This is a genomic window from Streptomyces sp. NPDC001732 (assembly GCF_053596315.1).
In genome coordinates this window covers 173,015-229,494 of sequence record NZ_JBSFFY010000006.1, presented here as the reverse complement: position 1 = coordinate 229,494, position 56,480 = coordinate 173,015, and the positions used below count along the sequence as shown (strand labels likewise).

At 72.9% G+C, this 56,480-nt stretch carries 50 protein-coding genes (2 of these 50 running past the window's edge); 21 read left to right on the top strand and 29 right to left on the bottom strand.

Translation table 11 applies throughout. The features are described 5' to 3' along the window. On the bottom strand, positions 1-285 hold the 5' portion of the coding sequence (locus ACWCXX_RS09915) for an NUDIX domain-containing protein (RefSeq protein WP_451125834.1). 210 nt of this gene lie to the left of the window's left edge; the window shows 285 of its 495 coding nt (coding positions 1-285); its start codon is at positions 283-285; its stop codon lies off the left edge, out of view. Positions 286-446: 161 nt separating this feature from the next. Here ACWCXX_RS09915 and ACWCXX_RS09910 point away from each other — a divergent pair, with 161 nt between their 5' ends. After that, entirely contained in the window at positions 447-1,571 is a 1,125-nt protein-coding gene (locus ACWCXX_RS09910) for a glycerate kinase (protein ID WP_451125833.1), read from the top strand. 105 nt (positions 1,572-1,676) lie between these two features. On the opposite strand, the gene ACWCXX_RS09905 is transcribed toward ACWCXX_RS09910, so the two are convergent. From ACWCXX_RS09905 to ACWCXX_RS09880, 6 genes are all read right to left on the bottom strand, one after another. Then, positions 1,677-2,279, bottom strand: coding sequence for an SRPBCC family protein (locus tag ACWCXX_RS09905; RefSeq protein ID WP_451125832.1), 603 nt, complete (start codon positions 2,277-2,279; stop codon positions 1,677-1,679). A 128-nt stretch (positions 2,280-2,407) separates the two neighbouring features. Beyond that, a complete protein-coding gene (locus tag ACWCXX_RS09900) occupies positions 2,408-3,349 on the bottom strand; it encodes an MASE1 domain-containing protein (RefSeq protein WP_451125831.1) in 942 nt (313 codons plus the stop codon). A gap of 178 nt (positions 3,350-3,527) precedes the next feature. Continuing rightward, a complete protein-coding gene (locus ACWCXX_RS09895) occupies positions 3,528-4,370 on the bottom strand; it encodes a PP2C family protein-serine/threonine phosphatase (protein ID WP_451125830.1) in 843 nt (280 codons plus the stop codon). 120 nt (positions 4,371-4,490) lie between these two features. Next, positions 4,491-4,889 (bottom strand): DUF6221 family protein, encoded by a 399-nt coding sequence (locus ACWCXX_RS09890; RefSeq protein ID WP_451125829.1) that lies wholly within the window; start codon positions 4,887-4,889, stop codon positions 4,491-4,493. Positions 4,890-5,194: 305 nt separating this feature from the next. Then, a complete protein-coding gene (pssA, locus tag ACWCXX_RS09885) occupies positions 5,195-6,016 on the bottom strand; it encodes a CDP-diacylglycerol--serine O-phosphatidyltransferase (RefSeq protein WP_451125856.1) in 822 nt (273 codons plus the stop codon). Between the two features lie 22 nt (positions 6,017-6,038). Then, positions 6,039-6,686, bottom strand: coding sequence for a phosphatidylserine decarboxylase (locus ACWCXX_RS09880; RefSeq protein ID WP_376449526.1), 648 nt, complete (start codon positions 6,684-6,686; stop codon positions 6,039-6,041). 2 nt (positions 6,687-6,688) lie between these two features. On the opposite strand from ACWCXX_RS09880, the gene ACWCXX_RS09875 reads away from it, so the two are divergent. Next, positions 6,689-6,832: a hypothetical protein gene (locus tag ACWCXX_RS09875; RefSeq protein WP_451125828.1), complete on the top strand. Its 144-nt coding sequence runs from the start codon at positions 6,689-6,691 to the stop codon at positions 6,830-6,832. A 35-nt stretch (positions 6,833-6,867) separates the two neighbouring features. On the opposite strand, the gene ACWCXX_RS09870 is transcribed toward ACWCXX_RS09875, so the two are convergent. From ACWCXX_RS09870 to ACWCXX_RS09835, 8 genes are all read right to left on the bottom strand, one after another. Beyond that, positions 6,868-8,073 carry an acyl-CoA dehydrogenase family protein gene (locus ACWCXX_RS09870; protein WP_391731776.1) on the bottom strand — a complete coding sequence of 402 codons (1,206 nt, stop codon included), beginning with the start codon at positions 8,071-8,073 and terminating at the stop codon, positions 6,868-6,870. Positions 8,074-8,075: 2 nt separating this feature from the next. Then, positions 8,076-8,603, bottom strand: coding sequence for a MaoC family dehydratase (locus ACWCXX_RS09865; RefSeq protein ID WP_451125827.1), 528 nt, complete (start codon positions 8,601-8,603; stop codon positions 8,076-8,078). 2 nt (positions 8,604-8,605) lie between these two features. After that, entirely contained in the window at positions 8,606-9,625 is a 1,020-nt protein-coding gene (locus ACWCXX_RS09860; protein WP_451125826.1) for an HpcH/HpaI aldolase/citrate lyase family protein, read from the bottom strand. After that, positions 9,622-11,634, bottom strand: a complete 2,013-nt coding sequence (locus tag ACWCXX_RS09855) for a protein meaA (protein ID WP_451125825.1) — start codon at positions 11,632-11,634, stop codon at positions 9,622-9,624. Before ACWCXX_RS09855 ends, ACWCXX_RS09860 begins: the two co-directional genes overlap by 4 nt. 1 nt (position 11,635) lies before the next feature. Further along, positions 11,636-13,033 (bottom strand): crotonyl-CoA carboxylase/reductase, encoded by a 1,398-nt coding sequence (gene ccrA, locus ACWCXX_RS09850; protein WP_451125824.1) that lies wholly within the window; start codon positions 13,031-13,033, stop codon positions 11,636-11,638. 369 nt (positions 13,034-13,402) lie between these two features. Next, positions 13,403-14,197 carry a GNAT family N-acetyltransferase gene (locus tag ACWCXX_RS09845; RefSeq protein ID WP_451125823.1) on the bottom strand — a complete coding sequence of 265 codons (795 nt, stop codon included), beginning with the start codon at positions 14,195-14,197 and terminating at the stop codon, positions 13,403-13,405. A gap of 112 nt (positions 14,198-14,309) precedes the next feature. Further along, positions 14,310-15,125, bottom strand: a complete 816-nt coding sequence (locus tag ACWCXX_RS09840; RefSeq protein WP_451125822.1) for a TetR family transcriptional regulator — start codon at positions 15,123-15,125, stop codon at positions 14,310-14,312. Between the two features lie 148 nt (positions 15,126-15,273). Next, on the bottom strand, positions 15,274-17,055 hold the full coding sequence (locus tag ACWCXX_RS09835) for a 3-hydroxyacyl-CoA dehydrogenase family protein (RefSeq protein ID WP_451125821.1): 1,782 nt from the start codon (positions 17,053-17,055) through the stop codon (positions 15,274-15,276). A gap of 363 nt (positions 17,056-17,418) precedes the next feature. Here ACWCXX_RS09835 and ACWCXX_RS09830 point away from each other — a divergent pair, with 363 nt between their 5' ends. Further along, complete coding sequence (locus tag ACWCXX_RS09830; RefSeq protein WP_451125820.1) at positions 17,419-18,000, top strand: HEAT repeat domain-containing protein; 582 nt, start codon at positions 17,419-17,421, stop codon at positions 17,998-18,000. Positions 18,001-18,013: 13 nt separating this feature from the next. On the opposite strand, the gene ACWCXX_RS09825 is transcribed toward ACWCXX_RS09830, so the two are convergent. The 3 genes from ACWCXX_RS09825 to ACWCXX_RS09815 all read right to left on the bottom strand — a co-directional run bounded on the left by ACWCXX_RS09825 (position 18,014) and on the right by ACWCXX_RS09815 (position 21,465). Beyond that, positions 18,014-18,583 carry an N-acetyltransferase family protein gene (locus tag ACWCXX_RS09825; RefSeq protein ID WP_451125819.1) on the bottom strand — a complete coding sequence of 190 codons (570 nt, stop codon included), beginning with the start codon at positions 18,581-18,583 and terminating at the stop codon, positions 18,014-18,016. 46 nt (positions 18,584-18,629) lie between these two features. Then, positions 18,630-20,234: an alpha/beta hydrolase gene (locus ACWCXX_RS09820; RefSeq protein WP_451125818.1), complete on the bottom strand. Its 1,605-nt coding sequence runs from the start codon at positions 20,232-20,234 to the stop codon at positions 18,630-18,632. Between the two features lie 172 nt (positions 20,235-20,406). After that, positions 20,407-21,465 (bottom strand): Rv2578c family radical SAM protein, encoded by a 1,059-nt coding sequence (locus ACWCXX_RS09815; protein WP_451125817.1) that lies wholly within the window; start codon positions 21,463-21,465, stop codon positions 20,407-20,409. Between the two features lie 149 nt (positions 21,466-21,614). Here ACWCXX_RS09815 and ACWCXX_RS09810 point away from each other — a divergent pair, with 149 nt between their 5' ends. Both ACWCXX_RS09810 and ACWCXX_RS09805 read left to right on the top strand, forming a co-directional pair. Then, a complete protein-coding gene (locus tag ACWCXX_RS09810; RefSeq protein WP_451125816.1) occupies positions 21,615-22,061 on the top strand; it encodes an SRPBCC family protein in 447 nt (148 codons plus the stop codon). 189 nt (positions 22,062-22,250) lie between these two features. Next, the gene (locus tag ACWCXX_RS09805) at positions 22,251-24,773 is read left to right on the top strand and encodes an MFS transporter (RefSeq protein WP_451125815.1); all 2,523 of its coding nucleotides are present in this window, start codon (positions 22,251-22,253) and stop codon (positions 24,771-24,773) included. A 289-nt stretch (positions 24,774-25,062) separates the two neighbouring features. Here the strand turns inward: ACWCXX_RS09805 and ACWCXX_RS09800 are convergent, their stop codons facing one another. From ACWCXX_RS09800 to ACWCXX_RS09785, 4 genes are all read right to left on the bottom strand, one after another. Further along, complete coding sequence (locus ACWCXX_RS09800; protein ID WP_451125814.1) at positions 25,063-26,340, bottom strand: hypothetical protein; 1,278 nt, start codon at positions 26,338-26,340, stop codon at positions 25,063-25,065. A gap of 236 nt (positions 26,341-26,576) precedes the next feature. Beyond that, positions 26,577-26,972: a GntR family transcriptional regulator gene (locus tag ACWCXX_RS09795; RefSeq protein ID WP_451125813.1), complete on the bottom strand. Its 396-nt coding sequence runs from the start codon at positions 26,970-26,972 to the stop codon at positions 26,577-26,579. 50 nt (positions 26,973-27,022) lie between these two features. Further along, the gene (locus ACWCXX_RS09790; protein ID WP_451125812.1) at positions 27,023-27,988 is read right to left on the bottom strand and encodes an ABC transporter permease; all 966 of its coding nucleotides are present in this window, start codon (positions 27,986-27,988) and stop codon (positions 27,023-27,025) included. Continuing rightward, the gene (locus ACWCXX_RS09785; RefSeq protein ID WP_451125811.1) at positions 27,985-28,929 is read right to left on the bottom strand and encodes an ABC transporter ATP-binding protein; all 945 of its coding nucleotides are present in this window, start codon (positions 28,927-28,929) and stop codon (positions 27,985-27,987) included. The genes ACWCXX_RS09790 and ACWCXX_RS09785 overlap by 4 nt, the downstream gene beginning before the upstream one ends. Before the next feature lie 215 nt (positions 28,930-29,144). On the opposite strand from ACWCXX_RS09785, the gene ACWCXX_RS09780 reads away from it, so the two are divergent. From ACWCXX_RS09780 to ACWCXX_RS09755, 6 genes are all read left to right on the top strand, one after another. Then, positions 29,145-29,978, top strand: coding sequence for a M55 family metallopeptidase (locus ACWCXX_RS09780; RefSeq protein WP_451125810.1), 834 nt, complete (start codon positions 29,145-29,147; stop codon positions 29,976-29,978). Further along, positions 29,971-31,314, top strand: a complete 1,344-nt coding sequence (locus ACWCXX_RS09775; RefSeq protein ID WP_451125809.1) for a M20/M25/M40 family metallo-hydrolase — start codon at positions 29,971-29,973, stop codon at positions 31,312-31,314. Before ACWCXX_RS09780 ends, ACWCXX_RS09775 begins: the two co-directional genes overlap by 8 nt. Before the next feature lie 21 nt (positions 31,315-31,335). After that, a complete protein-coding gene (locus tag ACWCXX_RS09770; protein WP_451125808.1) occupies positions 31,336-33,315 on the top strand; it encodes a prolyl oligopeptidase family serine peptidase in 1,980 nt (659 codons plus the stop codon). Continuing rightward, complete coding sequence (locus tag ACWCXX_RS09765) at positions 33,312-34,256, top strand: S66 peptidase family protein (protein WP_451125807.1); 945 nt, start codon at positions 33,312-33,314, stop codon at positions 34,254-34,256. The genes ACWCXX_RS09770 and ACWCXX_RS09765 overlap by 4 nt, the downstream gene beginning before the upstream one ends. Before the next feature lie 189 nt (positions 34,257-34,445). Further along, a complete protein-coding gene (locus ACWCXX_RS09760; protein ID WP_451125806.1) occupies positions 34,446-36,263 on the top strand; it encodes a CocE/NonD family hydrolase in 1,818 nt (605 codons plus the stop codon). 35 nt (positions 36,264-36,298) lie between these two features. Beyond that, positions 36,299-36,940 (top strand): GNAT family N-acetyltransferase, encoded by a 642-nt coding sequence (locus ACWCXX_RS09755; RefSeq protein ID WP_451125805.1) that lies wholly within the window; start codon positions 36,299-36,301, stop codon positions 36,938-36,940. A 40-nt stretch (positions 36,941-36,980) separates the two neighbouring features. On the opposite strand, the gene ACWCXX_RS09750 is transcribed toward ACWCXX_RS09755, so the two are convergent. Both ACWCXX_RS09750 and ACWCXX_RS09745 read right to left on the bottom strand, forming a co-directional pair. Continuing rightward, on the bottom strand, positions 36,981-37,631 hold the full coding sequence (locus tag ACWCXX_RS09750; protein WP_451125804.1) for a response regulator: 651 nt from the start codon (positions 37,629-37,631) through the stop codon (positions 36,981-36,983). Next, positions 37,619-38,740, bottom strand: coding sequence for a sensor histidine kinase (locus tag ACWCXX_RS09745; protein WP_451125803.1), 1,122 nt, complete (start codon positions 38,738-38,740; stop codon positions 37,619-37,621). Before ACWCXX_RS09745 ends, ACWCXX_RS09750 begins: the two co-directional genes overlap by 13 nt. Positions 38,741-39,124: 384 nt before the next feature. Between ACWCXX_RS09745 and lanL the strand changes: the two genes are divergently transcribed. The 6 genes from lanL to ACWCXX_RS09715 all read left to right on the top strand — a co-directional run bounded on the left by lanL (position 39,125) and on the right by ACWCXX_RS09715 (position 47,721). Continuing rightward, on the top strand, positions 39,125-41,932 hold the full coding sequence (gene lanL / locus ACWCXX_RS09740) for a class IV lanthionine synthetase LanL (protein WP_451125802.1): 2,808 nt from the start codon (positions 39,125-39,127) through the stop codon (positions 41,930-41,932). Further along, on the top strand, positions 41,929-43,719 hold the full coding sequence (locus ACWCXX_RS09735) for an alpha/beta hydrolase family protein (RefSeq protein ID WP_451125801.1): 1,791 nt from the start codon (positions 41,929-41,931) through the stop codon (positions 43,717-43,719). Before lanL ends, ACWCXX_RS09735 begins: the two co-directional genes overlap by 4 nt. A 55-nt stretch (positions 43,720-43,774) precedes the next feature. Continuing rightward, positions 43,775-43,891, top strand: coding sequence for an ALQxL family class IV lanthipeptide (locus tag ACWCXX_RS09730; protein WP_222872278.1), 117 nt, complete (start codon positions 43,775-43,777; stop codon positions 43,889-43,891). Between the two features lie 83 nt (positions 43,892-43,974). Continuing rightward, on the top strand, positions 43,975-44,094 hold the full coding sequence (locus ACWCXX_RS09725; protein WP_356935575.1) for an ALQxL family class IV lanthipeptide: 120 nt from the start codon (positions 43,975-43,977) through the stop codon (positions 44,092-44,094). Between the two features lie 85 nt (positions 44,095-44,179). Beyond that, positions 44,180-45,886 (top strand): ABC transporter ATP-binding protein, encoded by a 1,707-nt coding sequence (locus ACWCXX_RS09720; protein ID WP_451125800.1) that lies wholly within the window; start codon positions 44,180-44,182, stop codon positions 45,884-45,886. After that, positions 45,883-47,721, top strand: coding sequence for an ATP-binding cassette domain-containing protein (locus ACWCXX_RS09715; protein WP_451125799.1), 1,839 nt, complete (start codon positions 45,883-45,885; stop codon positions 47,719-47,721). Before ACWCXX_RS09720 ends, ACWCXX_RS09715 begins: the two co-directional genes overlap by 4 nt. Positions 47,722-47,785: 64 nt before the next feature. On the opposite strand, the gene ACWCXX_RS09710 is transcribed toward ACWCXX_RS09715, so the two are convergent. Both ACWCXX_RS09710 and ACWCXX_RS09705 read right to left on the bottom strand, forming a co-directional pair. Next, positions 47,786-48,844 (bottom strand): PucR family transcriptional regulator, encoded by a 1,059-nt coding sequence (locus ACWCXX_RS09710; RefSeq protein ID WP_451125798.1) that lies wholly within the window; start codon positions 48,842-48,844, stop codon positions 47,786-47,788. A 404-nt stretch (positions 48,845-49,248) separates the two neighbouring features. Then, complete coding sequence (locus tag ACWCXX_RS09705) at positions 49,249-49,695, bottom strand: peptidase inhibitor family I36 protein (protein ID WP_451125797.1); 447 nt, start codon at positions 49,693-49,695, stop codon at positions 49,249-49,251. A gap of 535 nt (positions 49,696-50,230) precedes the next feature. Between ACWCXX_RS09705 and ACWCXX_RS09700 the strand changes: the two genes are divergently transcribed. Beyond that, a complete protein-coding gene (locus ACWCXX_RS09700; protein WP_451125796.1) occupies positions 50,231-51,106 on the top strand; it encodes a universal stress protein in 876 nt (291 codons plus the stop codon). A 201-nt stretch (positions 51,107-51,307) separates the two neighbouring features. On the opposite strand, the gene ACWCXX_RS09695 is transcribed toward ACWCXX_RS09700, so the two are convergent. Then, positions 51,308-51,649, bottom strand: coding sequence for a DUF6204 family protein (locus ACWCXX_RS09695; RefSeq protein ID WP_451125795.1), 342 nt, complete (start codon positions 51,647-51,649; stop codon positions 51,308-51,310). Between the two features lie 257 nt (positions 51,650-51,906). Here ACWCXX_RS09695 and ACWCXX_RS09690 point away from each other — a divergent pair, with 257 nt between their 5' ends. Further along, the gene (locus tag ACWCXX_RS09690) at positions 51,907-53,874 is read left to right on the top strand and encodes a DUF5107 domain-containing protein (RefSeq protein WP_451125794.1); all 1,968 of its coding nucleotides are present in this window, start codon (positions 51,907-51,909) and stop codon (positions 53,872-53,874) included. Positions 53,875-53,905: 31 nt separating this feature from the next. Here ACWCXX_RS09690 and ACWCXX_RS09685 read toward each other — a convergent pair whose 3' ends face one another. Next, positions 53,906-54,271 (bottom strand): VOC family protein, encoded by a 366-nt coding sequence (locus ACWCXX_RS09685; protein ID WP_451125793.1) that lies wholly within the window; start codon positions 54,269-54,271, stop codon positions 53,906-53,908. A gap of 109 nt (positions 54,272-54,380) precedes the next feature. Then, a complete protein-coding gene (locus tag ACWCXX_RS09680) occupies positions 54,381-55,190 on the bottom strand; it encodes a class I SAM-dependent methyltransferase (protein ID WP_451125792.1) in 810 nt (269 codons plus the stop codon). Between the two features lie 268 nt (positions 55,191-55,458). Between ACWCXX_RS09680 and ACWCXX_RS09675 the strand changes: the two genes are divergently transcribed. Together ACWCXX_RS09675 and ACWCXX_RS09670 are read left to right on the top strand one after the other, a co-directional pair. Then, complete coding sequence (locus ACWCXX_RS09675; protein WP_451125791.1) at positions 55,459-56,043, top strand: TIGR03086 family metal-binding protein; 585 nt, start codon at positions 55,459-55,461, stop codon at positions 56,041-56,043. A 246-nt stretch (positions 56,044-56,289) separates the two neighbouring features. Next, positions 56,290-56,480, top strand: the start of a protein-coding gene (locus ACWCXX_RS09670; protein WP_451125790.1) for an SMP-30/gluconolactonase/LRE family protein. The gene runs 661 nt beyond the window's last position; 191 of the gene's 852 nt are visible here — the first part of the coding sequence; its start codon is at positions 56,290-56,292; its stop codon lies beyond the right edge, outside the window.

The following is a 56,480-nucleotide window of genomic DNA, read 5'->3' as shown; positions in this document are numbered from 1 at the left end:
GTACGCGGCGATCGGCGGCCGTTGCGGACCGCGCGACCAGTCGACGGCGAGCAGCCGCCCCGGCTCGATGTCGAGTCCGATCTCCTCGGCCGTCTCGCGCCGTGCGGCCTGTCGCGGGCTCTCGCCCTCGTCGGACTCGATCGTTCCGCCGGGCAGCGCCCAGCCGTCCCGGTAGTTCGGCTCGACGAGCAGCACGCGCCCCCGGCCGTCCCGGAACAGCGTGGCCGCGGCGGCCAGTACCCGGGGGAGCCCCGCGATGTAGGTGACGTAGTCGGTGGTGGTCACGCGGGCAGCGTAGCGGGGGCCGCGGGCGGAACGGTCCGGTGGGGACCGCCGGGTCGGCGCGACGGCGGCCCTGGGCAGCGGGTATCCGCTGCGGATAGGGTCGGGGGCGGCGCGACTGCCTGTTCGAAAGCAAGGGATACATGGTGGCGGACGGAGCAGTGATGGAGACCGCACGCGTGCTCGTCGCGGCGGACAAGTTCAAGGGCTCGCTCACGGCCGTGCAGGTCGCGGAGCGGGTGACGGCCGGGCTGCGGCGGGTCGTCCCCCAGGTACGGGTGGAGGCCCTGCCCGTGGCCGACGGCGGCGACGGCACGGTGGCGGCGGCGGTGGCCGCCGGATTCGAGCGCCGCGAGGCACGGGTGACCGGCCCCCTGGGCGACCCGGTGACCGCGGCGTACGCGCTGCGCGACACCACGGCGGTGGTGGAGATGGCCGAGGCGTCGGGGCTCCAGCACCTGCCCGCGGGGGTGTTCGCCCCGCTGACCGCCACGACGTACGGCTCCGGCGAACTGCTGGCCGCCGCGCTCGACGCGGGAGCCCGGACGATCGTCTTCGGGGTCGGCGGCAGCGCCACCACGGACGGCGGCGCGGGCATGCTGGCCGCGCTCGGCGCCCGTTTCCTGGACGCGGACGGCGAGCCCGTCGGCCCCGGGGGCGGCGGGCTCGCCGCCCTGGCAGAGGCGGACCTGTCCGGACTCGACCCGCGACTGGCCGACGTGGACCTGATCCTCGCCAGCGACGTGGACAACCCGCTGACGGGGCCGAAGGGCGCCCCCGAGGTCTACGGCAGGCAGAAGGGCGCGAGCGAGGACGACATCGCGGTCCTCGACGCCGCGCTCGCCCGCTACGCGTCCGTCCTCGGCCCGGACCACGCACAGCTGCCCGGAGCGGGAGCGGCGGGCGGCATCGGCTACGGGGCGCTGGTCGCCCTCGGTGCCCGGTTCCGCCCCGGCATCGAGGTCATGCTCGACGTCCTGGGCTTCGCCCCCGCGCTGGCCCGCGCCGACCTGGTGATCACCGGGGAGGGGTCGCTCGACGAGCAGACCCTCCACGGCAAGGCACCGGCGGGAGTGGCCGCGGCGGCCCGCGCCGCAGGCGTCGAGGTCGTCGCGGTCTGCGGCCGGCTGGCGCTGCCGCAGGAGGCCCTGACCGTCGCGGGCATCAGCCGTGCGTACGCCCTGGCGGACCTGGAACCGGACCCGGCGGTTTCCATGGCCCAGGCGGGGCCCCTGCTGGAACGCGCCTCCGAGGCGATCGCGCGCGACTTCCTGGCGCGGCCCCGGTAACCGGCCCTCGCCCGGCACACGGCGGGCCGGGGCGGGTGCGGGGCGGGCAGCCGCCCCGCACCGTGCGGTGCCCCGGCCGGGACACCGCCCCGCACCCGCCGCACGTCATCGGACGGACGATGCGGCTCCCCGGCTGTTTCCGCGGACGGTGCCCCCGGCGTCCGTCCCGAAGCCGCCCCCGCCGGCCTTCGCCCCGGGGGCGCGCTCACCCGCGTCCGGACCGGAGGCGGGCCGGTCCGCGTCCTCGTCGGTGGGCGTACCGGAGCCGTCCCCGCCGACCAGCAGGTCGGCCAGGCACTGGAGCTCGGAGGGCAGGTCACGGCGCCAGGCCATCGTCACGAGGGGCGCGAGAATGATCATGCCGCCGTCCAGATGGGGCTTGACGGAGACGGTGACCGTGGTGCCCCGGCGGTTCGGACGGAGCCGGAACTCCAGCTCCGGGGAGTGGCGGCCCAGCGGGGTCCACATGCCCGCACCCCGGAAGGCCAGGTACTCGACGGGTGTGCTCGCGGTGCACCGGAGGCGGTGCGTCCGTCGTCTGCCCGGAAACTTGCAGGTGTACTCGTCGCCGAGTTCGGTGGCGATGGGGCCGTCGATCACCCGGTCTATGCTCGACGACCACTCGGCAAGGTTCCGCGGATCCCGGAGGAACGAGAAGACCTCGTCGGCGGGGCGGGACACATGGACATTCGCAGACACATGGGGCATGGCTCCACCTCTTACGGCGCCCGTCCGCCCGGGTATCGGCGTCCGGTTGCCCTCGTCGCGGTGCCGTCGCCCATCAGCCTGCTTCGATTCACCGGTCCGTGCATCCGTGGCACGACCGATGGAGTGATTTACAGGTCCTGTCGGGCCACCTTCTCGGAGAGATGCGCACAGAGCCGCCGGATCTCGCGGTAGGTGCGGTTGCGTTCGGTGACGGCTGCGCCGAGCAGCAGCGCGGTGAGCGCGGTGGCGCCGTTGAACGCCTGGAGGATGGTCATGTTGGTCACCAGGCCGTGCTGGGCGAAGGGGCCGGTCATCCGCCTGGCGGCGAGGATCGCGAACGTGGACACGCCCAGTGCACAGCACGCGGCACCGGCCCGTTCGAAGCGGAAGGCGGCCCAGACGAGGAAGGGGAACACGAGGAACAGCAGCGAGGGGATCGTGTCGGTCGCCAGAAGGGTGGCGGCCAGGGTGGCGGCCACCAGCGCGGTCGCCTCGATCCACCGCGCCGGGCCCGCGTCGCGTGGCCACCGGGCCCTGCGGGCGGCGAGCAGGAACGGCGTCACGACCATGACGCCCATGGCATCGCCCGTCCACCAGACCGACCAGGTCGGCCAGAACTTGGCGGCCGGCACCGCTCCCGACAGGACGAGGGCGCCGGAGCCCGCGGACGCGCTGATCAGCATGCCGGTCAGGGCGCCGAGGAAGACCAGCGCCAGCGCGTCCCGCAGCCGGTCGAGGTCGTTGTGGAAGTCCACGCGCCGCAGGAGCAGACAGGAGCAGAGCGGGGCGACGGTGTTCCCGGCGGCGATGAGCAGAAGTATGGACAGCGGCGAGGGGTCGATGGTGCTGTTGACGGCGAGCGATCCGAGCGCGATTCCGGGCCAGATCCGCACACCGAACACGAGCAGCGCCGCCATCGCGATCCCGGTCGGCGGCCACAGCGGGGTGACCTGGCCGTGCACCAGCTGCTGGCGCAGTCCCAGCCAGGCCGTCGCGTAGTAGCAGACGGCCACGCCCAGGACTGCCAGGACCGTGACCGCCCACCGCCGGAGTCGCGCTCTGTCCACCACAGCAGCATCAGACACCACACCGGGACGTCCCGCCGGGTCGGGCACGCCGACGTTCCGCCGATGCCGCGGACGAAGGAGCACGCATCCGGCGCCCACCTGGCCCGCCCGCACCGTCGGCCGGTGTCCGCCGTTCCGCCTGTCTTCTCGGCCCGTGTCCGCCGTTCCGCCCGCCGCTCCGTCAGCCGGTGTCCGCCGTTCCGTCGTGGCGGACGACGAGTACGGCGGCGTCGTCCTCGTGGCCGGTCAGGTCCGCCACCCGGATCACCCGTGCGGCCAGCTCGTCGGGGTCGGCGCCGTCCGCGGCGCCGACCAGCTCCGCCACCGCGGCGAGACCCTCGTCGATCGGGCAGGCCGGTCCCTCCACGACCCCGTCGGTCAGCAGGACCAGATATCCGGCCTCCGGCAGCCGCCTACGGGTCACCGGGTACTGCTGGTCGCGCAGTATCCCCAACGGCATCCCGCCCGCGTCCAGGAGGACGCCGCGCTCACCCGAATCGGTGCCCCACACGAGCGGTACGTGCCCGGCCCTGGCCACGGAGAGCTCACCCCGCTCCGGGACGACACGCAGCAGAGAACAGGTCGTGAACAGCTCGCAGCCCAGCGAGATCAGCAGTTCGTTGGCGCAGGCCAGTACTTCGCCCGGATCGACCGTCACGCCGGCGAGCGCCCTGAGACCGGCCCGTGCCTCGCCCATGAAGGCGGCGGCCTCCACCCCGTGCCCCTGCACGTCGCCGATGACGATCCCGGTCGCCCCGCCCCGCATCGGGAACGCGTCGTAGAAGTCGCCGCCGATGGCCAGGCCGTCCTGCGAGGGCGAGTAACGGATCCCGATCCGCAGCCCCGGGAACTCGGGCAGCCCGGCCGGGAGCAGATGCCGTTGCAGCGCCCAGCCCAGTTCCGCCCCGACCCGGTGGAGCTCGATGTTCTCCAGGGCCTGGTCGACGAGACGCCCGAGGGTGTGCAGGAGCTCCTGGGGGTCGTCCGGTGCGCTGCGGTGTCGGTGCATGGCGTCCCTGGGCATTGCGATCCGCCCCCTTGTGAAACCTTAACCCGCACCGCCGCGCGGAGGAGGGTCCGTGGCAGGGGCACATGCCGTCGCGGGCCCCGGTGCCCGTCCGGGGGCTTCCTCACACGGCCGGTGCTACTGGATGAACCGGGGGAGCCACCTGGCCCGGTACTCGGGGTGGCCGGCGTGCTCCGCGGCCAGCTGACGGACGGCGAACCCCAGCCCCACCGCCCGGCCGGACCGGAAGTCGTGCTCGGGGCGGTCGGTGTCCAGGTCGGCCACCTCCGCGTACTCGTCGAGGAGCACCCGGCTCGTCTCGATGCGGCGCAGCGTGCGCGCCGGGTCCTGGAAGGCGATGTGCTGGTCGAAACCGAGATTCCGCACGCTGAACGCGATGCCCCCGGACCGGTCGTGCACCTCGCCGGGCACATCGACCGGGCAGCGCCAGCTGTCGCCGCCCGCCTCCTGCGCGATCCGTTCTTCCTCGGCGAGCCGCGCCCGGACGAAATCGATCATCTCGGCGTTGTCTGTCATCGGGTTCCGAATCCTTCATCGTCATGGCCTGATCCCGGGGACGGCACACGCGGTCGGCACGCCGTTCGATCAGCTGCTCACCGCTCCGGACAGCCGTGGAAGAAGCCCCCCGTTCCCGTGGGCCCCAACATACTGTGCCCGTGCTTCCGGCCGGTTCCGGCAAGTCGACGCCGCGGCGGCGAATCGACGAGCCGCACCGGCCGGCCCCGCTCCGGCGCATACGAAAGGCCCGGGGGCCGGCCCGGCGCATACGGAAGGGCCCGGGTGCTGGGGAGCACCCGGGCCCTTCCGTTCTGTCGTGTGCGCTACGGCAGCTGCGCCGCCCGCGCCTCGCGCCGGTTGCCGCGGAAGGTGTTCACCCGCCGGGCCGTCGCGAAGAGCGGAATGACCGCTCCCAGGACCACCTGGAGCGCGCAGCCGGTCTGGAGGAGCAGCTGGCCCCCGGGGGCGTCGAACGCCCAGGCGGCGAGCAGCCCCATCGCGGACACGATCCAGCTGAGCATCGCCACCGCGAGGATGCCCCGCGGCTTCGGGTACTCGACCCGGCTGACCATCAGCCACGCCACTCCGACGATCGCGAGCAGCGTCGGCACGAAGGGCAGCTCCAGAAGCACGATCGAGACGACCGTGAGCGCTCCGAAGGGGCTCGGCATGCCCTGGAACATGCCGTCCTTCATGGTCACGCAGGAGAATCTGGCAAGCCTGAGCACCACCGCCAGCAGCACCACGATCGCGGCCAGCGCCGAGACCCGCTGATGCGCGTCGTCCGCGACCATGCCGTACACGAGGACGAAGTACGCCGGGGCGAGCCCGAAGCTGATCAGGTCCGAGAGGTTGTCCAGCTCGGCCCCCATCGGCGAGGAGCGCAGCTTGCGGGCCACGAGCCCGTCGAAGAGGTCGAAGACCGCCGCGAGGAGCATCAGGATGACGGCGGTGGCCGCGGAGTGCCGGGCCATGCCGCTCTCGTCGCTGCCCGTGAGGTGCGGGATGAGGATTCCGGTGGTGGTGAAGTACACCGCCATGAATCCGCAGGTGGCGTTGCCGAGCGTGAGGGTGTCCGCTATCGACAGCCGCAGAGAGAGCGGCATGTCCTCGCCGGCGTCCTCCTCGGACTCCGCCTCCGGCACCCAGCCGGCCTGTGTGTCGGGATCAATCACGGTCAATTCGAGTCACCCCCGCGGTGGTGGCCTGGCCGACCTCGACCGCGACATCGACACCTTCCGGAAGGTAGATGTCGACCCGCGAGCCGAAGCGGATCAGGCCGATGCGTTCGCCCTGTTCCACCTTCGTACCCTGCGGGACGTACGGGACGATGCGCCGGGCGACCGCACCCGCGATCTGCACCATCTCGATGTCGCCGAGCTCGGTGTCGAAGTGCCAGACGACGCGCTCGTTGTTCTCGCTCTCCTTGTTGAACGCCGGAACGAACCCGCCGGGGACGTGCTCGACCGAGGTCACCGTGCCGGCCAGGGGCGCGCGGTTGACGTGAACGTTCAGCGGGCTCATGAAGATCGCGACGCGGGTGCGCCCGTCCTTCCACGGCATGATGCTCTGCACCACTCCGTCGGCCGGAGAGATCACCCGGCCCCGGGTGATCTCGCGCTCGGGGTCCCGGAAGAACCACAGCATGCCCGCCGCGAGCGCGGTGGTGGGCACGGCCACCGCGGCCCAGCGTCCGGACTTGCGGGCCCGGGCGAGGCTGAGTGCCGCGGTGGCGACGGTCGGGAGGAGCCACGGCGAAGCTCCGCGTGCAAGGCGGACCCCGCCGCGTGGTGCAGAGGTTTGGCTGTCGGGCATGGATGACCTTCGTAGCGGATGATGCCGCGCTGGCAACGGGGGACGGCGGCTTTTCCGGCGATGTTATCGGTTGCGAGCCGCAACTGGGCAAGCCAGCAGCCGAGTCGGACGGCTGGAAGGCACCGGCCGAGGATGACAGGATGTGATCTTCTTCGCGGCCAAATCACCCCGAAAGGGACAATCACCCCTGGAACCGGTACTCCTCGAGGAGTCGGCGCCCAATGATCATTTTCTGGATCTCGGCGGTACCTTCACCGATGAGCAGCATCGGGGCCTCCCGGTAGAGGCGCTCGATCTCGTACTCCTTTGAGAAGCCGTAACCGCCGTGGATACGGAAGGCGTCCTCGACGACTTCCTTGCAGTACTCGGAGGCGAGGTACTTCGCCATCCCTGCCTCCAGGTCGTTTCGCTCCCCGGAGTCCTTTTTGCGCGCTGCGTTCACCATCATTGCATGGGCGGCCTCGACCTTGGTGGCCATTTCGGCCAGCTTGAACTGGATCGCCTGGTGCTGGGCAATCGGCTTTCCGAAGGTCTGGCGCTGCTGCGCGTAGGAAACGCCGAGCTCGAATGCACGCTGCGCGACGCCGCAGCCACGCGCCGCCACATTCACCCGGCCGACCTCGACGCCGTCCATCATTTGGTAAAACCCTCGACCGGTGGTACCACCCAGCACTCGATTGGCCGGAATGCGCAGCCCATCCATGATGAGTTCGGTCGTGTCGACACCCTTGTAACCCATTTTGTCGATCTTGCCGGGAATGGTGAGTCCGGGGCGGACCTCGCCGAATCCGGGTTCCTTCTCCACCAGGAACGTCGTCATCGACTTGTGCGGGGCCGTTCCCTCGGGGTGGCCTTCGTCACTCCGGCACAGAACGGCGACGAGCGAGGACGTGCCACCGTTCGTCAGCCACATCTTCTGGCCGTTCAGAACGTATTCCTCGCCGTCCCGGACGCCCTTGGAAGTGATCGCCGAGACGTCCGAGCCCAGCGCCGGCTCGGACATCGAGAACGCGCCCCGGACCTCGCCCAGCGCCATCCGCGGCAGGAAGGTGTCCTTCTGCTCCTGGGTGCCGTGCTGCTTGAGCATGTACGCCACGATGAAGTGCGTGTTGATGATTCCCGAGACGCTCATCCAGCCGCGGGCGATTTCCTCCACGCACAGTGCGTATGTGAGAAGCGACTCACCCAGGCCGCCGTACTCCTCGGGGATCATCAGCCCGAACAGGCCGAGTTCCTTGAGTCCCTCGACGATCTCGGTGGGGTACTCGTCACGGTGCTCCAGCTGGGTCGCGACCGGAATGATCTCCTTGTCGACGAAATCCCGGACCGTGGAGAGGATTTCCCGCTGGACGTCGTCGAGGCCGGCGGTCTGGGCGAGTCGAGTCATGGCTACTTCTCCACGTTCTTCTGCGAAGGCTGGTTCAACTCGGGACGGCCGGGCTGCTCCCCGCCGCGCTCCTTGATGTACGTCTCGGTGGGGACCATCACCTTGCGGCGGAACACACAGACGAGCGTGCCGTCCTGTTTGTATCCCCTGGTCTCGACGTAAACGATTCCGCGGTCGTTCTTGGACCTCGACGGCGTCTTGTCGAGAACGGTCGTCTCGCCGTAGATCGTGTCGCCGTGGAAGGTCGGCGCGACGTGCTTCAGCGACTCGATCTCCAGATTGGCGATGGCCTTTCCGGAGACGTCCGGGACGGACATGCCGAGCAGCAGCGAGTAGATGTAGTTGCCGACGACGACGTTCTTCCCGAAATCGGTCGTCCGTTCCGCGTAGTTGCTGTCCATGTGCAACGGGTGGTGATTCATGGTCAGTAGACAGAAGAGGTGGTCGTCGTACTCCGTGACCGTCTTCCCGGGCCAGTGCTTGTAGACCGCACCGACCTCGAACTCCTCGTACGTGCGTCCGAACTGCATGGTCAGGCCTCCGGGGCTTCGAACTTGGAGGTGCGCTGCATACCGGCGGCGCGGCCCTTGCCCGCGACGACGAGGGCCATCTTGCGGCTGGCCTCGTCGATCATCTCGTCGCCGAGCATCGCCGAACCCTTCTTGCCGCCCTCCTCCGAGGTGCACCACTCGTACGCGTCGAGGATCAGCTCGGCATGGTCGTAGTCCTCCTGCGAGGGCGAGAACACCTCGTTGGCCGCCTCGACCTGACCGGGGTGCAGCACCCACTTGCCGTCGAAGCCCAGCGCCGCGGCGCGCCCGGCGACCTCGCGGTACGCGTCCACGTCGCGGATCTGGAGGAAGGGGCCGTCGATCGCCTGGAGGTCGTGCGCACGGGCCGCCATCAGGATGCGCATCAGGATGTAGTGGTAGGCGTCCGCCGGGTAGCCGGGCGGCTGCTGACCGACGACCAGGGTCTTCATGTTGATCGACGCCATGAAGTCGGCCGGGCCGAAGATCAGCGTCTCCAGGCGGGGCGAGGCGGCGGCGATGTCGTCGATGTTCACCAGGCCCTTGGCGTTCTCGATCTGCGCCTCGATGCCGATCCTGCCGACCTCGAAGCCCATCGTCTTCTCGATCTGGGTCAGCAGCAGGTCGAGGGCGACGACCTGCTGGGCGTCCTGGACCTTGGGCAGCATGATGCAGTCGAGGTTCTGGCCGGCGCCCTCGACGACCGTGACGACGTCGCGGTAGGTCCAGTGGGTGGTCCAGTCGTTGACCCGCACGACCCGGGTCCTGCCCGTCCAGTCGCCGTCGTTCAGCGCGTCGACGACGGTGTGCCGTGCGCCCTCCTTGGCGAGCGGCGCGCAGGCGTCCTCCAGGTCCAGGAAGACCTGGTCGGCGGGGAGACCCTGGGCCTTCTCCAGGAACCGCGGGTTCGAGCCGGGCACGGCCAGGCACGAGCGGCGCGGACGCAGACGGGAGGTGCCGTCCCGCAGGGACGTCCCCTGAGGGTGGTGGGGGGAGACGGGCGGGCGGTTGACGGCAGTCATGCGGGGACCTCCAGAGGGTCGAGCTTGTTCGCTTTCCGGATCTCGTCGACGATACGGCCGATGATCTCCGTGATACCGAAATCCTTCGGGGTGAATACGGCGGCGACACCGGCCCCGACGAGGGCCGCGGCATCGGCGGGCGGAATGATCCCGCCCGCGATCACCGGGATGTCGGCGGCGCCCGCCTCGCGCAGCCTGGTGAGCACGTCCGGCACGAGCTCGGCGTGCGAGCCGGACAGGATCGACAGACCGACGCAGTGCACGTCCTCGGCGAGCGCGGCCGAGACGATCTGTTCCGGGGTCAGCCTGATCCCCTGGTAGACGACCTCGAAGCCGGCGTCGCGGGCCCGTACGGCGATCTGCTCGGCGCCGTTGGAGTGCCCGTCCAGGCCCGGCTTGCCGACCAGCAGGCGCAGCCGTCCGGCCCCCAGGTCGGCCGCGGTCCTGGCGACCTTCTCGCGGACCAGGGCGAGCGGCGTGCCCGCCTCCGCGGTCACCGCGACCGGGGCGGACGAGACGCCCGTCGGGGCCCGGAACTCGCCGAAGACGTCGCGCAGCGCCCAGGACCACTCGCCGGTGGTGACACCCGCGCGGGCGCACTCCAGGGTGGCCTCCATCAGGTTCCCGGTGCCCGCGGCGGCCTTCTTCAGGGCGGCCAGGGCGTCACCGGCACGGGCCTCGTCCCGGTTGTCGCGCCACTGGTGCAGGGCCGCCACGACCCCGGCCTCGTTGGCGGGGTCGACCGTCATGATCGCCCCGTCGAGATCGGCGGTGAGCGGGTTCGGCTCGGTCGTGCCGTAGATGTTGACGCCGACGATCTTCTCCTCGCCGCCCTCGATCCGGGCCCGGCGGGCGGCGTGCGAGGAGACCAGCTCGGACTTCAGGTAGCCGGACTCGACGGCCGCCATGGCGCCGCCCATCTCCTGGATCCGGTCGATCTCGGCGAGCGACTCGTCGACCAGCTCGTCGACCTTGGCCTCGATGACGTGCGACCCGGCGAAGATGTCCTCGTACTCCAGCAGATCGCTCTCGTGCGCGAGCACCTGCTGGATGCGCAGCGACCACTGCTGGTCCCAGGGCCGGGGGAGCCCCAGCGCCTCGTTCCAGGCCGGCAGCTGGACGGCGCGGGCACGGGCGTCCTTGGAGAGCGTCACGGCCAGCATCTCCAGGACGATGCGCTGGACGTTGTTCTCCGGCTGCGCCTCGGTCAGGCCGAGCGAGTTGACCTGGACGCCGTAGCGGAAGCGGCGCTGCTTGGGGTCGGCGATGCCGTACCGCTCGCTGGTGATCCGGTCCCAGATGCGGCCGAAGGCCCGCATCTTGCACATCTCCTCGATGAACCGGACACCCGCGTTCACGAAGAAGGAGATCCGCGCGACCACGTCGCCGAACTTCTCCTCGGGCACCTGGCCGGAGTCGCGCACGGCGTCCAGGACCGCGATGGCCGTCGACATGGCGTACGCGATCTCCTGGACCGGGGTGGCGCCCGCCTCCTGCAGGTGGTAGCTGCAGATGTTGATCGGGTTCCACTTCGGGATGTGCCGGACCGTGTACGCGATCATGTCGGTGGTCAGCCGCAGGGAGGGGCCCGGCGGGAAGACGTGCGTCCCGCGCGAGAGGTACTCCTTGACGATGTCGTTCTGCGTCGTCCCCTGGAGCCGGGTGATGTCGGCGCCCTGCTCCTCCGCGACCACCTGGTAGAGCGCCAGCAGCCACATCGCGGTGGCGTTGATCGTCATCGAGGTGTTCATCTGTTCCAGCGGGATGTCCTGGAACAGCCGGCGCATGTCACCGAGGTGCGACACCGGCACGCCGACCCGGCCGACCTCGCCGCGGGCGAGGACGTGGTCGGGGTCGTACCCGGTCTGCGTCGGCAGGTCGAAGGCGACCGACAGGCCGGTCTGGCCCTTGGCGAGGTTGCGCCGGTAGAGCTCGTTGGACGCCTCGGCGGTCGAGTGACCGGCGTACGTCCGCATGAGCCACGGGCGGTCCTTCTGGCGCCCACTCATGTCAGACGTTCCTGCCGTGCCGGTCGGTCCGCTCCGCCGATGCGTCCCGGAACAGATTGATGGCGTCGATGTGCTTCTCGCGCATCTCCTCGTCCCGGACGCCGAGCCCCTCGCGCGGGGCCAGGGCCAGCACCCCGACCTTGCCCTGGTGGCGGTTGCGGTGGACGTCGTACGCGGCCTGGCCGGTCTCCTCCAGGGAGTAGACCTTCGACAGGGTCGGGTGGATCTTCCCCTTGGCGACCAGGCGGTTGGCCTCCCACGCCTCGCGGTAGTTGGCGAAGTGCGAGCCCACGATCCTCTTGAGCGACATCCACAGGTAGCGGTTGTCGTACTCGTGGTTGTAGCCGGAGGTGGAGGCGCAGGTGACGATGGTGCCGCCCTTGCGGGTGACGTAGACGGAGGCGCCGAAGGTCTCGCGGCCCGGGTGCTCGAAGACGATGTCCACGTCCTCGCCGCCGGTCAGCTCGCGGATGCGCTTGCCGAAGCGCTTCCACTCGCGCGGGTCCTGGGTGTGCTCGTCCTTCCAGAACCGGTAGTCCTCGGCGCTGCGGTCGATGATCGCCTCGGCGCCCATCGCCCGGCAGATCTCCGCCTTCTGCGGCGAGGAGACCACACAGATCGGGTTGGCACCGCCGGCCAGCGCGAACTGGGTGGCGTACGAGCCGAGTCCGCCGCTGGCGCCCCAGATCAGCACGTTGTCGCCCTGCTTCATGCCGGCGCCGTTGCGGGAGACCAGCTGGCGGTACGCGGTCGAGTTCACCAGGCCCGGGGCCGCGGCCTCCTCCCAGCTGAGGTGCCGGGGCTTGGGCATCAGCTGGTTGGACTTGACGAGCGCGATCTCGGCGAGGCCGCCGAAGTTGGTCTCGAAGCCCCAGATGCGCTGCTCCGGGTCGAGCATCGTGTCGTTGTGGCCGTCCGAGGACTCCAGCTCCACCGACAGGCAGTGCGCGACGACCTCGTCACCGGGGTTCCAGGCGTTGACGCCGGGGCCGGTGCGCAGGACGACGCCCGCCAGGTCGGAGCCGATGATGTGGTACGGCAGGTCGTGGCGCCGGGTGAGCTCGCTGAGCTTTCCGTACCGCTCCAGGAAGCCGAAGGTGGGCATCGGCTCGAAGATCGAGGTCCAGACGGAGTTGTAGTTCACCGAGCTCGCCATGACGGCGACCAGGGCCTCGCCGGGCCCGAGTTCGGGCACCGGGACCTCGTCGATGTGCAAGGACTTGCGGGGGTCCTTGTCGCGGGTGGCGAGACCGGCGAACATCTCGGTCTCGTCCTTGTGCACGGTCACCGCGCGGTACGACTCGGGGATGGGCAGGGCCGCGAAGTCCGCGGCGGTGACCGCGGCGGAGCCGCTTCCCGATTCCGTCTGCGATTGGATCGCGTCCAGGATTTCCTTCACGGTGTGCCTCCGGCGGATGGGGGCGCTCGGGACCGCTTGGACGGTCCCTGCGAGCAGTGGCGAGCAGTGTGGTGTGGAGGTGTTGCCGTCGGTTCGGCTGTCAAAGCTTCGGCTTGCTCTGTGGAGCAGAAGGGTTCGCCTGTGACGCAGGCGTCCGGGCGCGCAGGCACGTGGCTTGCGGGGACAGCCGGCGTGCGTGAGATCCCGGCACGCCGGCCGCCCGGACACCTTCAACGTATGGCACTCCGTGACACCTGGCAAGGCACTGCGTGCCAACAATTTCTCTCACTTGTCGCTCGCTGGACACCGATGAGCGTTGTGAGGGATGTTTTGCCGAGATATGCCCCGTAAAAGGTCGCGAATGATCGATCAGCGTGACCGGTACACGTACGGGGTCGTGGTGCCCAGCGCCAGGAAACCGAGCCTCTGGAGGATCGGCCGACTCTCGTCGGAGGCGTCGACCTGGAGGTGCTCGTACCCCCGCTCCGCGGCGATCCGGGCCCGGAAGGCGACCAGGGCCCGGTAGACGCCCCGCCCGCGCCAGCCCTCGACCGTGCCGCCGCCCCAGAGCCCCGCGAAGCCCGTGCCCGGGTGCAGCTCCATCCTGGCCGCGCTCACCGGCTCCTCGCCCGCCAGGGCGAGCACGCCGACGAAGTGCTCCGGGTCCCGGTCGAGCCGGCTCAGCACCTGGTGGCGCAGCCCCGGCAGCCGGGTGCCGAAGGCCCGCTCGTGGGTGCGGATCAGCACCTCCACGTCGTCCGCATCGCGCACGGTGCGCAGCCGGACCCCCTCGGGCGGCTCCACCGCCGTCGACAGACCCGCCACCGGGGCGACCAGCAGGGTCTCCGGCTCCTCCGCCTCGAAACCGGCCGCCAGGAGCCGCCGCGCCAGATCGGCCGGCCGGTCGTGCTCGTACAGCTTCCACTCGAACCCGTCGTGCCCGAGCGCCGTGTAGTGCGCCACCTGGGCCGCGATCACCTCGTCCGTCCGGGCGGGGTCCAGCTCCGGGGACGACCAGACGATCCCGTTCCAGTCCTCGGCGCCGCCGGTCTGGCGTACGACGTCACCGGTGCGCTCCACCCGGACGCCGGGGCCGTCGGGGCGGGCGTGCTCACGCATCTCCCGGTCGAACAGGGTCAGCAGTGTTTCGCGATCGTGAGTCATCCGCCCACCACAACACCGGCGCGGGGGCGCGGCAACCGGGTTTCGGCGCGGTGACGACGGGTGGGGGCGTGCCGGTCGGCACGCCCCCGGTCCGGAGGCCGCCCGACCGGCCTCAGCGGTCCTGGAGCGCCTGCTGGATGGTGCGCATCACTTCGTCCAGCGGCGCGTCGGTGCGCGCCACCGCGACCAGCACCTCGTCGTGGGAGGTCACCGAGGCGGCCGGCTGCTTCGCCGGCTCGGTGCCGACGATCCGGCCCGCGCCGATGCCGGTGCCGAAGGTGTCGCGGACGATCGCGAAGGCGTGGTCGAGCTGGGCCTCCACGTCGCCCTCGCCGCCCGCCCGCAGCCAGCGGCGCAGCACGTGGTTGTGCGCGGTGACGACGGCGGACGCCGCGACCTCCGCCAGCAGCGGGTCGTCGTTGCCGACCTGGTGGTCGCGTTCGTCGAAATGGCCCAGCAGATAACGCGTGAAGAGCCGCTCGTAGCGGGCCACCGAGGCGATCTCGGCCTCACGCAGGGTGGGAACCTCGCGGGTCAGCTTGTAGCGCGCCACGGAGACCGCGGGCTTCGCCGCGTACATCTTCATGACTTCCTTGATGCCGCGGCAGACGGTGTCGAGGGGGTGCTCGTGCGCCGGGGCGGCGTTGAGGACGGCCTCGGCCCTGACGAGGGTGTCGTCGTGGTCCGGGAAGATCGCCTCTTCCTTGGAGCGGAAGTGCCGGAAGAAGGTGCGCCGGGCGACTCCCGCGGCGCCCGCGATCTCGTCGACCGTCGTCGCCTCGTAGCCCTTGGTGGCGAACAGTTCCATGGCCGCGGCGGCCAATTCGCGCCGCATTTTGAGCCGTTGGGCGGCGGCGCGTGTGCCTGCGGCACTTTCCTGGGCGTCGGGCGCGGCGGAGGCACGGGGGGACCTGGCGGGCTGGGACATGGTGTGAACGTACTGCATCGGGCCGGGGGAGTGCGCCCGTGGGGGCGGGCCGCCCGACGGATCGAGCAGCCCGCCCCACCCGGCTCCCGGCCGGGCGGGGCCGCCCGCGTGCCTCGCGGCGTCGCGGGCCGCCCCCTGCCGGCCCCGCTCAGCGCCGGGCATGTTCCCGGAAGCCGCGCCCCGTCTTGCGGCCGAGGCAGCCGGCGGCCACCAGGTGTTCGAGCAGCGGCGCCGGGGCCAGGCCCGGGTCGCGGAACTCGTTGTGCAGCACCTTCTCGATGGCGAGCGAGACGTCGAGGCCGACCACGTCCAGCAGCTCGAACGGGCCCATCGGGTAGCCGCCGCCCAGCTTCATCGCGGCGTCGATGTCGTCGAGGCTGGCGTAGTGCTCCTCGACCATCTTGATCGCATTGTTGAGGTACGGGAACAGCAGCGCGTTGACGATGAAACCGGCCCGGTCGCCGCAGTCCACCGGGTGCTTGCGGACCTCGACGCAGACCTCGCGGACGGTGGCGTGGACGTCGTCGGCGGTGAGCACCGTACGGACCACCTCGACCAGCTTCATCGCGGGCGCCGGGTTGAAGAAGTGCATCCCGATCACGTCCTGCGGCCGGGAGGTGGCGCGGGCGATGGCCACGACCGGCAGCGACGAGGTGGTGGTGGCCAGGACCGCCCCCGGCCTGCATACCTTGTCCATGGTCCCGAACAACTGCTGCTTGACCGCCAGGTCCTCGGCGACGGCCTCCACCGCGAGGTCGACGTCGGCGAAGGCGTCCAGCGAACCGGCCGCGGTGATCCGGCCGAGCGCCCCGTCCCGTGCCTCGGCCGTCAGCCGCCCCTTGGTGACGGAACGTTCCAGCGACTTGGCGATCCGGGCCTTCGCCGCGTCCGCCTTCTCCTGGCCGCGCGCGGCCAGGACCACGTCGTAGCCCGCCTTCGCGAACACCTCGGCGATCCCCGAGGCCATCGTTCCGGAGCCGGCGACCCCCACCGAACGCACCGCACGCCCGGCCGCCGCCGTCGTGTCCTCCCGAGGGGTCAGCGCGTCCGGCACCACGGTCCGGCTGCCGGCCGCCTCGTACGTGTAGAAGCCGCGGCCCGCCTTGCGGCCGGTCAGCCCCGCGTCGCTCAGCTGCCTGAGCACCGGCGCCGGGGCGTGCAGCCGGTCGCGCGACTCGGCGTACATCGCCTCCAGGACGGTGCGGGCGGTGTCGATCCCGATCAGGTCGAGCAGGGCGAGCGGGCCCATCGGCAGGCCGCAGCCGAGCTTCATCGCCGCGTCGATGTCCTCGCGGGAGGCGTAGTTGGCCTCGTACATCGCGGCGGCCTGGTTGAGGTAGCCGAACAGCAGCCCGTCGGCGACGAAGCCCGGCCGGTCGCCGACCGCCACCGGCTCCTTGCCCAGGCTGCGGGCGAGCGCGGTGACCGCCTCGACGGCCGGTGGCGCGGTCAGCACCGAGGAGACCACCTCGACCAGCTTCATCGCGGGCGCCGGGTTGAAGAAGTGCAGACCGAGCACGCGCTCGGGGCGCAGCGACTCGGCGGCCAGCCGGGTCACCGACAGGGCGTTGGTGCCGGTCGCCAGGATCGCGGTGGGGGAGACGATCTCGTCGAGCTCCCGGAAGACCTGCTGCTTGATCTCGTACGACTCCGGCACGACCTCGACGACCAGTTCCGCCTCCGCGGCGGCCCGGAGGTCGTCGAAGGTGCGGAACCGGGCGAGCACGTCGCCCCGTTCCTCCTCGGTGATCCGTCCGCGCTCCACGGCGTGGGCGGTCGAGGACTCCAGGGCGGCGACGGCGCGGGCGGCGGCCGCCTCGCTGATGTCGATGCCGACGACCTCGTGGCCGGCGCGGGTCAGGACCTCGGCGATGCCGGTGCCCATGGTGCCGAGGCCGACGACGGCAATGGTGCTGAGCGGGGTGTCCATCACGGGACTCCAGAGAATGAGTGACGACTGTGAGGAGGGCACGGCGCGCGCGTCGGGTGAGGTGAACGGGCGCGACACGTGCGGGAATTGCGTGTCGTGGTACTCGGGCCGGGGTGCCGTGGGCGTACCCGGACCCGGAAGGGGCGACGGACTCTGTCCCGAAGTCACGTCTCGCGGAGCTGCCGAACCGACAAGCACTCCGAGTGGCTGCGTCACCAGGCCACCGGAGCAGGCGGGGAGTGTGTCCCGCTCACATGAGATTAACTTCCGAGTAACGAGCGCGCCAGCCCCCTGCCGTTGTGGGTCACGTCATATCCACCCCGGGCCTCGATACGCACAGTTTCCGCCGATAAGCTGAGGGTCATGGACGAGGAGTTCCGGTCCCTGGCGGACCGGCTTGCGGACGAGGCCGACGCGGCGGGGGAGTCGGCGGCCTGCCGCGCCCTCCTCGCCACCGACGACGAGGAGGAACTGGCCCGCGTGCTGGTGGAGCGCGAACGCCCGCTCTGGGCCCGCGAGATCGCCGCGTTCCGGCTCGGCTGCGGCGGCGACCGGCGGGCCTTCGAGGCGCTGGTCCTGCTGCTCAACCACCGCGACCCGGAACGCTGCGTGTCCGCCGCTCACGCCCTGGTGCTCCTCGGCGATCCCCGCACCCCCCGGGCCGCCGCCGCCCTCGCGACCAACTCCCTGCGCACCGCGTACGCCCTGCACCCGGTGCGGCTGCTCACCGCCCTGCGGGCCCCGGAGTCGGTGCCCGCGCTGATGAGCACCCTGGAACGGCTGCTGGGCCCCGGCGACCCGCACTGGCGGGTGGCGCTCGCCTGTGTGGAGGGGCTCGGACGGCTGGGCGACGAGCGGGCCCGCCCGCTCCTGGAGGCGGCGCTGGCGCATCCGAGGCTGGGCACCGCCGCCCGGGACGCGCTCGGCCTGCTGGCCGCACCCTGAGGGAACGCCGGGCTCAGGGAGCGGCTGGGCCGCCGAGGGCGCGTACGTAGCGCACCTCGGGCACGAGCACGCCGTCCGCCTCGAAGGTCTCCTCGGCGCCGTCGGGGCGGAAGCCCGCGCGCTCGTAGAAGCGGCGGGCCGGGGCGTTCTCCCTCAGCACCCACAGCGCCAGGTCGGGGAAGCCCTCGGCGGTGGCGCGGGCGAGCACCTCCGCCATCAGGGCCCGGCCCGCCCCGGTCCCGATCAGCTCGGGCGTCACGTAGAGCGCGTACAGCTCGCCCCGCGCGAGCGGCCTGCCGTTCTCGCGGTACGGGCCGTAGCAGGCCCAGCCGATCACACCGGAGCCCGGCCGTTCGGCCACCACGTTCACGATCGTGGTGCCCCCGGTGAAGGACGAGCGGCGCCGCTCCGCGTCCTCGGCGACGGCGAGATCCATGTCGTCCAGGTACGACTGCGGCACCAGCCCCGCGTACGCGGCCTGCCAGCCGCGCACCCGCAGGCGCGCGACCGCCGCGCAGTCGTCGACGGTCATGTCCCGTACGCAGGTCCCGGCGGGGGTGGTCCGTGTCGTCATACGGGCCATCCTGGCGCAGACGCCGGGACGGCCCGTACGCGGGCCCGGGGGCCGGTCAGCCGCGGAGGCCGAGCAGGCCGTGCAGGGTGCTGCCCCTGCTGCCGGAGCCCGTCCGCCGCGCCGACTTCGCCGCCGCCTCGCCGGTCAGCGGGCGCGGGTCGGGGGAGGCGGCGCAGACCGCGTCCGCGTCGGCCCGGCTGCCCCGGCCGCGCGGCACGGTTCCCTCGGCGAGGTAGGCCGCGAGACGGTCGTCGAGGCAGTCGTTGCCGCTCAGGGTGATGCCGTGGTTCCCGCCGCCCTGTTCGACGACCAGGCTGGAGCCGCGCAGCCTGCGGTGCAGGGTGACCCCGCCCTCGTACGGCGTGGCCGCGTCGTCGGTCGCCTGGAAGAGCAGCACCGGCGGCAGGGCGCTGTTGGAGACCCGGACCGGATTGAGCGGTTCCACCGGCCAGTCGGCACAGGGAGCGTTGTACCAGGTGTTGTTCCAGGTGAAGAAGGGGGCCTTGGCGTGCACCCGTCGGCTGTCGTTGCGCCAGAGGGTCCACGGCCGGGGCCAGCGGGCGTCGCGGCACTGCACGGCCGAGTAGACCGAGTACCCGTTGTCGCCCTCCGCGTCGAGCGCCCCGAACCGCTCGTACGCCTCCACCAGCGCGTCCTGGTCGTGGTCGTTCACGTACCGGGCGAACGCGTCGGCCAGATAGGGCCAGTACCCGTTGTAGTAACCGCCCGGCAGGAAGGTGTCCTCCAGCTCGCTCGCGCCGACCTTCCCGCCGGCGGGCCGGGCCCGGACGGCGTCGCGCATGGCGTACCAGGCGCGCTCGACCCGGGCCGGGTCCGTGCCCAGCCGGTACGTGGCATCGTGCTCGGCGACCCAGGCGGCGAACGCCTTGTGGCGGGCGTCGAAGGCGTAGTTCTGGCCGATGTTGTCGTCGTACCAGACCCCGTCCGGGTCGACGTTCGAGTCGAGCACCATGCGCCGCACCCGCTCCGGGTACAGCTTGGCGTACACCGCGCCGAGGTAGGTGCCGTACGAGTAGCCGAAGTAGTTGAGCCGCCGGGCGCCGACGGCCCGCCGGATCACGTCCAGGTCCTTGGCGGCGCTGACGGTGTCCAGGTGCGGCAGCAGGTCCGGGTACTTGCGCCCGCACGCCTCGGCGAACGCGCGGGCCCGGTCCCGGTTGGCCCGCTCGGCACCGGGCGCGTCCGGCGTCGAGACCGGACGCACCGGATCGAAGTACTTCGGTACGCAGTCCAGCGCCGGCCTGCTCCTCCCGACACCGCGCGGGTCGAACCCGATCACGTCGTACTGCGCGGCGACCGGCTTCGGCAGCGAGGACGCCACGAAACCGGCCATCGACAGGCCGCTGCCCCCGGGGCCGCCCGGATTGACCAGCAGCGGGCCCTGGAACGTCTTCGCGGTGTGCGGGATCCGGGACAGGGCGAGGGTGATCCGCCGTCCCGACGGATCGTCATGGTCGAGCGGCGCACTGACCGATGCGCACTGCAGCCGCGGATACGACTTGGTGCCGCAGTCGGTCCACGCGATCCGGGCGGCGCGGGGCCGCGCACCGGTGTCGGCGGTCGCCGGGGCCGGTGCCGCGGTCACCAGAGCGGCGACGGTCGCGCCGACGGCGAGCAGAATTCCTGGACGTTTCGTCATATGGCCTCCCGTGACGGGGAAAACACGACTGCGCGGGGCGCAGCCCCCGCCGCATGCTCCCCGCATTCGTGCCCGGAAGGACCGTTCACGCCGAGAGTTGACCCGTTTGCCCGCTCCCTGATCCGGCATGATCCAAACGAAAGACCCTGGGCCGGGGCGCGGTTCCGGCGGATCAGGACAGGGCCGGCCGGGAGGGCCCGGGACCGTCGAGCGGTGGGCGCGGCTCCTTCCGCACGGGCAGCCGCCGGTCCGTGCCGCGGTGCGCGGGACCGATGCCGAACTCGGCCGCCAGCTCGTGGACGTGACGGGTGATGCGCCGCTGGTACCACCTGGGCGCGTAGGGCCCCTCGGCGTACAGCCGCTCGTACCGCCGCACCAGATGGGGGTGGTGGTTCCCCAGCCACCGCATGTACCACTCCCGCGCGCCGGGCCGCAGATGGAGGACGAGCGGGGTCACCGAGGTCGCCCCGGCGGCGGCGATCGCGCGGACCGTGGCCCGCAGCTGGTCCGGATGGTCGCCGAGGAACGGGACGACGGGTGCCATCAGCACACCGCAGCCGATGCCGTTCCCGCTCAGGGCGCGGACGACGTCCAGGCGGCGCAGGGGAGAAGGGGCGCCGGGCTCCAGGGTGCGCCACAGCCCGTCGTCGGCGAAGCCGACCGAGACGGAGATGCCGACGTCGGTGACCTCGGACGCCTGCCGCAGCAGCTCCAGGTCGCGCAGGATCAGCGTCCCCTTGGTCAGGATCGAGAACGGGTTCGCGTGGTCGCGCAGGGCCGCGATGAGGCCGGGCATCAACCGGTACCGGCCCTCCGCGCGCTGGTAACAGTCGACGTCGGTGCCCATCGCGATGTGCGCCCCGTGCCAGCGGCCGGACGAGAGGTGGTCGCGCAGCAGCTCCGGGGCGTTGACCTTGACGACGATCTGCGAATCGAAGCCGGGACCGGTGTCGAAGCCGAGGCCGGTGTCGAGGTCGGGCCGGCCGTGGGCCCTGCGCGCGAAACAGTAGACGCAGGCGTGCGAGCAACCCCGGTACGGATTGACGGTCCATTCGAACGGCATCCGTGAGGCGCCCGGCACCCGGTTCACGATCGAACGGGTCCGGATCTCGTGGAAGGTGATCCCCCGGAACCCGGGGGCGTCGAAGGTGCGCGTGGTCACCGCGTCCGCGGCGAAGAGCGCGCTGTTTCCCGCCGCTCCGGGCTTCTCGACCGGGTTGTCCCAGCGCATGGACGCCTCCTCGATAGCACTGGGCAGAGAATAGAACACTTGTTCCCATGATCGTTTTCTCCCCTTCGTCCCGGCCCGGATTTTGAGCGGCGTGCCGGAGGTGGTTGGCTCGTCACACCCCCGAACAACCGAGTGCTGGAGGAACAGGCATGGCGCAGGTCGAGGCCACCACGGAACGAGTCATCGCGGCGGACGCGGAGACGGTGTTCGACGCCCTGGCCGACTACGAGCAGGTCCGGGGCAAGGTGCTGCCCGGACAGTTCAGCGAGTACGAGGTGCGCGAGGGCGGCGACGGCGAGGGCACCCTCGTCCACTGGAAGCTCCAGGCCACCAGCAAGCGGGTGCGCGACTGCCTGCTGGAGGTCACCGAACCCACGGACGGCCGGCTCGTCGAGAAGGACCGCAACTCCTCGATGGTCACCACCTGGACCGTCACCCCGGCCGGCGAGGGCAGGTCGAAGGCGGCCGTCTCGACCGTGTGGAACGGTGCCGGAGGCATCGGCGGATTCTTCGAGAGGACCTTCGCCCCCAAGGGGCTCGGGCGGATCTACGACGAACTGCTCCGGAACCTCGCCGCCGAGGTGGAGAAGAAGTAACACCGCACGCCCTTGACCGGCCTCACCGTATCGGGTGGTTTTCCCGCCGTGCCGGTCGTGCGCCGTAGTGGCTCCCACCGGGGGTTAAGCCCCCCCGAGTGCGCCGTCGGCGCCCCCCGTCGCGTTTGCCCTCCCTCGTCGCACGATGCGAGAAATTGGGCGGCGCAGACGCGACGAGGGGAGCGGCACGTGGTGGGTGGGATCACTCTGCTGGAGGAGGAGCCGGGCGGTACGGGGACCGCACCGCACTCCGCCCCGGCCCCGTCGCCGCCCGACGGGGCCAAGAAGCCCGCGGCGGAGAGGACGGGGCCCGCGGCGCAGAGCGTCCCCGCCCGGCCCTCCGCACCGGAGCTCGGCCCCCGCCGCATCCGGCTCGTCTTCATCGGGCTGATGCTCACCCTGCTGCTCGCGGCGCTCGACCAGATGATCGTCGCCACCGCGCTGCCGAAGATCGTCGGCGAACTGCACGGCCTGGAGAAGATGTCCTGGGCCGTCACCGCGTACCTGCTCGCCTCCACCATCGGACTGCCCCTCTACGGCAAGCTCGGCGACCTCTTCGGCCGCAAGGGCGTCTTCCAGTTCGCGATCGTGGTCTTCGTCATCGGCTCCGCGCTGGCCGGCTGGTCGCGCACCATGGACGAACTGATCGCCTTCCGCGCCGTCCAGGGGATCGGCGGCGGCGGCCTGATGATCGGCGTCCAGGCGATCATCGCGGACGTCGTCCCGCCCCGGGAACGCGGCCGGTTCATGGGGCTCATCGGCGCGGCGTTCGGCCTCGCCTCCGTGGCGGGCCCGCTGCTCGGCGGCTTCTTCACCGACCACGCCTCCTGGCGCTGGTGCTTCTACATCAACGTCCCGTTCGGGCTGGTCACCCTCGCCGTCATCACCGTCGTACTGAGACTTCCCCGGCCCGCCGTACGGCCCCGCCTCGACGTCCTCGGCGCACTGCTGCTCGCCGCCGCCTCCACCTGCCTGGTGCTGCTGACCAGTTGGGGCGGCACGGAGTACGCCTGGGGGTCGAACACCATCCTGGGGCTCGGCGCCGGGGCCCTCGGAACGACCCTGCTCTTCCTGGTCGTCGAGCACCGGGCCGTCGAACCGATCATCCCGCTGCGGCTGTTCCGCGACTCGATCTTCAACGTCACCGCACTCGTCGGCGCGGTCGTCGGAGTCGCGCTGTTCGGTGCCGCCAGCTATCTGCCGACCTTCCTGCAGATGGTCGACGGGGCCACGGCCACCGAGTCCGGACTGCTGATGCTCCCGATGATGGGCGGCATCGTCGTCGCGTCCGTCGTCTCCGGCCAGCTGATCTCGCGCACCGGCCGCTACCGTGTCCACCCGATCGTCGGCGGGGCGGTCTCGGTGGTCGGGATGTGGCTGCTCTCCCGGCTGGAGACCGACACCCCGCGCCTCGAATACAGCATCGCGCAGGCCGTGCTCGGCATCGGGATCGGACTGGTCATGCCGGTGCTCGTGCTCGCCGTGCAGAACTCCGTCGCGCCCGCCGACCTCGGCACCGCGACCAGCGCCAACAACTACTTCCGGCAGATCGGCGGAAGTGTCGGCGCCGCCGTCTTCGGGACGCTCTTCGCGGGCCGGCTCGCGGACGCGCTCGCCGTACGCCTGCCGTCCGGCGCCGACCTGCCCGACCCCGAGTCGATCACCCCGCAGCTGGTCCACGCCATGGAACCCGCCCTGCGGGACGGCTACATCCAGGCGTACGCCGACGCGATGCCACGGATCTTCCTCTACCTCGTGCCGGTGCTCGCGCTCGGCCTGTTCTTCGCCTTCTTCCTCAAGGAGAAACCCCTGGTGTCCCACCACAGCCCCGAAAGCGCCGCCCCGACCACCGCCGAGATCGCCCCCGCAGCCGCCCCCCAGGTCGCCACCGGGTCCGTGACCGTGACCGTCCCGGCCGCCCGCGTCACCGCCGCGCCACCGCCCGGCCACCTGTCGGGCGTGCCGGTGTGCGGCAGCGTCCAGCACCCCGACGGCACGAAGGTCCCGCGCGCCGCCCTCACCCTCATCGATGTCCAGGGACAGCAGGTCGGCCGGGGCGCGAGCGGCGACGACGGGCGGTACGCGCTGAGCGTGCCCGGCGCCGGTTCGTACGTCCTCATCGCCGCGGCCGGCGGACACCAGCCGCAGGCCGTCAGCGTCACCGTGGGCGAACGGCCCGTGGAACTCGACGTGGTGCTCGGCGGGGCGGGGCGCCTCGCCGGGGCCGTCCTCACCGCCGACGGCATCCCGGTGCGCGACGCCGCCGTCACCCTCACCGACGTGCGCGGCGAGGTGGTCGCCTCCACCCGCAGCGGACGCGAGGGCGGCTATGTGATCACGGAGCTGGTGGCCGGCGAGTACACCCTCGCCGCCAGCGCCCCCGCCTTCCGGCCCGCCGCGCTGCCGGTGAGCGTGCAGGCGGCCCGGGAGACCCGGCAGGACATCGAACTCGCCGGTGGCGCGGTGCTCCGCGGCATCGTACGGGCGAGCGGCGGCCGGCCCGTCGAGGACGCCCGGGTCACCCTCCTGGACGCGGCGGGCAATGTGGTCGACACCCTCACCACCGGCCCCGACGGCGCGTTCCGGTTCGTGGACCTGTCCACCGGTGAGTACACCGTGATCGCCGCCGGATACCCGCCGGTGGCCACCGTCCTCCAGGTGGCGGGCGGCGGACGCACCGAACGCGACCTCCAGCTCGGGCACGAGGACTGAGCGGCCGGGGCAGCCGTGGGGCCGACCGGTGGGACCACAGGCCGGCCCCACGGCCGTCCGGTACGGCGCTCCCGGAAGCCGCCGCGCGGGCGCCGTCGCCGTCAGCCGTTGTGCGCGCGCACTCCCGCCACCGCCCATTTCGCCCGCGTGGACAGCTCGCGGAGCTTCTTCGCCGACTCCTCGGCGATCGTGTCCAGCAGGAGCCGGGCGTGCGCCGCCGTCGTACGCGCGAGTTCCGTGTCGCCCGCCCCGACGGCCGCGAGCGTCAGCTCCAGGTGCTGCTCCGTGATCAGCCGGCCGAGCCCCCGGCGGTGCCACTGGTCGACCGTCCCGTCGGGGGGGTGCCGTCGATGCCGACCGCCGCCCTCGCCCGCCCCAGAGCCCGGCCCGCCGCCGCGAGGTCGCCCTTGAGCCGTTCCAGACGGGCGAGGACGTACGCCTCCGAGGCCCGGTCCCACGCCGTGTCCTGGAGGGAGAGGAGGTTGAACTGGGCGCGGGCCGCCTGCGCGTGGTCGCCGATGCGCTCCAGCGCCCGGCTCAGCCGCCGGAGCCGGTCCGGGTCCGGGCCCGTGTCGTCCAGGAGGCGGACGAGCGCGACCCGGGCGTGTTCGACGCGGCCCTGACGGTGGGCGAGCTCGACCCAGGTGAACTCGCTCTCCGGGGCCGCGCCCGGCCCGTTCTGCCCGGCCTCCGCGGCACGGGCCCACGCGGCGGCCCCGGCGCCGTCGGTGACCTGCCCCTCCGTGGCCGACCGCAGCAGCGGAACGTCCTCGTCCCGCCCGTGCAGCGCCACCAGCACCGCGGTCCGCCACCGCTCCTCGTACCACTCGGTCCGGGTGGCGTTCTCCTGCTCCAGCAAGGCCCGCAGCAGCGGCAGGTCCTCCTCGCGGCGGTCGTGGTGCGCCGCCCGCAGCACCCCCGCCCGCAGCACCGGATCGGCGGCCGTCTCCGCCAGGACGCCGGGATCGCCGGAGCGCATCCGCTCCAGCGCCTCCCGCCCCGGGGCGAGGACCACGTCGCGCAGGGACGGGCGGTAGGACTCCTCCAGCCGGTAGGCGCAGAGCTCATGGGAGTTGAGCAGGAGGTGGTCCGGCTCGGTGCGCCGGGTGACCGCCTCCGAGAGGGCGAAGAGCTCGGTCAGCGGCCGGTCCGGCAGCCCCAGCCCGCTGATCAACGCCGCACGCTGCTCGTCGAGTTCGGGGGCGAACTCCTCCCGCGCCTCGTCGTCCGCCCTGCGCACCTCGGCGCGCAGGGCCTCCTCGTCCATCCCGGCGGAGAGGTCCTCGCACCACCAGGGCAGCCGGACGAGGAACTGGAGCGCGTCGCCGACACCGTCGGCGAACAACGAGGCGTACCCGTCGGAGGACGCGTGGAGCACGGCCGTTCCCCCGCTCAGGAAGTACGTGCCGCCGGTGTCGTCGCCCGCGACCGGCTCCAGCGGCGCACCGGACGCCAGGTGCACCGCCTCGACGTGGTAGGCCCGGTCCACGTCGAAGTTGAAGGGGAACGCGGCCAGTTCGGCCAGGTCGGGGCGGGTGCGCAGGAGTTCCAGCACGGGGTCGGTCATGCGACCGGATCCTAAGGGCTGTCCCGACAGCCCGGTGTTCTGTCCGGACCGGTCCGGCCCGGCCGCGTTCCCCGTACGCCGTCGGCAGGGACCCGGCGCCGCGTGCGGGCGGGGTCCCTGCCGATGTGTCGATGTGCGGGTGTGCCGATGGCGTGGGCCGGGGCCTTCGGCCGTCCGTCGTGGGCCGGGGCCCCGCCGTTCCTCCGGGCCCGCGGTCCGCCGGATGTCCGTCCCCGTCAGATGTCCGTCCCCGCCGGGTACACGGTCGCGCAGGCCGACCGGAAGAGGGCGTCGACCTCCTGGCCGCTGAGCCCCTGGGCCCGTGCCTCGTTCAGCCACTCGACGAGCGACGCGCGCAAGGGGGCGGCGGGGCCGTCCGGGGCCGGTACGAGGGTGCGGGTGATGAAGGTGCCCGCACCCTGCCGGACCTCGGCCAGGCCCGCGCGCTCCAGCTCGCGGTACGCCTTGAGGGTCGTGTTGGGGTTGACCTTGGTCTCCGCCGCGACCTGCGCGGCCGTCGGCAACCGGTCACCCTCCTCCAGCGCGCCCATTCTCAGTGCCTGTTCGACCTGCCGCACGATCTGGAGGTACGTCGCCACCCCGCTGCGTCTGTCGATGCGGAACACGACCATCGTCCTCTTCACCTCCCGTTGGACTGCCGTACCGGTGCGACCGCGACGTCCTAGACCGGGCGACGGGACACCCGCCACAGGACGAACGCGGTGAGTACGGCCGTACCCGCGAGCAGGATGCCCACCCCGGTCCACTGCATGGCGGGCATCTGGTCGAAGCCGAGGTACTCGTAGACATTGTTGACGATGCCGTGCTTCTCGATGCAGGCATTGGTCGCCTTCTCGGTGGGTTCGGCGCACAGGCCCCAGCCGTGGAGCTGCCCGTCGGCGGAGCCGATCCAGCGGTCCACCTCCAGCGAGTCGTCCAGCCGCGCGGGCATGTCCGCGTTCAGCGGGTAGACGAGCGTACGGGTCGGGGCGAGGCGGGCGATCATCTCGTCCCAGAACACCCCGAAGGCCCAGGAGAAGACCAGCGTGGCCGCCATGGCGGGGAGGAGCCGGCGCACCAGCACACCGATGGTGATGCCGGCGGCGGTCAGGAAGAGGCAGAACGCGGGGAGCACCGGACCGGTGCTGTCGAAGATCGACCCGCTCGACCAGTCGTACGGGAACAACGAGCGGTCGGGCTTCCACCACCAGGTGAAGACCGCCGACAGCACCACGCCGGTCACGAGCACCGCGCCGTAGACCCAGGCGAGCTTCGCCGTCACCCAGCGCAGGCGCGACACGGACTGGGTGGTGACCAGCTGCGCGGTGCCGTGCTCCTGGTCCCCCGCGATCAGCGGGGCGCCGACGAAGACGGCGAGCAGCAGCGGCAGTGCCCCCAGCGCGCCGACGACCATGTGCATGCCGTCGGAGTCGAAGTTCGGCAGCTCCTCTCCCGAGCCCGCGGCCGCCAGGACGTCCTTCATCCGGCTGCGTTCGTACACGAGCCAGAGCGAGCCGAGGACCGTCGCGCCGAGCAGGCTGAGCAGGGCGGCCCGGTGCTGCCGGACGACGAGCCAGTTCAGGCCGCGCAGCAGCCGGGGCTTCGGGGTGCGGCCGGCCCGGGGGACGGCGGTCGGGGTGGTGCTCATGCGGCGTGGGTCCCTTCGTCCTCGATGCGGGCGCCGGGGGTGAACAGCGGGGGCGCGTCCGGCGAGCGGAGGTGTGCCAGCAGCACTTCCTCCAGGCTTGGTTCGGCGACCACCCAGTCGCTCGGCAGCGGCCCGTTCGGCCGCACCAGTGCGTTGAACTGCCTGCCCTGGACACGGAATTCGATCACCGTGTGCGGGGCCAGCAGGCCGGCCGGGTCCCCGTCCGTCGCGAGCCCCGTCACCAGAGCGTGGGCCGGGACGAGCGCGTCCGCGTCACCCGCCATCCGGATCCGGCCGCCGGAGAGGACGAGCAGGTAGTCGCACATGTCCTCCAGCTCGGACAGCATGTGGGAGGACATCAGCACGGTGGTGCCGCGCTCCACGGCCTCCGACATCAGGAGGGTGCTCATGTCGTGACGGGCCAGCGGGTCGAGGTCCGACATCGGCTCGTCGAGCAGCAGCACGTCGGGCCGCTTGCCGAAGGCGAGCGCGAACGCGACACGGGTGCGCTGACCGCCGGAGAGGGAACCGACGCGGGCGTCCATCGGCACCTGCCCGGCCCGCACGATCCGCTCCGCCGCGGCCATGTCCCAGTCGGGGTTCAGCTCGCTGCCCAGGCGCAGCGTCTCCGCCACGGTGAACCGCTTGAACAGCGGCTTGTCCTGCCCGAGGAAGGCGAACCGCGGCAGCACCGCGGGATCGTCCACGGGCACGCCGCAGACCTGGAGTTCCCCCTCCGACGGCTGGATCTGCCGGGTCACGAGCTTCAACAGGGTGCTCTTCCCCGCCCCGTTGGGGCCGACGAGGCCACAGATCCGTCCGGCCGGCAGCCGGAACGAGCAGTCCCGCAGCGCCCAGCCGCGTCGGTAGCGCTTACCCAGGCCGCGGACCTCCAGCGCCCATGCGCCGGACGCGGTACCCGGAGTGAATGCGTCTGCCATGCACGTCGCTCCAATTCCATTAGTCAATTAATGGAATCATGGTCTGGGGCGGGAAAGTCTGTCAAGGCGGACCGGGCGGCCCCGCCGTGGGCCGGGCGCGGCTGTCCGTGATGCGCCTGTTCGGGGCGTGCGTCGCACTCTCTTCGGAGGACTGGACCATTGAACGTGTCCGGGGCTCTGGCCTGGCGGTTCCCCGGCGCGTAGCGTGGCCCGGCATGAAGATCCTGATCAGTGCGGACATGGAAGGCGCCACCGGTGTGACCTGGCCCGCCGATGTGCTGCCGGGCAGCCCCCAGTGGGAGAGATGCCGCGCCATGTTCACCTCCGACGTGAACGCGGCGGCCCTCGGCTTCTACGACGGCGGCGCCGACGAGGTGCTCGTCAACGAGGCCCACTGGTCCATGCGCAACCTGCTGCTGGAACGGCTCGACGAGCGGGTCGAGATGCTCACCGGCCGGCACAAGTCCCTGTCCATGGTGGAAGGCGTCCAGCACGGCGACGTCGACGCCATCGCCTTCGTCGGCTACCACACCGGGGCCGGCGCCGAGGGGGTCCTCGCCCACACCTATCTGGCGAACTCCATCACCGGCGTCTGGCTCGACGGGACCCGGGCCAGCGAGGGACTGCTCAACGCGCACGTCGTGGCCGAGTACGGCGTCCCCGTCGTCCTCGTCACCGGCGACAACCTGACCTGCGTGGACGCGGAGGGCTACGCCCCGCGGGCGCGCAAGGTCGCCGTGAAGGACTACGTGTCGCGGTACGCCGCGGTCTGCCGCACCCCGGCCCGTACCGCGGCCGACATCCGGGCGGCGGCCAAGGAGGCCACCGCGCTCGCCGTGCGCCACACCCCGGTGGAGGGCGGCCCCCACACCGTCGAGCTGGAATTCGACGCCGAGCACCTGGCGGGCGCGGCCACCGTCGTCCCCGGCGTGGCGCCCAGCGGCGAACGGCGCGTCGCCTACACCAGCGCGACGATGTACGAAGCAATCCGCACGTTCAAGGCGGTGACGACGGTCGTGTCGTCCGCCGTGGAGGAACAGTATGGCTGAGACGACCGCCTCCCAGGACAGCGTCGACCGGCGGGCGCTCGACGAATCGGTGACGTTCACCTCCGAACTGATCCGGATCGACACCACCAACCGCGGCGACGGCGAATGCCGGGAACGCCCGGCCGCCGAGTACGTCGCGGAGCGGCTGGCCGACGCAGGGCTGGAACCCGCCCTGCTGGAACGCACCCCCGGACGCACCAACGTGGTGGCCCGGATCGAGGGCACCGACCCGTCCGCCGACGCCCTGCTCGTCCACGGCCACCTCGACGTCGTCCCGGCCGAGGCGGCCGACTGGACCGTCCATCCCTTCTCCGGCGAGGTCCGCGACGGGGTCGTCTGGGGCCGCGGCGCCATCGACATGAAGAACATGGACGCGATGGTCCTGGCCGTCGTCCGCGCCTGGGCACGGGCCGGCGTCCGGCCCCGCCGCGACATCGTCATCGCGTACACCGCCGACGAGGAGGCCAGCGCCGACGACGGCTCCTGCTTCCTCGCCGAGCGGCACGCCGGACTCTTCGAGGGATGCACCGAGGGCATCAGCGAATCCGGCGCCTTCACCTTCCACGCCGGACCGGACATGCCGCTCTACCCGATCGCCGCGGGCGAGCGCGGCACCGCCTGGCTGAAGCTCACCGCGCACGGCAAGGCGGGACACGGCTCCAAGGTCAACAAGAACAACGCCGTCAGCGCGCTCGCCGCGGCCGTCGCCCGGATCGGCGAGCACACCTGGCCGGTCCGGCTCACCCCCACGGTCCGGGCCGCGCTCACCGAGATCGCCGCCCTGCACGGCATCCGCCCCGACCTGGACGCCGCCGACTTCGACGTCGACGAACTCCTCGACAAGCTCGGCCCCGCCGCCGACCTGGTCCGGCCGACCGTCCGCAACAGCTCCAACCCGACCATGCTGGAGGCCGGGTACAAGGTCAACGTGATCCCGGGCCACGCCACCGCCTTCGTCGACGGCCGGATGCTCCCCGGCGGCGAGGACGAGTTCCGCACCACCATGGACCGGCTGACCGGACCCCACGTCGACTGGGAGTTCCACCACCGCGAGGTGCCGCTGCAGGCCCCGGTCGACTCGCCGACCTTCGCGAAACTGCGCGCCGCGATCGAACACTTCGACCCGGCCGGCCACGTCGTGCCGTACTGCATGTCCGGCGGCACGGACGCCAAGCAGTTCTCCCGGCTCGGCATCACCGGCTACGGCTTCTCGCCGCTGAAACTGCCCGTCGGCTTCGACTACCAGGCGCTGTTCCACGGCGTCGACGAACGCGTCCCCGTCGAGGCCCTGCACTTCGGCGTCCGCGTCCTCGACCACTATCTGCGCACGGCCTGACCGCAACAGGGGGAATCGATCATGCTGCCCACAGGGGCTTACGGAACCTGGCCGTCGCCGATCGACGCCGCGCTCGCCGCCTCGCGCGACGGACGTCCGGAATACGTCGGCACCATCGGCGAAGAGGTGTGGTGGACGGAGCCGCGCCCCGCGGAGGCGGGCCGCCGCGCCCTGGTCCGCCGCCGGGCGGACGGGAGCACCGACTGCGTGCTGCCCGCCCCCTGGAACGTACGGAGCCGGGTCGTCGAGTACGGCGGCCTGCCCTGGGCCGGGGCCCAGTGCGCCGAGGGCGGCCCGCTGGTCGTCTTCGTCGACTTCGCCGACCAGCGGCTGTACGCCCACGCCCCCGACGGGTCCGGCGAGCCCCGGCCGCTCACCCCGGTCTCGGCCGTCGGCGGCGGGCTGCGCTGGGCCGACCCGCAGCTCCACCTCGACCGGGGCGAGGTCTGGTGCGTCCTGGAGGAGTTCACCGGCGAGGGCCCCACCGAGCTGCGCCGGGTGATCGCCGCCGTCCCGCTGGACGGATCGGCGGCCGACGACCGGTCGGCGGTGCGCGAACTCACCGACGACGGCCACCGGTTCGTCACCGGCCCGAAGCTCTCGCCCGACGGGCGGCAGGTGGCCTGGATCGCCTGGGACCACCCGCGGATGCCGTGGGACGGCACCGAGGTGATGCTCGCGGACGTCACCGACGACGGCGCCTTCGAGAACCCCCGGAGCGTCTGCGGCGGCCCCGAGGAATCGGTGCCGCAGATCGAATGGGGTGCCGACGGACAACTCCTGTTCGCCGGCGACCGCAGCGGCTGGTGGAACCTCTACCGCGTCGACCCGCACCGGGGCGCGGTCGCGCTCTGCCCACGCGAGCAGGAGTTCGCCGGACCGCTCTGGAAGATCGGCCTCAGCTGGTTCCAGCCCCTGGAGAACGGCCTGATCGCCACCGTCCACGGCAAGGGCACCACCACGCTCGGCATCCTCGACCCGCAGAACGGCGAACTCGTCGACGTCGCCGGACCCTGGACCGACTGGGCCGGGACGCTCGCCGTGCACGGCAGCCGGGTCGTCGGCATCGCGGCGAGCCCGTACAGCGCGTACGAGGTCGTGGAACTGGACACCAGCACCGGCCGCACCCGGGTCATCGGCGCACCGCACGAGGACGCCGTCGACCCCGCGTACTGCCCGCGGCCCGAGGAGCGCACCTTCACCGGCCCCGACGGACGCGAGATCCACGCCCACCTCTACCCGCCGCGCAACCCCGAACGGACCGGCCCCGAGGGCGAACTGCCGCCCTACGTGATCTGGGCGCACGGCGGTCCCACCAGCCACGCCGCACTCGTGCTCGACCTGGAGATCGCCTACTTCACCTCGCGCGGCATCGGTGTCGCCGAGGTCAACTACGGCGGCTCCACCGGCTACGGCAGGGCCTACCGCAACCGGCTGCGCGAACAGTGGGGCGTCGTCGACGTGGAGGACTGCGCGGCCGTCGCCGAGGCGCTGGCCGCCGAGGGCACGGCCGACCGGCGACGGCTCGCCATCCGGGGCGGCAGCGCCGGCGGCTGGACCACCGCCGCCTCGCTCACCGGCACCGACGTCTACGCCTGTGGGACGATCATCTACCCCGTCCTCGACCTGACCGGCTGGGGCACCGACGAGACCCACGACTTCGAGTCGCAGTACCTGGAGTCCCTGGTGGGCCCGCTCGCCGACGTCCCCGACCGCTACCGCGAACGGTCGCCGATCGGCCGCACCGAGCGGCTGACCGCCCCCTTCGTACTGCTCCAGGGGCTCGACGACCCGATCTGCCCGCCCGTCCAGTGCGAGCGCTTCCTCGCCGCCCTCGACGGACGCGGCATCCCGCACGCGTACCTCACCTTCGAGGGGGAGGGGCACGGCTTCCGACGCGCCGACACCATGATCCGGGCCCTGGAGGCCGAACTCTCCCTGTACGCCCAGACCTTCGGCATCGACCGTCCCGACGTGCCGACGGTGGAGCTGAAGAAGTGACCCTCATCCCCCTGACCCGCCCGGCCCGGCTGCGCCCCGGAGCGAGGGTCGCCGTCGTGGCCCCGAGCGGGCCGGTGCCCGCCGAGCGGCTGGAGGCGGGGCTCGACGTCCTGCGCGGCTGGGGCCTCGAACCCGTCGAGGCCCCCCACGTGCGCGACGTCCACCCGGAGCTGGACTACCTGGGCGGGGCGGACCGGGCGCGCGCCCGGGGGCTCCAGGAGGCGTGGTGCGACCCGTCCGTCGACGCGGTGATCTGCGCCCGCGGCGGGTACGGCGCGCACCGGATGGTCGACCTGGTCGACTGGGCGGCGATGCGTGCGGCCGGGCCGAAGGTGTTCGTCGGGTACAGCGACATCACCGTGCTCCACGAGGCGTTCGCCCGGCACCTGGGGATCGTGACGCTGCACGGCCCGATGGCGGCCACCGAGACCTTCCTCAAGGACCCGGACACCCAGGAGTCCCTGCGGGCCACGCTGTTCGAGCCCGAGACGGTGCGGACCCTCGGTCTGCTTGGCGCCGGGACCCTGGTGGCCGGCCGCGCCGGGGGCGTCACCTACGGCGGCTGCGTGAGCCTGCTCGCCGCCGACATCGGGACACCGCACGCCCGGACCTCCGCCCGGGGCGGGCTGCTGGTGATCGAGGACACCACCGAGGACCCGTACTGCATCGACCGCATCCTCACCCAGCTGCTGCGCTCCGGGGTGCTCGACGGGGTGGCCGGGGTGGCCTGCGGCTCCTGGGCGGGCTGCGGCCCGTACGAGGAGGTGCGGGCCGTTCTCCTGGACCGGCTCGGCCCGCTGGGCGTCCCCGTCGTCGAGGAACTGGGCTTCGGACACGGGCCGACGGCGCTCACGATCCCGCTCGGCGTGCCCGCCGTGCTGGACGCCCCGCCCGACGGCGCCCCCGCCACCCTCACCACCCAGGTGCCGGCGCTGGTCTGACGGCACCGAACGACACCGGGCGGCACCGGGCGGCGGTGGAACGGGGCCCAACCGCTCCGAACGGCGAAGAAGCTGAGCAGCATTCAGGAAACGCGGCCCCGATCGTTGACAGCTCCGTGACGCGTATCACAGCATGAGCGCGGCCCGGCACTTACCGGCCGGTAAGCCGCCCTCGGTGTGGAGGTCCTCGTGTCACGTGCTGTTTCCCGCCCCCGGTCCGGGTACCGGGCCCTGTCCCGGAAGTCGGCCGTGTACGCGGCCTCGGCCGCGCTCGCCGCGCCCCTCCTCCTCGCCGGGGCGGGGCGGGCGACCGCCGACGGGACCGCCCCGTACACCGTCACCCCGCTGAAGTTCACGATGCGGGTGGACGGACGCCCGTGCACCGTCGACGCCGACCTGTACCGCCCCGCCGGGACCGACGCGCGGCACCCGGCCCCCGCCGTGCTCGCCACCAACGGATTCGGCGGCAGCAAGTCGGACGGCTCGACCGGTGCCATCGGCAGGGCGTTCGCCTCCCGCGGCTACGTCGGCCTGGTCTACTCCGGCCTCGGATTCGGCAAGTCGGGCTGTCTGATCACCCTCGACGACCCGGCCGTCGACGGCCGGGCGGCCACCGGGCTGATCGACTTCCTCGCCGGGACCCGCGCCGCCGACGACGGCACCCGGGCGGACTTCGTCACCCGGGACGGCGACGGCGACCCCAGGGTCGGCATGATCGGCGGCTCCTACGGCGGCGCCGTCCAGATGGCCACCGCGTCCGTCGACCGTCGCGTCGACGCCCTCGTGCCGCTGATCACCTGGAACGACCTGGCCTACGCGCTCGCCCCGAACAACGCCGGCACCCGAAAAGGCGTCTCGTCCGACACCGCCGGTGTCTTCAAGTGGCAGTGGACCAACGGCTTCTACCTGATGGGGGAGGGGCAGACGGTCCTGAACGCGAGCCTCGACCCGTCCCGGTTCAACAACCTCACCTGCCTCCACTTCGCGTCCCGGGCGTGCGACACCGTCCGGCTGCTCAACTCCGGCCGCTACCCGGCGGACCGGACGGCGGCGATGCTCGCCTACGCGCGCAGCGTCTCGCCCGTCGACTACCTGAGCCGGGTCAAGGCGCCCACGCTCCTCGTCCAGGGCCAGGCCGACAGCCTGTTCAACCTGAACGAGGCCACGGCCACGTACGAGACCCTCAAGGCCCAGGGCACCACGGTCAAGATGATCTGGCAGGCCTGGGGGCACAGCGGCGGCCAGGCACCCGGCGAACTCGACCTGGACAAGGGCAACCTGGAGACCAGCTACGTCGGACAGCGCGTCCTCGCCTGGTTCGACCGCTACCTCCGGCACCACGAGAACACCGGCACCGGGCCCGAGTTCGCCTACTACCGCGACTGGGAGAGCGGCTACGGCACGGCGGCCGCCGTGCCGGCCCTCTCGCGGAAGATGTACCTGTCCGGCGACGGCAGGCTCGTCGACGAGCGGTCCGAGGTCGCCCGGGGCAGCCGCCAGTACACCAACTGGCTCGTCCCGGCCAGCCATTCGGAGAGTTCGCTCGCCGGACTCCTCGGCCTGCCCGACCCCCGGCCGTACGACACCAAGGGCACCTACCTCGGCTGGACCAGCGCCCCGCTGCCCTCCGCCGTCGATGTCGTCGGCGCGCCGAAGGCCACCCTGAAGGTCGTCTCGCCGAAGACCGAACGGGTGCAGAACAGCGGTGACGCCGCCGACCGGCTCGTCCTGTTCGCCAAGATCTACGACGTGGCCCCGGACGGCGGCAGGGAACTGGTCAACCGGCTCGTGGCCCCGGTCCGGGTACCGGACGTCACCCGGCCGTTCACCGTGCGACTGCCGGGCATCGTCCACCGGTACGAGGCGGGCCACCGGCTCGAATTCGTGATCGCGGCCAGCGACAGCGCGTACTCGGGCAACCGGGGGATCAAGCCGGTCACGGTGGTCAGCGCCCCCGAGGACACCGGCGTGCTGGAACTTCCGGTGGTCGGCGACCGGGCGGAGTGACCCGGCCTGCGGGGGACAGCCCTTAGGCTGGCCGGATGTCCGAAACCGACTTTCTGGCCGTGGGGCGCCGCGTGGCCGTCCGCCCCTTCACCCGGGCGGACGCCGAAGAGTTCACCGGCCGGGCGAGGGAGAGCCGGAGCCTGCACCACCCCTGGCTCTTCCCGCCCACCGACGCCCGCGCGTACGCCGCCTACGCGGACCGGCTGATCGACGACCCCACCAGGGCGGGCCTCCTCGTCTGCGAACGCGAGGACGCCGCGAGCGGGCTCGGCGGCGGGATCGCGGGATTCATCAACATCAACAACATCGTCACCGGCGCGTTCCGCTGCGGCGCCCTCGGCTACGGCGCCTTCGCCCACGCGGCGGGGCGCGGCCTGATGGGCGAAGGGCTGGAACTGGTCCTGCGCCACGCCTTCGGGCCCCTCGGCCTGCACCGCCTCGAAGCCAACATCCAGCCCGGCAACGAGGCTTCGCTGGCCCTCGTACGACGGGCCGGGTTCCGCCTCGAAGGGTTCTCGCCCGACTTCCTCTTCGTCGACGGCGCCTGGCGCGACCACGAACGATGGGCGATCACGGCCGAGATGCTCGCCCCCGGAGCCCCCGGAGCCCCCGGAGCCCCCGGAGCCCCCGGGGACCCGGGAGGCCCGGGGGACCCGTCGGCGGGAGTGCGGCCGTAGCCGTACGGGCGGGCGGCGGGCCGAGCGGCCGGGGGAGGGCTCACGCCGGAGGGAGACCGGGGTGCACCCACCCGTCCTCCCGGACCCGCAGGGCCAGGTCGATCTTGGTGTAGGTCGGCCGGCCCGCGTCCTGGTACTTGGCCTTGACCCGGTCCAGGTAGTACTTCGCCGTGTTGGCGGTGATCCCGGCGCGGCGGGCAGTGGCCTTGAGGGTGAGCCCGGAGGCGTAACCCACGAGCACCTCGCGCTCCTTCGGGGAGAGCTTCGGGCGGATGCCCTGGTCGCAGGCCCAGGCGAAGGCCAGCTCCGGGGAGTGCGCGGTGCCCCCGGCGGCGACCTCCTCGATCGCCTCGACGAGGACGGACAGGTCGTGGTCCTTGGTGAGGTAGCCGTCGGCGCCGTCCGCGATGGCGGCGACGATCCGGTCGCGGTCCGGCACCACACTGATCATCAGCACCCGGCTGCCGGCCTCCCGCAGCCGGCGGATGTTCTCGGCGGACGGGCGCCCGTCGCGCAGGACGAGGTCCAGCAGGACGACATCGGCCTGCTCGCCCCGCCCGGCGAGCAGTTCGTCCACGGTGCAGGCGCAGCCGACGAGCCGCAGCCCCGGAACACCGGCCAGCCAGGACCGGATTCCGTCGCGCAGCATCCGGTCGTCGTCGACCACGGCGACGGTGATCACCTCGGCCATCTCAGCTCCACGCTCACGCCCTCGCCGGGAGCACTGTCCACGGTCGCGTGGCCCCCCACGCCACGCATCCGCTCGTGCACGGAACGGGTGAGGCCGAGGCCCCCGCCGCCGCTGCCGGGATCGAACCCCCGCCCCCGGTCGACCACGGTGACGACCAGCCGGCCGGAGTCCCCGGTGACCGTCAGATAGGCGTGGCCGGTGCCCGCGTGGCAGCGGACGTTGTTCAGCGCCTCGGTCACGGCCTGGGCGAAGGTCAGGGCCACGTCACCGGGCACCCTGGGCGGTTCGTGGTACCGGGCGGTCACCCGCAGCCCGAGCGCCTCCGCGGCCCGTATCGACTCCTCCAGCGCGGCGAGGAACTCCGAGTCGGCCCCCTGGTCGTCCGTCTGCTCGACCAGCCTTCTCAGATAGGCCGCCTCGCGGGCGCATCTTCGCCTCATCTCGGGGGTGTTGGCGTCGACGCCGCCGCCGGAGATGGCGGTCAGGGTGGCGAGGACCGTGTCGTGCAGCGCCCTGTGGTGGGTGATCCGCTCCGCGTACCGGGCGCGGTGCGCCTCCGCGACCAGGGCCCGTTCGTTGGCGGCGTCGAGGAGCGCGCCCTGCCTGCGGAAGTACCACCAGAGCACCCCGGAGACGACGGCCGAGAAGACCAGGGCGTTCAGATGGCCCCCGGTCACGGCCGCGTCGGCGCCGACCAGCAGGTATCCGAGCAGGTGCGTCGCCACCAGGAGCGCGGTGGTGGCCACGACCTGCCGGATGCGGAGGGCGGCGGCCGCCATGGCGGCCGCCGAGCCGCCCAGCAGCATGACCCAGGCGATCGAGGCGGGGGTGTGCGCTCCGCCCCATAAGTAGGCGCAGAACGGGAGCAGACAGCCGACGGCGATCACGTCGGCCCAGACGAACCGGGGAACAAGTCGCCCCTGTCGCCTGGCCGTTGTGTGGACCACGGCACTGGAGGTCAGGGCCGCAGCCAGGATCAGCCACTGGACCGGGCGGTTCCACTGGTGCTGGACGACGCCGGCGATCCCGGCGACGAGATGACTGCCCCGGTAGAGGGACGTGGCCAGAACCATGGAGGTCTGTGCACGGTGGAGCCCGGTTTCATCCATGTACATGTCTTCCCGTCCGCTGTCCGCAACCCCCCAGAACGGGTGGTACACCGGTCCCTCGGTGCACCGTTAACGTCACCCATGGCGATCAGGGGGGCGCCTCACGGCCACCATATGCGCGGCTGTGCGGGCGTTCCCCCATGAAATGCAGACAGCTGATCATTTTGCCCGATCGGTTCTGATACTCCCGTACTTGACTCCTCGTCAGGCGATGGGGGCAGCTTCCCAGGAACAGCGCTTCCCGGCCGACCGCCGGATCCGGACCACCACGCCCCGCACCCCGCGGGGCAGCCCCCGGCCGGCCCTCCGCCGCCCTCCCGCCTCCTCGTCGTGGCAGCCCGACCGCTTCCGCACGCCCCGACACCGCACCCGGAAGGAAAACCAGTGACCGCTGATGGCGAGGCACGCAGCACCGGTGGGTACTTCGTGGTGAGCACCACCCTGCTGCCCGGAATCGTCGAGGGCGTACTGCACCGGCACGGCGCGACGGAATGGGCCGTCGACCGGGGCGACTTCTGGTGCTCGGTCCGCCCCCGGGGCCACCGCGGTGCGGAACAGGGCTGGAAGCTGCACCTGTCGGCCACGCCGCTGTCCGCGGCACTGGTACTGGCGGCGGCGTCCGAGGTCCTGATCGAGGAGAAGGCGTCGTTCAAGTTCGCGGGCAGCGTGGAACGCGTCGCCGAACTGACCGGCGGCCGGGCGGACCGGGGTGGCGGCGGCAAGTTCATCACCGTGTACCCCGACGACCCGGACCACTTCCGCCGGCTCGCCCGGCGGCTGCACGAGGCGACCCTCGGCCTCCGGGGACCCGGCATCCTCTCCGACCGGCGCTACCTCCCCGACAGCCTCGTCCACTACCGCTACGGGGTCTTCCGCGGCGTGCGCGTCACGACCAACGACGGCGACGCGGACGTCAGGCTCCGCCGTCCCGACGGAGGGCTGGAGAAGGACCGGCGCCAGGCATGGGCGACCACACCGGACTGGGCCCCGCCGCCGTTCCCCGACACCCCGGCCCCTGATCCGGCGCCGGAGAAGGCCCCCCGCAAGAAGCCGGTGGTGCTGCTCAACGACCGCTACGTCGTCAACAGGGCGATCCGGCACGCCTACAAGGGCGGGGTCTACCTCGCCACCGACCGCGACACCGGCCGGGAGGTGGTCGTCAAGGAGGCCCGCCCGTACGTGGGGGTGCGCATGGACGGCACCGACCTCCAGGACACCCTGCGCCACGAGGCCGAGACCCTGGACCTGATGGCACCGCTGGGCTTCACCCCGGCCGGGATCGACCTCTTCTCCCAGGGCGGGAACCTCTTCCTCGTCCAGGAACGCGTCCCGGGACAGACCCTGCGCGAACGGATGCAGGAACGGCCGGTGCGGAACATGACGGAATTCCTGGGCCTGGCCCGGCAGGTGGTGGACATCGTCGAAGGAGTCCACGGCACCGGCCACGTGCTGCGGGACCTCTCCCCGAACAACCTCATGCTCACCCCCGACGACGAGGTGCGCCTGATCGACGTCGAGTACCTGGCCCGGCAGGGCGTCCCGGTCCGCCGCGGATACACCCCGGGCTACGCCGGCCCCGAGCTGACCTCGCTGGTCGACTACGAACCCACCGCCCCCGAATACGCGGGGGACCTCTACGGCCTCGGAGCCGTACTGCTGCACCTGGTGGGGGGCGTGGACATGCTCCTCGTCCCCGACGAGCGCCCGGTCGGCGACCGCACGGACGCGCTGATCACCCTCGTGGTGGCCGACCACCCCTGGGCGCGCCCGCTGCTGCCCCTGCTGCTCGCGCTCTGCGCCGCCGAACCCGCCGGGCGGTGGGGCCTGGCCCGGGTGCGGGAGACGCTCACCGCCCTGGCCGAGGAGCCCCGCACGGACCGCCCGGACACCGCACCGGAACCCGTCTCCGGCCCCGCCGCCGCGCCCGACCTGCGCATCACCGACGAGGAACGCGACCGGCTGATCTCCGACGGCCTCGCGTACCTGCTCCGCACCCGCGGCAGCGGAAGCGGCGGGCACCTCTGGGCGATCAACGGCTTCGGGGCCACCACCGACCCGCTGAACGTGCAGTACGGCGCGGCCGGAGTGCTGGCGGTCCTCACCCGGGCCGCCGCGACCGATCCCGATGCCGAACTGCGCAACGGCACAGCGGAGTTGACGCAGTGGATTCGCCGACGCCTGGCCGACCCGTCCGCCGGGCGGGCCGCCGACGGGACGACCCTGCCGGGGCTGCACTTCGGCCGCTCCGGCACCGCCTGGGCCCTGCTGGACGCGGCCCGCCTGCTCGGCGACGAGGCGGTGGAGGCGGAGGCGTCCGCGCTGGCCCGTACCGTTCCCCTCGCCTGGCCCAACCCGGACATCTGCCACGGGGCGGCCGGGGCGGGCATGGCCCAGCTGCACTTCTGGCGGACCACCGGCGACACGGAGTTCCGCGACCGGACGACCGCCTGCGCGGAGGCGCTCCTCGCCGCCGCCGAGGACCACCCCGCCGGGGTGATCTGGCCGGTCCCCGCCACGTTCGACTCGAACCTCGCCGGGGCCCGCCACTACGGGTTCGCCCACGGCATCGCGGGCATCGGCGCCTTCCTGCTGGCCGCCGGACTCGACACCGGCCGGGACGACTTCGTCCGGGCGGCCCGCACCGCCGGCGACACCCTCGTGGCACTCGCCCGGGTCACGGACGGGCAGGCCCGATGGGCGGCCGGGGACCGTACCGCCGACGGCGTGGCCGGACAGACCCACTGGTGCAGCGGCTCCTCCGGCATCGGCACCTTCCTGATCCGGCTGTGGCGGGCCACCGGCGACACCCGCCACCGGGACACCGCCGTGCTTGCCGCGGCGGGGGTGCGGCGCGCCATGTGGCTCTCCTCGCCCGCCGCCTGCCACGGACTGGCCGGCAACGCGGAGTTCCTCCTTGACATGGCCGCGGTGCTCGGCGACCCCCACTACCTGGACCGGGCCCGGGAGCTGGCGCAGTGCGTCCGCACCCGGACCGTGCTCAGGGACGGACTCCTGGTCGTCCCCGACGAGTCGCTGGAGGCGGTCTCCGCCGGCTACCAGACGGGACTCGCCGGAACCGTCGGCATGCTCCTGCGGCTGCGCGACGGCGGCCCCCGGCTCTGGATGCCGGACTCCCCGGCCCTGCGCGCCCCCGCCGGACGGGACGCCCTGCTCGTGGCCGGTGCGGCATGAAGCGCCGGACCGACCGGATCAGCTTCCGGTTCTCGGCGCGGGCACGCCACGCGGCCTGCCTGGTGAGCACCGCGGAGGGCGGGTTCGTCCCGGCCCGCTGGGACCTCGGCTCCAGGGTGCCGCGGTACCGGGAGGGGACCTCCACCGAGTCCACGGCGACCCAGGTCCTGCCGACCGACGACGGCGAACTGCTGTTGCTGCGCAGCGCGGTGGGCAGCGGACGCCACCGGCTCGCCCTGACCGGCCCCGACGACGGGACCGGCCCGGCCACGACGGTCGCCGCCCGGGGGCTGCGGCTGGTCCCGGGCGGCCCGCCGGACACGCTCGCCCTCGCGGTGGAGACCGACGCGGGAGGCCGCACCCGGGTGTGGCAGGTCAGGAACGGGCCCCTGCGCCTGGCCCATCCGGTGCTGCTGCCCGGCCGCATCACCGGTCTCCTGCCGCTGGACGAGGAGGGAATCCGGTACGCCACCGACCTCGGCCACGCCGACGGATGCCGCCCGGTCGTCCTGAACCTCCGGGAGGGGAGCTGGGGAGGATTCCTGCTGCCCGGCGGCGGACACATCCACCGGCTCCTGCTGTCGGCCCCGCGCTCGGGGCTGCTGCTGACCGCGAGCGACTCCGGGGACGGGCGGCTGCGCATCGGCCGCACCACCGTCGACGGCCGCACCGCCCTGAGCTTCCCCGAGCGGCTCAACTCGCTCGACGGCGCGGTGTTCCCGCTCACCGCCGACCCGGCGGGCGAACGCGTGGCCCTGCGGGTCACCAAGGGGGCCGCGGCACGCCTGTTCCTGTACGACGTCGCCGACGACCGGCCGCGCCCCGCCGAGCTGCCCGTCGGCGCACTCCACCCGGCCGCCGGATGGAACGAGGACGGCCTGCACGTCGTGTACGCGAACCCCGCACGCCCCGCCGACCTCGTGACCGTCCCGGACGGCACCGCGCGGCGGGGGACCCCGCCGTCCCCCGCCCCCGCCGCCCGCACCGAATGGTTCGACACGCCCGACGGCGGGTTCGAGGCCGTCTGCCTCGGCGACTGGCGCACCGCGGACACCGTGACGGTCGCCCTGCACGGCGGCCCCGAGGACGCCTGGACCCTGGGCTTCCACCCCGTACTGCACCGCCTGGCCGAGGCCGGGACGGCCGTGGTGGCACCCAACCAGCGCGGCAGCACCGGCTACGGCCGGGCCCACACCTCGGCCGTGCACGGCGCCTGGGGAGTCCCCGACCTCGCGGACATCCGCTCCCTGGTGAGGACACTGACGGAGCACCGGCCGCCCGGCGCGGAACCCCCCGCCCTCCTGGGCATCAGCTACGGGGGCTTCCTCGCCCTGCTGGCCGTGTGCGCCGACCCCCGCGCCTGGTCGCGGTGCGCGGCGGCCGCACCCTTCCTCTCCGCCCGGGGACTGTACGAGCGGGCGACACCCGCCGTGCGCGCCCTGATCGAACGGCACGGCCTGGGCACACCGCCGGACGACGAACTCGGACCCCGGAACGTGGAGGTGCTCGCCCACCGCATCCGGGTGCCGCTGCTCGTCGTCCACGGGACCGACGACCCCCTCGTACCGGTGGAGGAGACCCGGCGCCTGCGGAAGCGGCTCATCGAGGCGGGGCGCGTGGAACACACCCACTTCGCCTGCCTCGAAGCGGCGGGCGCGGGCCACGACCTCCTCCAGGAACGCGGCGGAGCCGGACTCACCGACCGACTGGTGACGTTCCTGGCCCCCGCCCCCGCGGCCCCCGCGCCACCCACCCCCGATCTCACGGCCGCCCCCGCGGCCGTGTGACACCGCCGACCCCGGCGGTGTACCGCAACCACCCCGCAACAGGAGGTGAAACACCATGACCATCGACGTGGACGAGCTCCAGACCCTGGAGGGCGAGGAAGCGGTCGCCCTGGCCGGCTGCACCCGCACCTGCACCTGGACCTGCACCATCACCAGCATCGAGCAGCAGTGACGCACCGGCGGCACCGGCCGGTGACCGCGTCCGGCTGCCGACCCCGTACGTCATCGACCTCTCACCGACGAAAGGACACCATCATGACGACCATCGACGTGGACGAGCTGCAGACCCTGGAGGGCGAGGAGGCGGTGGCCCTGGCCGGCTGCACCCGCACCTGCACCTGGACCTGCACCATCACCAGCATCGAGCAGCAGTAGCGCACCGGTGCCGGGCGTGTCCGCATCGGCGGCACGCCCGGCACGCCCCGCCCCACCGACCGGCGCACCTTCCGCAGGAGGAACCATGACGTCCCCGCAGCGGCTCCTGAGGGAAGCCACCGCCCGGTCCCGGGGATGGTTCGCCCTCGCGGGCGCGGCGGCCGTCGTCGGCTCCGCCGGCACGCTCGCCCTGCCCTGGACCCTGGCGGGCGCACTCGACTCGGTCATCGGCGAACGGCCCTCCGCCACCCCCGTCTACGCGTTCGCCCTGGTCCTGGCGGTCGTGGTGGCCGCCGGAGCCCTGCAGACCCTGGCCGGCGGGACGTACGGCGCCGCAGTGGTGGCCGCGCTGCGCCAGAACCTGGCCGTGCGCGTCCTGGACGCCGGGATCCCCGGGGCGGCACGGTTCCCGGCGGGCGACCTCGCCGGCCGCCTCTCGGCGGGCTGCGCGCAGGCGGGGCAGGCCGGCTGCACCGTGATCACCGCCGCGGCCTCCGTACTGACGTCGCTGGGCGGCGTGGTCGCGCTGTGGCTGCTGGACCGGCGGCTGGGCCTCGCCTTCCTGCTGGGCGTGCCCCCACTGGTGCTGATCGCCCGCCTGTTCATGAACCGCAGCTCACAACTGTTCCTCTCCTACCAGGAGACACAGGGCAGAATCTCCGCGCTGCTGCTCGAAGCGCTGGGCGGCGCCCGGACCATCGGCGCGAGCGGCACGGCGGACGCCGAGATCTCCCGGATCCTCCGCCCGCTGCCGGAACTCTCCGCGACGGGACACCGCATCTGGCGCCTGCAGCGCGACACCGGCTGGCAGGTCGGACTGCTGGTCCCCGCCGTGGAGGTACTGGTCCTCGGCATCGGCGGCTTCGCCCTGGTGGACGGGGACATCAGCGCGGGACAACTCGCCGCCGTGGTGGGCTACACCGCGATCGCGATGTCCCTGCTCGACCAGCTCGACGCGCTCTTCTCCCTCGGCGTCTCGCTCGCCGGCGCCCGCCGGATCGCCGAGGCCACCGACCAGCCGGTGATCGCCCCCGGGACCCGGGAGGCCACCGGGCCCGCGAACGGCGCGGTGACGTTCGAGGGGGTCGGCGTCCGCTCCGGCGACCGGGTCGTCCTCGACGCCGTGGACCTCGACGTCCCGGCCGGCACGGCGCTGGCGGTGGTGGGCCGGTCCGGCTCGGGCAAGAGCACCCTGGCCGCGCTGCTCGGACGGCTGCGGGACCCGGACGAGGGCACGGTGCGCATCGACGGCCTCCCGCTGCGCGAACTCGCCCCGCACACCCTCCGCACCCTGGTCGGCTACGCCTTCGAGCGCCCCGCCATGCTCGGCGGAACGGTCCGCGGCATGATCGCCCTCGCCCGCCCCGACGCCTCCGACGACACGGTGACGGCAGCCGCCGCGGCGGCCCACGCGGACGATTTCGTACGACGGCTGCCGCACGGCTACGACACCCCCCTGTCCGACGCCCCGCTCTCGGGCGGCGAGGTCCAACGACTGGGCCTGGCACGGGCCTTGGTGCACGACCCGGCCGTGGTCGTCCTCGACGACGCCACCTCCAGCCTGGACACCGCCACCGAGGCACGGGTCGACGACGCCCTGACGGCCGCCTGGTCCGGCCGCACCCGGGTCGTGATCGCGCACCGGGTCTCCACCGCGGCCCGGTCCGACCTGGTGGCCTGGCTGGACGAGGGACGGATCCGCGCCGTGCGACCCCACCACGAGCTGTGGCAACTGCCCGAGTACCGGGAGCTGTTCGCCGCGGCGGCCCCCCACGCACAGGAGAAGGCATGAGCGAGCCGTCGCCGTCGGCCCCCGTCCTGACGACACCCCCGCCCGCGCCCCCCGGCGCGACGGCGGCCCGCCCCGCCGGGCCCGCCTCCGCGGGCCTGCGGATGCTCGGCGGCTTCGTCCGGCGCCACCGCACCGCGACCGCCGCGGTGGCGGGATGGTCCGTCATGGAGTCGCTCCCGGCGCTCTTCTCCGGCCTCCTGGTCGCCGCCGCCCTGGACCGGGGTTTCCTCGCAGGGCGCCCGGCCACCGGCATGTTCTGGCTCGGCCTGCTGGGGACCGCGATGGTGCTGCGCGCCGTCATGACGCGCGAACTCACCCCGCGGCTGGGGAAGCTCGTCGAACCCCTCCGGGACGAGCTGGTGACCGAGGTGGTCTCCGGCGCGGTGCGCCGGGCCGTCGGCGGGGCCCGGGGCGAGGCCGGGGCAGGGGTCGCACAGCTGACGGTCCAGGTCGAGAGCGTGCGGTCCCTGGTCTCCGCCCTGCTGCGCTCGGCCCGGCAACTGGGCGTCTCCCTGGTGATGGCCCTCGTCGGCCTCACCGCGCTGTCCGCGCCGGTGGCGGCGGCGACCCTCCCGCCGGTCGTCCTCACCCTGGTGCTGTGCGTACCGCGGCTGCGGAGACTCGCCGGACGGCAACGCGCCCAACTGCGGGCGGAGGAGCGCCTGACCACGACCGCCGGCGAGGCGTTCGGCGGCATCCGGGACGTCGTCGCGTGCGGCGCCCGCGACCGGACGGCGTCCGACATCACCGCACGGATCGCCGGCCACCGGGACGCGTGCCGTGCCACCGCGCGCACGATGTCCGGCAACACCCTGCTGGTGGCGGCGGGCAGCCAGCTGCCGCTGCTCGCCCTGCTCGTCGCCGCGCCCGTCCTGCTGCGTGAGGGCGCCCTGTCGGTGGGCGAACTCCTCGGAGCCACCAGCTACTTGATGAGCGGAGTGACCCCCGCCCTGCGGGCGCTCGTCGCCGTCCTCGGCTCCTGGGGGGTGCAGCTGGACACCGTGCTGCGCCGACTGGGCGCCGCCGTGGCGCCCGCCGCCCCCGTGCCCGCGCCGGGCCGCACCCCGCTCTCCCCGGACCTCTCGCTGGAGGGGGTCACCTACGCGTACGGGCCGTGCGCCGCCCCGGTGATCGGCGATCTCTCCCTGGACGTCCCCGCCGGGTCCCATCTGGTGGTGGTCGGCCCCAGCGGTGCCGGCAAGTCGACCCTGACCACGCTGATGGCGGGCCTGGCGGTCGCGGACAGCGGCCGGCTGACCCTGGGGGGAGTGCCGGTCGAGGAGACCGACCGGGCCTGGCTCCGTCGCGAGGTGACGCTGATTCCCCAGGAGGCGTACGTGTTCACCGGCACCGTCCGGGACAACCTGCGCTACCTGCGCCCGGAGGCCGACGACGCCGGGCTGACGGCATCGCTGGCGGCGGTCGGCGCCCTCGATCTGGTCGAGCGGCTGGGCGGGCTGGACGCGCCCGTCGGGCTGGACGGGCCGGAGCTGTCCGCCGGTGAGAAACAGCTCGTCGCCCTGGCCCGCGCCCATGCGTCGGCGGCCTCGGTCGTGCTGCTGGACGAGGCCGGCTGCCACCTCGACCCGGCGGCCGAGGCACGGGCGGAGGAGGCGTTCGCCGCCCGCGGCACGACGCTCGTGGTGGTCGCGCACCGCATCAGTTCGGCCCTGCGCGGCGGGCGGATCCTGGTGCTGGACGGGGCGCGGACGGCCGTCGGCACGCACGACGAACTGCTCGCCGCGAGCCCGCTCTACCGCGACCTGGTCGGCCACTGGATGTCCGGTCGGACCGCCGGACCGGCAACGGACGCCCCCGCCCGGCCCCGCCCCTGACCGGATCGCGGCGGGCAGCGGGGAGCCGGGCGGCGGGGGAGCGGAGCGGGAGGAGGGCGCCCGGTCAGAGGCTCTGTTCGGGCCAGTTGAGCAGGCGCGCCCCGATGACGGCCGTCTGCAGGGCGTAACGGTGGTGCGGGTCGGCGGGGTTGGTGCCGGTGAGCCGGTGGATGCGTTCGAGACGGTAGGTGAGGGCGCGGACGCTGAGGGAGAGCCGACGGGCCGTCTCGGTCGCGTTGCAGCCGGAGTCGAAGTAGACGGTGAGGGTGTCGAGGGACGTCCGGGGGCCGCCGCGTGCCTGGAGGAGGGGGCCGAGGGTGGCGCGGACGAGGTCCGCCATCGCCTGGCGGTCCCGGGTCAGGACGGGATAGACCAGCAGGTCGGCGGCGTTGAGCACGGGGGCGTCCAGACCGAGACGGATGGCGAGGCCGAGGGTGCTGAGGGCTTCCTCGTAGGAGTGGACGACGCCGTCGGCCCCGCGGTGGGTGCGGCCGATCGCGGTCCGGCCGCCCTCGGTCGCGGCGTGGGCCTGCTTGGCGAAATGGGTGAGCACGTCGCGTTGGTCGCCGGGGGCTATGCAGACCAGTCGCCCCTCCTTCGTGGTGAGGAGGATCTGCCGCTCGCCGAACCGGCCGGTCACCGCGCGCTCCACCCGCCGGGGCACGTCGTCGCCCTCGGCGTACGGAGTGGGGCCCTGCGCCACGGCGACGGCGTGGGCCCGGGACAGCCGCAGGCCGAAGCGTTCCGAGCGTTCGGCCAGGCGGCCCAGATCGCTGCGCCCGTAGAGCAGGTCATCGATGAATTCGCGGCGGGCGGCCTCCTGCTGACGGACCGCGAAGTGCTGGGCCCGGTCGTACCCCTCGGCCAGCGCGTCGATGGCCTGGGTCATGACGGCGAGGGCGCTGTCGCTGGAGGCGAGCGCGCCCGGCCAGGCCGAACGGGCCGCTTCGAGATGCTTCGCGACGACCCGGCGCAGGGTCGCCCCGCTGCTCGCGGCCCGCTCACCGAACGCGCGCAGGGCGTCCAGTTCGTCACGGGTGAGGCGACGGTCGGCGGAAGCCGCCGCGGCGAGCAGCTCCGCGTAGCCGTCGAAGCAGTCGTCGGCCGCCTCGCAACCGTTCACCGGTGCGCCTCGTTCCGCGGTCCGGTGCCGGAAAAGGCGGAACGCTCGTGGGGGCCGTCCTGCACGGGAGTCCTCCGGGACATTGATCGACATCCGGAGACATCTGTCTCCCGACTGCCGACCAGACTTCCCGGCACACCAGCGCGATTCTCGGCGCGTTCCGCACACTCTATCCCGCACGCTCCGCGCGTACAGGAGCAGCTGTGCCGGGGGGCGGGCGTCCGCGCGGTCACGCGCGGAGAGCGGCGCGCCCTTCCGCGGGTGGCGGACCGGGCGCGACACGATTCGTCGCCGGACCCGGACCCGGACCCGGTGCCGGGTCCGGCGACGAGCGGTCGTGCGGAGGCCGGCGAACATTCCCTAGGAGCCCCCGCGCGTACGGGGCGGACCGGGGCGGCCGGCCGTCACGCCCAGTGGACGAAGTCGACGGTGTCGTTCTCCGCGGCCGGCTCCTGGAGCGACTCACCGGGGAACAGGGGGCGGAGCTTGCGGCCCTCGAGGTCGGCGAGCGTCGCGAGACCGTGGGTGTTGTTCACCCACGAGGACACCTCGTTGGCCGCGGTGGATCCGTGGACGCCGCCCTGCATGGGCAGATCCCGCAGGTCCACGTCGTAACCGGCCCCGATGCCGTAGGCGGGGCCCTGGTTGTTGTAGTCGCGGTACAGACACAGGGTGGCGGGCGGGCAGGGCTCGCCGTCGTCGAGCTTGACCACGCCCGGGGGCAGCGCGGTCCCGGGCTCGGGGGCGGCATGGGCCACGCCGGTGCCCAGCGACAGCAGCGCTCCGGCCACGACCGTGGCCACGGTGGCCACCCGGATCAGCCGTGCGGACATCGTGAGGCGTGCGGTCATCGGACTCTCCTGAGTGCTTCGAGGGGCACCCGGCTGTGCGGTGGGGTGCTGTGAGAAGGGGCGCGGCGGGATCCGGAACCGGCGCGGAGCCGTGCTGGTGTCGCCGGGATTCCTGCGGAGTGCACCTCCGCCCCCACGGGAGATTACACAGAGAGACGATTGGTGACGCAGGGTGTGCATTGGCGAACGGGGTGTGTCTTCGGGTGCTGCGCCCGGTCGGGTGGCGGCCGGTCCGCGGGGGCGGCGGTAGCGGACACGGCGGCCCGGCGGCCGGTGCCCCGGCCCATGGGGTGACGTGACGCCGTGCCCGGCTCCGCATGCGCGGGCCCGCCGCACCCGGTTCCGCATGCGCCGCCGGAGGATCCGGTGTACTTGTCGAAGGAGAAGGCCCCGTGCCCGGCGCGCCCGCGCGGCCCCGCCCGTCGACACCCCGCCGCCCCCCGCACTCGGGCCCGGGACACGGGCGCCGGAAACGGCGCGGGAGGCGGCATGCGCACACCGTCGTCCGGCTTCTCGTGAGACGGAGGCAGTCGTCATGGAGCCAGTCGTCACCGTCGGCCTCGACGGGTCACCCGAGAGCCTCGCCGCCGCCCGCTGGGCCGCCGACGAGGCGGCGCGGCGCGGATTCACCCTGCGCCTCCTGCACGCGTGGCCCCTGCTGGCGGCCGAACCGCCCGGGGCCCCCGCCGGCCCGGACCAGAACTACTGGGCGAGACGGATCGTGCACAAGACGGGGGCGGAGCTCCAGGCGCGCCACCCGGGCCTGTCCGTCGTCGACGGGCTGGTGGCCGAGGACGCCGAGCAGGCGCTGCTGCGGGCGGCCTCGGAGTCCGAGATGGTCGTCCTCGGTTCGCGGGGGCTGCTGCCCGTCGAGAGCTACTTCCTCGGCGACATCAGCATGCCCGTCGTGGCCCACGCAGAGCGCCCGGTGGTCCTGGTGCGATCGGACACCGGCGAGGACGAACCGCGCCCGGCCCGGACCGGGACGGGCGGCGTCGCGGTGGCGCTCAAACTGCACGGCCCCTGCGACGAGTTGCTCGAATTCGGCTTCCGGAGCGCCGCCGCACGCGGCGTGCCGCTGCGGGCCGTCCACGGCCGGAGCCTGCCGGTGGACGCGTACGTTCCCTGGGGCGTGGACCACGAGGTGGCGGAAGAGGTCGCCCGGGAGGCGCAGGAGCTCCTCGACCGGACCCTCCGCCCCTGGCGCGAGAAGTTCCCGCAGGTGGAAGCCGTCGACAGCCTCGCGCTCATCAGTCCCGCCAGGGCCGTCGTGCAGGCCGCCGAGGACGTCGGCCTGCTGGTCGTCGGCCGCCGTCGGCACCGCCGCCCCCTGGCCCCGCGCCTGGGCTCCGTGGTCCAGGCCGCCATCCACCACGCCCACTGCCCCGTCGCGGTCGTCCCCCACGAATGACCCGAGGAACGGCGCGGGACCCGGAGCCGCGTCGCCCCTAGTGCTGTGGCCGGAAGGGTTCACCGGCTCGCGACGCCCGGCACGGCACCTCGCCGCGTTGTCGCATCACCCGAGTACATCCAGTACGCGGGCAATGCTCCGCCTTGCGATGCACCGCACCGGACGCCGCGAGCTTTCCGGCAAACCTTTCCGGCCACAGCACTAGCCGCGCCGCCCCTTGTAGTTGATCTTCATGGTGTCCATGTCCGTCGCCGTGGAGCGCAGCTCGCCGTGGCCGTAGCCGCGCTCCCGGAGGAAGGTCTCCGCGCGGTCCTCGGCGATCGCCCCCGCCATCTCCTCGCCCTCGTCGGCATCGGACACGACCACGTACCGGAAGCTGAAGTGCTTGAGCACGCGGTCGTACGCGAGCGATCCTTCCTCGGTGAACTGCATGGCGCTCAGGCCGTGTTCGTCCACCTCGGCCAGCAGCCGGGCACGCGCCTCGTCCGTCAGGCCGTCCCAGGTGCCCCGGACGATCACCCGGTAGGTGTGCTGCGCGCTCATCGTGTTCCGCCCCGCGTTCTTTCCGTGGGTGCCGCATCGGCCACCGCTCGTGGATCGTGAAGGGTCAAGGGTACGGCGGTACGGGCCGGGCGCATCCGAATTGTTGTCGCCCGGGGCGGACCGGCCCGGAGCCCTTTCCCGCGCCCCCTTTGCCGAAGTCTGACGGCGGCGCCCCTGGCCGGGGCGTTGTCCAGCGTGTTCCATGGTCATCGGGGCGCCCGGACCCGCGGCGGCCCGCGCGAGGGAGCGAGGTTGCCTTGGCCACGACCGTACGACGTGCCGTACTGACTCTGCCCGCCGCACCACTGGGCCCGGAGAATCCGTTGCCCGCCCTGCGGCCGCTCGACGAGACGCATGCCGTCGACGAACGCACCCGGGCCGGGCTGCCGCGCGACATGGCGCGCCAGATCGGCTGCGCACAGCCGGCCACCGTGCTGCCGGTGCGCCTTCTCGACGGTTACGGGCGCGAGCGCACCCCCACCGCCCTGGACGCGATCGTCATCGAGAACGACCGGCTGCGGGCCACCGTGCTGCCCGGCCTCGGCGGCCGCGTCCACTCCCTCCACCACAAGCCGACCGGCCGTGAACTCCTCTACACCAACCCCGTGTTGCAACCGGCCGACTTCGCGCTCAACGGTGCCTGGTTCTCCGGCGGCATCGAATGGAACATCGGCGCCACGGGCCACACCACCCTGTCCTGCGCCCCGCTGCACGCTGCCCGCGTGCCCGCGCCCGACGGCGGCGAGATGGTCCGCCTCTGGGAGTGGGAGCGGCTGCGCGACCTGCCGTTCCAGGTGGACCTGTGGCTGCCCGCCGACTCAGAGTTCCTCCACGTCGGCGTACGGATACGCAATCCGCACGAGCACACCGCGCCCGTCTACTGGTGGTCCAACACCGCCGTGCCCGAGGGGGAGCACACCCGCGTCCTGGCCCCCGCCGACGAGGCGTGGCACTTCGGGTACGAGCGCGCCCTGAGCCGGGTCCCGGTGCCGGTGTCCGGCTCCGTCGACCGTACGTACCCGCTGTGCGGCGACTTCCCGGCCGACTACTTCTACGAGGTGCCCGACGGGGCCCGCCGCTGGATCGCCTCCCTCGACGGGGACGGCCACGGACTCGTCCAGACGTCGACCGATCTGCTGCGCGGCCGGAAGCTGTTCCTCTGGGGCAGTGCCACGGGCGGCCGGCGCTGGCAGGAATGGCTCACCGAGCCCGGCACCACCGGCTACGCCGAGATCCAGGCCGGCCTCGCCCGCACCCAGCTGGAGCACGTCCCTCTCGAACCGGGTGAGGAGTTCAGCTGGTTGGAGTCGTACGGGCCGCTGTCCGCCGACCCCCGCACCGTGCACGGCGACGACTGGGCGGCGGCCCGCGCGGAGACGGAGCGGCGGCTCGACCGGGCGCTGCCGCGCGCCGATGTCGAGGCCGCGTACGCCGCCTGGCGTTCCTGCGCCGACACCGAGCCCGGCGAGCCGCTCGCCACCGGTTCCGGCTGGGGCGCCCTGGAGGTCCGGCGCGGCAGGTACGAGCTGCCCGGAACCCCGTTCGCCGACGCCACCCTCGGTGAACCGCAGCGCCCCTGGCTGGAGTTGCTGGACCAGGGCGCCTTCTCCGAACCGCTCGGGACGGCCCCGCCCGGCCCCTCCCTGGTCTCCCCGCACTGGCGCGACATGCTGGAGACGGCCCCCGCCGACCCCCTCACCGAGTACCACCTCGGTGTGGCCCAGTGGCACGCGGGCGACCGGGCCCAGGCCGTGCGCAGTTGGGAACGCGGGCTGGCGCTCGCCCCGTCCCGCTGGCCGCTGCTGCGGTGTCTGGCCGTCGCCGCCGAGGAGGGCGGCCAGTGGGACCGGGCCGCCGACCTCTGTGCCGAGGCGTTCGACGACCTGTGCGCGCGGAGCCACGACGGCGAGGAGGGGACGGCCGCCACGGCGGCGCTGGGCCGCGAGGCGATGGAGACACTGCTGACGGCCGGGCGCCCCGAAGGGGCCCGGACCGTGTGGGCCGCGCTGGACCCGGAGATCCGACGGCGTGGCCGCTTCCGTCTGCTGGAGGCCCGGTTGCTGCTCGCCGAGGGGGACCGGGCGGGTGCCCGGTCCGTCTTCGACGAGGGGTTCGAGGTCGCGAACCTGCGGGAGGGGGCGGAGGTCCTCGGCGAGGTGTGGGCACTGATCACGGACGACCCGCTGCCGGACCGGTACGACTACCGGATGCGCCCGACGGACTGACGGGCCGTCCGGCCACGGCCCGGGGACGCGGTCAGCGCCCCGGGCCGAACGACAGGGAGCGGTCGACGTACTCGAAGACCGAACCGTCCGGGTGCACGGCGATCAGATTGCGGCCCGCCGGCGTCGCTACCGGCCCGGCGAGAACGCGGGCCCCGACGCGGGAGAGGGCGGCGTGGGCGGCGTCGACGTCCTTGACCGCGATCGTCGCCGTCACCTTGCGCAGGATCTCCAGCTCCGACTCCGGACCGCTCATCAGGAGGAAGCAACTGATCGCGGCGACCGAGACCCCGCCGCGCTCGAAGCGCAGCGCCGAACTGCCGGTGAGGTCCTCGTAGAAGGCCACGGCGGCCTCCAGGTCGTCGACGCAGATGCGCAGCGTGGTTCCCAGAATGTCCATGTGCACAAGGGTAGTTGGCGGCACATCGGCGCGTGATCGGTTCGGGAGTGCGCCCGTCCGGGGCGGCGGGGCGGCGGCCGTCCCGCCGCCCCGGACGGTCCGTGGGGGCTCAGGCCCGGCAGAGCACCTCGCCGTGCGGGACCATGAACCAGGCGTCGTCCCGCGTGCCCCATTCGCGCCAGGCCGCGGCGATCGCGGACAGCTCGTCGGCGGTCGCGTGGCCGCCCTCGACGGCGAGTTGGGCGTAGCCCGAGTCGACCGTGCGGTCCGCCCACAGGCCGCTCCACCAGACCCGGTTCTCCGGGGTGGCGAAGCACCAGTTGGCGGCGGTCGCGGTGACCTCGGTGAAGCCCGCCCGGCGGGCCCAGGACAGCAGCCGACGGCCCGCGTCCGGCTCGCCGCCGTTGGCGCGGGCGACCCGGCCGTACAACTCCTGCCAGGCGTCCAGGGCGGGGAGCTCGGGATACCAGGCCATCGCCGCGTAGTCGCTGTCGCGGGCCGCCACGATGCCGCCGGGGCGGCAGACGCGCCGCATCTCGCGCAGGGCCTGCACCGGGTCGCCCACGTGCTGGAGCACCTGGTGGGCGTGGACGACGTCGAAGGAGTCGTCGGGGAAGTCCAGGTCGTGCACATCGGCCACGGCGAACTCGACGTTCTCCAGGCCGCGTCCGGATGCCGTGCCGGCCGCCCTGGCCAGGATCTCGTCCGTGGTGTCGATGCCGGTCACCTCGCCGGGGGCGACCAGTTCGGCCAGATCGGCGGTGATGGTGCCGGGCCCGCAGCCCACGTCCAACACGGCCATGCCGGGCCGGAGTTCGCCGATCAGGTACGCGGCGGAGTTGGCGGCGGTGCGCCAGGAGTGAGAGCGCAGCACCGACTCGTGGTGCCCGTGGGTGTAGACGGCGGTCTCGTGCGGCATGACCGTGGATCCCTTCTCGGAACGCGGCCGGATCACGGGCCGCGAAGCGCTGATCGGTACCGCCACCGTACGCCGGTATGCCGAATCATGAGATACGCGTCTTGAGATGTGGGACGCCTTCTTTCGGGGCACGGGCGGCGGGAGTTGGCGACGGACGGGGCGGTGAACCGGGGGCACGGTGAGGACACGGGGCATCGGACACCCCGGCCGGGCGCACCGGACGGGCGGCGCGCTCGCGCCCCGGCCCCGCGCCGGGGAGAGTGGAGCCATGACATCTGTCTCCGTCGACGAAATCCTCGAACGCCACGGCGAGGCGCTCCGGCTCTTCACCGACCGGGTGCACGCGGTGCGCGACGACCAGTGGTCCGCGCCCACGCCGTGCACCGAGTGGACCGTGCGCGACCTGGTGGCCCACCTCACCGCCGAGCAGCTCTGGGTACCGTCCCTGGTCACCGAGGGTCGCACCGTTGCCGAGGTCGGTGACGCCTTCGACGGCGATGTGCTGGGCGAGGACCCCGTGGCCGCGTGGGAGCGGGCGGCGGCCGGGGCGCGCGGGGCATTCGAGGCGCCGGGCGCCCTGGAACGGACGGTGAACCTGTCGTACGGGGACACTCCCGCCGACGCCTACTGCGCGCAGATGGTGGCCGACGCGGTGGTGCACGCCTGGGACCTGTCCCGGGCGATCGGGGCCGACGAGCGACTGCCCGCCCTGCTGGTCGACTTCACGCGCCGCGAGGTCGGACCGTACGCGAAGGACCTCTCGGGCAGCGGCCTGTTCGCCCCGCCCGTCGGGACCCCGGCGGACGCCGACCCGCAGACCGAACTGCTCGCGCTGCTCGGCCGACGGGCCTGACACCGTCCCGCACGCCCGCCGGGGACGGCGGAACGGCCGTGGGACGGCCGTGGGGCGGCTTGCGGGAAGGGCCATCGGTCAGCGGGCCCCCGGGCGGGCCCGGGAAGGGGCGAGGGGCGGCAGCGCCGGGAGGCCTGCCGCACGCTTACGCTGTGCCCGTGATTCCGGTCGTCGACCGGAGCGCCGGAAGCGGAAGGCGGCGGGGCCGCCGTGCCCCGGCCGGCCCGGACCCCACGAGAGGCAGAAGTGAGCACCGCACACCTGGACGTGGCCGTGGCCGAGCGGGCCGAGCTGGGCGAGGGACCGACCTGGGACCGGGCGACCGGCCGCGTCGTCTGGGTCGACATCGTCGCCGCGCGCGTGCACACCTACGACCCGGTGACCGGCCGCCGTACGGTGATGACGACCGAACAGCACGTCGGAGCGGCCAAGCCGCG

What these genes read in the sequence shown, in the direction of transcription:
- ACWCXX_RS09910 (WP_451125833.1), top strand. Translation starts at nt 447, where the DNA reads ATGGAGACCGCACGCGTGCTCGTCGCGGCGGACAAGTTCAAGGGCTCG.
- ACWCXX_RS09745 (WP_451125803.1), bottom strand. Translation starts at nt 38,740, where the DNA reads ATGGATGAAACCGGGCTCCACCGTGCACAGACCTCCATGGTTCTGGCC.
- ACWCXX_RS09835 (WP_451125821.1), bottom strand. Translation starts at nt 17,055, where the DNA reads ATGGACACCCCGCTCAGCACCATTGCCGTCGTCGGCCTCGGCACCATG.
- ACWCXX_RS09890 (WP_451125829.1), bottom strand. Translation starts at nt 4,889, where the DNA reads ATGACAGACAACGCCGAGATGATCGATTTCGTCCGGGCGCGGCTCGCC.
- ACWCXX_RS09705 (WP_451125797.1), bottom strand. Translation starts at nt 49,695, where the DNA reads ATGACCGCACGCCTCACGATGTCCGCACGGCTGATCCGGGTGGCCACC.
- ACWCXX_RS09785 (WP_451125811.1), bottom strand. Translation starts at nt 28,929, where the DNA reads ATGGCAGACGCATTCACTCCGGGTACCGCGTCCGGCGCATGGGCGCTG.
- ACWCXX_RS09860 (WP_451125826.1), bottom strand. Translation starts at nt 9,625, where the DNA reads ATGACTGCCGTCAACCGCCCGCCCGTCTCCCCCCACCACCCTCAGGGG.
- ACWCXX_RS09865 (WP_451125827.1), bottom strand. Translation starts at nt 8,603, where the DNA reads ATGCAGTTCGGACGCACGTACGAGGAGTTCGAGGTCGGTGCGGTCTAC.
- ACWCXX_RS09800 (WP_451125814.1), bottom strand. Translation starts at nt 26,340, where the DNA reads ATGACCGACCCCGTGCTGGAACTCCTGCGCACCCGCCCCGACCTGGCC.
- ACWCXX_RS09845 (WP_451125823.1), bottom strand. Translation starts at nt 14,197, where the DNA reads ATGACTCACGATCGCGAAACACTGCTGACCCTGTTCGACCGGGAGATG.
- ACWCXX_RS09775 (WP_451125809.1), top strand. Translation starts at nt 29,971, where the DNA reads ATGGCTGAGACGACCGCCTCCCAGGACAGCGTCGACCGGCGGGCGCTC.
- ACWCXX_RS09680 (WP_451125792.1), bottom strand. Translation starts at nt 55,190, where the DNA reads ATGCCGCACGAGACCGCCGTCTACACCCACGGGCACCACGAGTCGGTG.
- ACWCXX_RS09795 (WP_451125813.1), bottom strand. Translation starts at nt 26,972, where the DNA reads ATGGTCGTGTTCCGCATCGACAGACGCAGCGGGGTGGCGACGTACCTC.
- ACWCXX_RS09735 (WP_451125801.1), top strand. Translation starts at nt 41,929, where the DNA reads ATGAAGCGCCGGACCGACCGGATCAGCTTCCGGTTCTCGGCGCGGGCA.
- ACWCXX_RS09675 (WP_451125791.1), top strand. Translation starts at nt 55,459, where the DNA reads ATGACATCTGTCTCCGTCGACGAAATCCTCGAACGCCACGGCGAGGCG.
- ACWCXX_RS09700 (WP_451125796.1), top strand. Translation starts at nt 50,231, where the DNA reads ATGGAGCCAGTCGTCACCGTCGGCCTCGACGGGTCACCCGAGAGCCTC.
- ACWCXX_RS09720 (WP_451125800.1), top strand. Translation starts at nt 44,180, where the DNA reads ATGACGTCCCCGCAGCGGCTCCTGAGGGAAGCCACCGCCCGGTCCCGG.
- ACWCXX_RS09750 (WP_451125804.1), bottom strand. Translation starts at nt 37,631, where the DNA reads ATGGCCGAGGTGATCACCGTCGCCGTGGTCGACGACGACCGGATGCTG.
- ACWCXX_RS09905 (WP_451125832.1), bottom strand. Translation starts at nt 2,279, where the DNA reads ATGCCCCATGTGTCTGCGAATGTCCATGTGTCCCGCCCCGCCGACGAG.
- ACWCXX_RS09810 (WP_451125816.1), top strand. Translation starts at nt 21,615, where the DNA reads ATGGCGCAGGTCGAGGCCACCACGGAACGAGTCATCGCGGCGGACGCG.
- ACWCXX_RS09790 (WP_451125812.1), bottom strand. Translation starts at nt 27,988, where the DNA reads ATGAGCACCACCCCGACCGCCGTCCCCCGGGCCGGCCGCACCCCGAAG.
- ACWCXX_RS09770 (WP_451125808.1), top strand. Translation starts at nt 31,336, where the DNA reads ATGCTGCCCACAGGGGCTTACGGAACCTGGCCGTCGCCGATCGACGCC.
- ACWCXX_RS09870 (WP_391731776.1), bottom strand. Translation starts at nt 8,073, where the DNA reads ATGACTCGACTCGCCCAGACCGCCGGCCTCGACGACGTCCAGCGGGAA.
- ACWCXX_RS09875 (WP_451125828.1), top strand. Translation starts at nt 6,689, where the DNA reads ATGACCTTCGTAGCGGATGATGCCGCGCTGGCAACGGGGGACGGCGGC.
- ACWCXX_RS09715 (WP_451125799.1), top strand. Translation starts at nt 45,883, where the DNA reads ATGAGCGAGCCGTCGCCGTCGGCCCCCGTCCTGACGACACCCCCGCCC.
- ACWCXX_RS09695 (WP_451125795.1), bottom strand. Translation starts at nt 51,649, where the DNA reads ATGAGCGCGCAGCACACCTACCGGGTGATCGTCCGGGGCACCTGGGAC.
- ACWCXX_RS09880 (WP_376449526.1), bottom strand. Translation starts at nt 6,686, where the DNA reads ATGCCCGACAGCCAAACCTCTGCACCACGCGGCGGGGTCCGCCTTGCA.
- ACWCXX_RS09780 (WP_451125810.1), top strand. Translation starts at nt 29,145, where the DNA reads ATGAAGATCCTGATCAGTGCGGACATGGAAGGCGCCACCGGTGTGACC.
- ACWCXX_RS09825 (WP_451125819.1), bottom strand. Translation starts at nt 18,583, where the DNA reads ATGGCCCGTATGACGACACGGACCACCCCCGCCGGGACCTGCGTACGG.
- ACWCXX_RS09815 (WP_451125817.1), bottom strand. Translation starts at nt 21,465, where the DNA reads ATGCGCTGGGACAACCCGGTCGAGAAGCCCGGAGCGGCGGGAAACAGC.
- ACWCXX_RS09725 (WP_356935575.1), top strand. Translation starts at nt 43,975, where the DNA reads ATGACGACCATCGACGTGGACGAGCTGCAGACCCTGGAGGGCGAGGAG.
- ACWCXX_RS09855 (WP_451125825.1), bottom strand. Translation starts at nt 11,634, where the DNA reads ATGAGTGGGCGCCAGAAGGACCGCCCGTGGCTCATGCGGACGTACGCC.
- ACWCXX_RS09820 (WP_451125818.1), bottom strand. Translation starts at nt 20,234, where the DNA reads ATGACGAAACGTCCAGGAATTCTGCTCGCCGTCGGCGCGACCGTCGCC.
- ACWCXX_RS09830 (WP_451125820.1), top strand. Translation starts at nt 17,419, where the DNA reads ATGGACGAGGAGTTCCGGTCCCTGGCGGACCGGCTTGCGGACGAGGCC.
- ACWCXX_RS09755 (WP_451125805.1), top strand. Translation starts at nt 36,299, where the DNA reads ATGTCCGAAACCGACTTTCTGGCCGTGGGGCGCCGCGTGGCCGTCCGC.
- ACWCXX_RS09685 (WP_451125793.1), bottom strand. Translation starts at nt 54,271, where the DNA reads ATGGACATTCTGGGAACCACGCTGCGCATCTGCGTCGACGACCTGGAG.
- ACWCXX_RS09730 (WP_222872278.1), top strand. Translation starts at nt 43,775, where the DNA reads ATGACCATCGACGTGGACGAGCTCCAGACCCTGGAGGGCGAGGAAGCG.
- ACWCXX_RS09895 (WP_451125830.1), bottom strand. Translation starts at nt 4,370, where the DNA reads ATGCCCAGGGACGCCATGCACCGACACCGCAGCGCACCGGACGACCCC.
- ACWCXX_RS09840 (WP_451125822.1), bottom strand. Translation starts at nt 15,125, where the DNA reads ATGTCCCAGCCCGCCAGGTCCCCCCGTGCCTCCGCCGCGCCCGACGCC.